The 51,907-nt window shown below is 70.2% G+C and carries 47 protein-coding genes, 1 pseudogene and 3 CRISPR repeat arrays (1 of these 51 running past the window's edge); of the genes and pseudogenes, 29 read left to right on the top strand and 19 right to left on the bottom strand.

The annotated features are described in order from the left end of the window. From ACFVFS_RS14500 to ACFVFS_RS14480, 5 genes are all read left to right on the top strand, one after another. Positions 1-495: pentapeptide repeat-containing protein (locus ACFVFS_RS14500; protein ID WP_380623842.1), on the top strand; the 495-nt coding region annotated here is incomplete at its 5' end. Between the two features lie 28 nt (positions 496-523). Further along, entirely contained in the window at positions 524-718 is a 195-nt protein-coding gene (locus tag ACFVFS_RS14495) for a hypothetical protein (RefSeq protein WP_380623839.1), read from the top strand. A 170-nt stretch (positions 719-888) separates the two neighbouring features. Then, positions 889-1,632, top strand: a complete 744-nt coding sequence (locus ACFVFS_RS14490) for a hypothetical protein (RefSeq protein ID WP_380623837.1) — start codon at positions 889-891, stop codon at positions 1,630-1,632. Beyond that, positions 1,625-2,284, top strand: coding sequence for a hypothetical protein (locus tag ACFVFS_RS14485; RefSeq protein WP_380623834.1), 660 nt, complete (start codon positions 1,625-1,627; stop codon positions 2,282-2,284). Before ACFVFS_RS14490 ends, ACFVFS_RS14485 begins: the two co-directional genes overlap by 8 nt. 178 nt (positions 2,285-2,462) lie before the next feature. After that, positions 2,463-2,627 carry a hypothetical protein gene (locus ACFVFS_RS14480; RefSeq protein ID WP_380623831.1) on the top strand — a complete coding sequence of 55 codons (165 nt, stop codon included), beginning with the start codon at positions 2,463-2,465 and terminating at the stop codon, positions 2,625-2,627. 251 nt (positions 2,628-2,878) lie between these two features. On the opposite strand, the gene ACFVFS_RS14475 is transcribed toward ACFVFS_RS14480, so the two are convergent. From ACFVFS_RS14475 to ACFVFS_RS14465, 3 genes and pseudogenes are all read right to left on the bottom strand, one after another. Continuing rightward, positions 2,879-3,253 (bottom strand): hypothetical protein, encoded by a 375-nt coding sequence (locus ACFVFS_RS14475; protein ID WP_380623853.1) that lies wholly within the window; start codon positions 3,251-3,253, stop codon positions 2,879-2,881. Positions 3,254-3,493: 240 nt separating this feature from the next. Continuing rightward, positions 3,494-4,287 (bottom strand): annotated as a pseudogene (gene istB / locus ACFVFS_RS14470) (IS21-like element helper ATPase IstB). Between the two features lie 30 nt (positions 4,288-4,317). Continuing rightward, positions 4,318-5,148, bottom strand: coding sequence for a hypothetical protein (locus ACFVFS_RS14465; RefSeq protein WP_380623828.1), 831 nt, complete (start codon positions 5,146-5,148; stop codon positions 4,318-4,320). A 351-nt stretch (positions 5,149-5,499) separates the two neighbouring features. Here ACFVFS_RS14465 and ACFVFS_RS14460 point away from each other — a divergent pair, with 351 nt between their 5' ends. Next, a complete protein-coding gene (locus tag ACFVFS_RS14460; RefSeq protein WP_380623825.1) occupies positions 5,500-6,024 on the top strand; it encodes a DUF1877 family protein in 525 nt (174 codons plus the stop codon). A gap of 39 nt (positions 6,025-6,063) precedes the next feature. On the opposite strand, the gene ACFVFS_RS14455 is transcribed toward ACFVFS_RS14460, so the two are convergent. Next, the gene (locus ACFVFS_RS14455; RefSeq protein ID WP_380623823.1) at positions 6,064-6,555 is read right to left on the bottom strand and encodes a DUF4265 domain-containing protein; all 492 of its coding nucleotides are present in this window, start codon (positions 6,553-6,555) and stop codon (positions 6,064-6,066) included. On the opposite strand from ACFVFS_RS14455, the gene ACFVFS_RS14450 reads away from it, so the two are divergent. Continuing rightward, a complete protein-coding gene (locus ACFVFS_RS14450) occupies positions 6,554-6,904 on the top strand; it encodes a hypothetical protein (RefSeq protein ID WP_380623821.1) in 351 nt (116 codons plus the stop codon). The two genes, ACFVFS_RS14455 and ACFVFS_RS14450, sit on opposite strands and share 2 nt — an antisense overlap. A 22-nt stretch (positions 6,905-6,926) precedes the next feature. Here ACFVFS_RS14450 and istB (ACFVFS_RS14445) read toward each other — a convergent pair whose 3' ends face one another. Together istB (ACFVFS_RS14445) and istA are read right to left on the bottom strand one after the other, a co-directional pair. Next, positions 6,927-7,685 (bottom strand): IS21-like element helper ATPase IstB, encoded by a 759-nt coding sequence (istB, locus tag ACFVFS_RS14445; RefSeq protein WP_380623819.1) that lies wholly within the window; start codon positions 7,683-7,685, stop codon positions 6,927-6,929. Next, entirely contained in the window at positions 7,682-9,277 is a 1,596-nt protein-coding gene (istA, locus tag ACFVFS_RS14440) for an IS21 family transposase (protein ID WP_380623817.1), read from the bottom strand. Before istA ends, istB (ACFVFS_RS14445) begins: the two co-directional genes overlap by 4 nt. 1,059 nt (positions 9,278-10,336) lie before the next feature. Then, positions 10,337-10,794: direct repeats of the CRISPR family, unit length 29 nt; unit sequence CGGCTGACCCCCGCGCTCGCGGGGAGGAC. 483 nt (positions 10,795-11,277) lie between these two features. On the opposite strand from istA, the gene ACFVFS_RS14435 reads away from it, so the two are divergent. Next, positions 11,278-11,841, top strand: a complete 564-nt coding sequence (locus ACFVFS_RS14435) for a S1 RNA-binding domain-containing protein (protein WP_380623815.1) — start codon at positions 11,278-11,280, stop codon at positions 11,839-11,841. A gap of 123 nt (positions 11,842-11,964) precedes the next feature. After that, positions 11,965-12,501, top strand: coding sequence for a DUF4240 domain-containing protein (locus ACFVFS_RS14430; protein WP_380623813.1), 537 nt, complete (start codon positions 11,965-11,967; stop codon positions 12,499-12,501). Positions 12,502-12,580: 79 nt separating this feature from the next. Here ACFVFS_RS14430 and ACFVFS_RS14425 read toward each other — a convergent pair whose 3' ends face one another. Then, entirely contained in the window at positions 12,581-12,961 is a 381-nt protein-coding gene (locus tag ACFVFS_RS14425) for a hypothetical protein (protein ID WP_380623811.1), read from the bottom strand. A 208-nt stretch (positions 12,962-13,169) separates the two neighbouring features. Next, positions 13,170-13,898 carry an SMI1/KNR4 family protein gene (locus ACFVFS_RS14420; RefSeq protein WP_380623809.1) on the bottom strand — a complete coding sequence of 243 codons (729 nt, stop codon included), beginning with the start codon at positions 13,896-13,898 and terminating at the stop codon, positions 13,170-13,172. A gap of 330 nt (positions 13,899-14,228) precedes the next feature. Here ACFVFS_RS14420 and ACFVFS_RS14415 point away from each other — a divergent pair, with 330 nt between their 5' ends. From ACFVFS_RS14415 to ACFVFS_RS14395, 5 genes are all read left to right on the top strand, one after another. Next, entirely contained in the window at positions 14,229-15,074 is an 846-nt protein-coding gene (locus ACFVFS_RS14415; protein WP_380623807.1) for an IS5 family transposase, read from the top strand. Positions 15,075-15,803: 729 nt separating this feature from the next. After that, positions 15,804-16,124, top strand: coding sequence for a hypothetical protein (locus ACFVFS_RS14410; RefSeq protein ID WP_380623805.1), 321 nt, complete (start codon positions 15,804-15,806; stop codon positions 16,122-16,124). Positions 16,125-17,955: 1,831 nt separating this feature from the next. Then, positions 17,956-18,504: a SigE family RNA polymerase sigma factor gene (locus tag ACFVFS_RS14405; RefSeq protein WP_380623803.1), complete on the top strand. Its 549-nt coding sequence runs from the start codon at positions 17,956-17,958 to the stop codon at positions 18,502-18,504. Next, positions 18,501-19,079, top strand: coding sequence for a PASTA domain-containing protein (locus ACFVFS_RS14400; protein ID WP_380623802.1), 579 nt, complete (start codon positions 18,501-18,503; stop codon positions 19,077-19,079). The genes ACFVFS_RS14405 and ACFVFS_RS14400 overlap by 4 nt, the downstream gene beginning before the upstream one ends. Before the next feature lie 602 nt (positions 19,080-19,681). Next, the gene (locus ACFVFS_RS14395) at positions 19,682-20,776 is read left to right on the top strand and encodes a barstar family protein (protein WP_380623800.1); all 1,095 of its coding nucleotides are present in this window, start codon (positions 19,682-19,684) and stop codon (positions 20,774-20,776) included. Between the two features lie 97 nt (positions 20,777-20,873). Next, a CRISPR array of direct repeats spans positions 20,874-21,329; the repeat unit is 29 nt; unit sequence CGGCTGACCCCCGCGCCTGCGGGGAGAAC. A gap of 873 nt (positions 21,330-22,202) precedes the next feature. Here ACFVFS_RS14395 and ACFVFS_RS14390 read toward each other — a convergent pair. Continuing rightward, complete coding sequence (locus tag ACFVFS_RS14390; RefSeq protein WP_380623798.1) at positions 22,203-22,454, bottom strand: type II toxin-antitoxin system RelE/ParE family toxin; 252 nt, start codon at positions 22,452-22,454, stop codon at positions 22,203-22,205. A gap of 549 nt (positions 22,455-23,003) precedes the next feature. After that, positions 23,004-23,573, bottom strand: coding sequence for a YrhB domain-containing protein (locus ACFVFS_RS14385; RefSeq protein ID WP_380623796.1), 570 nt, complete (start codon positions 23,571-23,573; stop codon positions 23,004-23,006). Positions 23,574-23,649: 76 nt separating this feature from the next. Then, a CRISPR array of direct repeats spans positions 23,650-24,410; the repeat unit is 29 nt; unit sequence CGGCTGACCCCCGCGCCTGCGGGGAAGAC. Between the two features lie 183 nt (positions 24,411-24,593). Here ACFVFS_RS14385 and ACFVFS_RS14380 point away from each other — a divergent pair. Next, positions 24,594-24,929 (top strand): VOC family protein, encoded by a 336-nt coding sequence (locus tag ACFVFS_RS14380; RefSeq protein ID WP_380623851.1) that lies wholly within the window; start codon positions 24,594-24,596, stop codon positions 24,927-24,929. Positions 24,930-24,995: 66 nt separating this feature from the next. On the opposite strand, the gene ACFVFS_RS14375 is transcribed toward ACFVFS_RS14380, so the two are convergent. From ACFVFS_RS14375 to ACFVFS_RS14365, 3 genes are all read right to left on the bottom strand, one after another. Then, on the bottom strand, positions 24,996-25,886 hold the full coding sequence (locus ACFVFS_RS14375) for a hypothetical protein (protein ID WP_380623794.1): 891 nt from the start codon (positions 25,884-25,886) through the stop codon (positions 24,996-24,998). Further along, positions 25,883-27,355, bottom strand: coding sequence for an MBL fold metallo-hydrolase (locus ACFVFS_RS14370; RefSeq protein WP_380623792.1), 1,473 nt, complete (start codon positions 27,353-27,355; stop codon positions 25,883-25,885). Before ACFVFS_RS14370 ends, ACFVFS_RS14375 begins: the two co-directional genes overlap by 4 nt. A gap of 88 nt (positions 27,356-27,443) precedes the next feature. After that, on the bottom strand, positions 27,444-27,578 hold the full coding sequence (locus ACFVFS_RS14365; RefSeq protein ID WP_380623790.1) for a hypothetical protein: 135 nt from the start codon (positions 27,576-27,578) through the stop codon (positions 27,444-27,446). A gap of 200 nt (positions 27,579-27,778) precedes the next feature. Here ACFVFS_RS14365 and ACFVFS_RS14360 point away from each other — a divergent pair, with 200 nt between their 5' ends. Then, positions 27,779-29,089: an XRE family transcriptional regulator gene (locus ACFVFS_RS14360; protein ID WP_380623848.1), complete on the top strand. Its 1,311-nt coding sequence runs from the start codon at positions 27,779-27,781 to the stop codon at positions 29,087-29,089. Positions 29,090-29,096: 7 nt separating this feature from the next. On the opposite strand, the gene ACFVFS_RS14355 is transcribed toward ACFVFS_RS14360, so the two are convergent. Continuing rightward, entirely contained in the window at positions 29,097-29,906 is an 810-nt protein-coding gene (locus ACFVFS_RS14355; protein WP_380623788.1) for an alpha/beta hydrolase, read from the bottom strand. A gap of 1,548 nt (positions 29,907-31,454) precedes the next feature. On the opposite strand from ACFVFS_RS14355, the gene casA reads away from it, so the two are divergent. From casA to cas2e, 8 genes are all read left to right on the top strand, one after another. Beyond that, complete coding sequence (gene casA, locus ACFVFS_RS14350; RefSeq protein WP_380623786.1) at positions 31,455-33,047, top strand: type I-E CRISPR-associated protein Cse1/CasA; 1,593 nt, start codon at positions 31,455-31,457, stop codon at positions 33,045-33,047. Next, the gene (casB, locus tag ACFVFS_RS14345) at positions 33,044-33,751 is read left to right on the top strand and encodes a type I-E CRISPR-associated protein Cse2/CasB (RefSeq protein ID WP_380623784.1); all 708 of its coding nucleotides are present in this window, start codon (positions 33,044-33,046) and stop codon (positions 33,749-33,751) included. The genes casA and casB overlap by 4 nt, the downstream gene beginning before the upstream one ends. Further along, a complete protein-coding gene (gene cas7e, locus ACFVFS_RS14340; protein ID WP_380623782.1) occupies positions 33,751-34,941 on the top strand; it encodes a type I-E CRISPR-associated protein Cas7/Cse4/CasC in 1,191 nt (396 codons plus the stop codon). The genes casB and cas7e overlap by 1 nt, the downstream gene beginning before the upstream one ends. Further along, positions 34,938-35,702 carry a type I-E CRISPR-associated protein Cas5/CasD gene (gene cas5e / locus ACFVFS_RS14335; RefSeq protein WP_380623780.1) on the top strand — a complete coding sequence of 255 codons (765 nt, stop codon included), beginning with the start codon at positions 34,938-34,940 and terminating at the stop codon, positions 35,700-35,702. The genes cas7e and cas5e overlap by 4 nt, the downstream gene beginning before the upstream one ends. Positions 35,703-35,931: 229 nt before the next feature. After that, the gene (gene cas3 / locus ACFVFS_RS14330; RefSeq protein ID WP_380623778.1) at positions 35,932-38,760 is read left to right on the top strand and encodes a CRISPR-associated helicase Cas3'; all 2,829 of its coding nucleotides are present in this window, start codon (positions 35,932-35,934) and stop codon (positions 38,758-38,760) included. 73 nt (positions 38,761-38,833) lie between these two features. After that, positions 38,834-39,490 (top strand): type I-E CRISPR-associated protein Cas6/Cse3/CasE, encoded by a 657-nt coding sequence (gene cas6e / locus ACFVFS_RS14325; RefSeq protein WP_380623776.1) that lies wholly within the window; start codon positions 38,834-38,836, stop codon positions 39,488-39,490. Between the two features lie 65 nt (positions 39,491-39,555). Beyond that, on the top strand, positions 39,556-40,479 hold the full coding sequence (gene cas1e, locus ACFVFS_RS14320) for a type I-E CRISPR-associated endonuclease Cas1e (RefSeq protein ID WP_380623845.1): 924 nt from the start codon (positions 39,556-39,558) through the stop codon (positions 40,477-40,479). Positions 40,480-40,519: 40 nt separating this feature from the next. After that, positions 40,520-40,834 (top strand): type I-E CRISPR-associated endoribonuclease Cas2e, encoded by a 315-nt coding sequence (cas2e, locus tag ACFVFS_RS14315; protein WP_380623774.1) that lies wholly within the window; start codon positions 40,520-40,522, stop codon positions 40,832-40,834. 289 nt (positions 40,835-41,123) lie between these two features. Here cas2e and ACFVFS_RS14310 read toward each other — a convergent pair whose 3' ends face one another. Continuing rightward, positions 41,124-41,525, bottom strand: coding sequence for a hypothetical protein (locus ACFVFS_RS14310; protein ID WP_380623772.1), 402 nt, complete (start codon positions 41,523-41,525; stop codon positions 41,124-41,126). A gap of 85 nt (positions 41,526-41,610) precedes the next feature. Here ACFVFS_RS14310 and ACFVFS_RS14305 point away from each other — a divergent pair, with 85 nt between their 5' ends. Beyond that, positions 41,611-42,909: a hypothetical protein gene (locus ACFVFS_RS14305; protein WP_380623770.1), complete on the top strand. Its 1,299-nt coding sequence runs from the start codon at positions 41,611-41,613 to the stop codon at positions 42,907-42,909. Positions 42,910-43,058: 149 nt separating this feature from the next. On the opposite strand, the gene ACFVFS_RS14300 is transcribed toward ACFVFS_RS14305, so the two are convergent. Continuing rightward, on the bottom strand, positions 43,059-43,727 hold the full coding sequence (locus ACFVFS_RS14300; protein WP_380623768.1) for a hypothetical protein: 669 nt from the start codon (positions 43,725-43,727) through the stop codon (positions 43,059-43,061). 667 nt (positions 43,728-44,394) lie between these two features. Here ACFVFS_RS14300 and ACFVFS_RS14295 point away from each other — a divergent pair. Then, a complete protein-coding gene (locus ACFVFS_RS14295; RefSeq protein ID WP_380623766.1) occupies positions 44,395-44,727 on the top strand; it encodes a hypothetical protein in 333 nt (110 codons plus the stop codon). Positions 44,728-44,815: 88 nt separating this feature from the next. Here the strand turns inward: ACFVFS_RS14295 and ACFVFS_RS14290 are convergent, their stop codons facing one another. Together ACFVFS_RS14290 and ACFVFS_RS14285 are read right to left on the bottom strand one after the other, a co-directional pair. Then, on the bottom strand, positions 44,816-45,034 hold the full coding sequence (locus ACFVFS_RS14290; RefSeq protein ID WP_380623764.1) for a hypothetical protein: 219 nt from the start codon (positions 45,032-45,034) through the stop codon (positions 44,816-44,818). Between the two features lie 401 nt (positions 45,035-45,435). Further along, entirely contained in the window at positions 45,436-45,852 is a 417-nt protein-coding gene (locus ACFVFS_RS14285; protein ID WP_380623762.1) for a DUF2690 domain-containing protein, read from the bottom strand. 485 nt (positions 45,853-46,337) lie between these two features. Between ACFVFS_RS14285 and ACFVFS_RS14280 the strand changes: the two genes are divergently transcribed. Beyond that, entirely contained in the window at positions 46,338-50,207 is a 3,870-nt protein-coding gene (locus tag ACFVFS_RS14280) for a helix-turn-helix domain-containing protein (protein WP_380623760.1), read from the top strand. 123 nt (positions 50,208-50,330) lie between these two features. Beyond that, positions 50,331-51,053, top strand: coding sequence for a GNAT family N-acetyltransferase (locus ACFVFS_RS14275; protein WP_380623758.1), 723 nt, complete (start codon positions 50,331-50,333; stop codon positions 51,051-51,053). A 56-nt stretch (positions 51,054-51,109) separates the two neighbouring features. On the opposite strand, the gene ACFVFS_RS14270 is transcribed toward ACFVFS_RS14275, so the two are convergent. After that, on the bottom strand, positions 51,110-51,250 hold the full coding sequence (locus tag ACFVFS_RS14270) for a hypothetical protein (protein ID WP_380623756.1): 141 nt from the start codon (positions 51,248-51,250) through the stop codon (positions 51,110-51,112). Between the two features lie 352 nt (positions 51,251-51,602). Between ACFVFS_RS14270 and ACFVFS_RS14265 the strand changes: the two genes are divergently transcribed. Beyond that, positions 51,603-51,907, top strand: partial view of a CocE/NonD family hydrolase gene (locus ACFVFS_RS14265; RefSeq protein WP_380623755.1) — the beginning only. The gene runs 1,600 nt beyond the window's last position; 305 of the gene's 1,905 nt are visible here — the first part of the coding sequence; the start codon lies at positions 51,603-51,605; its stop codon lies beyond the right edge, outside the window.

Genomic DNA, 51,907 nt, shown 5'->3' with positions numbered 1-51,907 from the left:
AACCTGACCCAGGCCATCCTGTCCGGGGCCATCCTGTCCGGGGCCAACCTGACCCAGGCCATCCTGTCCGGGGCCGACCTGACCGGGGCCCGCCTGTCCCGGGCCAAGTTGTCCAAGGCCGACCTGACCGGGGCCAAGCTGACCCGGGCCTCCCTGTCCGAGGCCGACCTGACCGGGGCCGACCTGACCGGAGCCAAGCTGCCCGGAGCCAAGCTGACCCAGGCCAAACTGACCCGGGCCAAGCTGACCGGGGCCGACCTATTCTGGGCCGACATGACCGACGCCGACCTGACCGGCGCCGACATGACCGGCGCCGACATGACCAGCGCCAACCTGGCTTCAACCAACCTGGCTTCGGTGACCTGGGACGTTCGCACCACGGTGTGGCCGGAGGCGCTCGCCGATCGGGTGCGCGCCGGATCGGACGAGGTCAGGCCCGGTGTGTACCGGGTCCGGGGAGGGTCGTCGCCGGACCGCAGCGGGGTGTTGGTGTGATCAGCGCCGATTGCGCACCGGTCCACCCGTGAACAAGGACCCGCGCGAGGCGTCCGCGGCCCTCGCCGCCTGGGAGCAGAACCCGACCGGCCGCCGGTACGAGGCGTACACGGCTGTGGGCCTGCGCCTGCACGCCCACCCGTACTGGGCCGCGGCGGGCGGCAACCGCCACGACGCGCAGCAGAAGATCCGGCAGGACGCGGCCAAGCCCGACGGGGCGTAGGCGGGGGCCACGGTCGGCTCACCCGGCGCCGTGTGCGGAAGGTACGGGGTTGGCTTCGGGCCTCCGCCGGGGCGGGTCGGGCGGCATCATCGAGGGATGATTGATGAGTACATCACCCGGGCGCTGGCGGCTGCCGCACCGCGGGTGCGCGCCGTGGCCAACAAAATGGGGTGACAGGTCTCGACCCGGTCGGCATGATCGGTCAGTTGATCCGTCATGTCCCACCTCGGAGGTACGCCACGTCCATCCACCGCGAACGAGCCTGGGACCTGCCGTGGTCCGCGGCTGACCCCGGCCGGAACGCTTTCGACTGGGACGACGATGAGGCGGCGCGACTGACGGCACTGCTCGTTCCGATGGTGCCTCCCATCGGTGCCGAGCGGATGGCGGGGTTTCGATTCATCGACGAGGTCACCGTTCTCTTGGTGTCCCGTTATGGCCGGTGGGCGTGCGGCTGGGACCATTCGAACCACCACGGCGGTCCCGTCGAGACCTGGTGCTGCGATTCGCACTCGGTCGGAGAGGCGGCGGAGACCGCCGAACGCGTCGTGACCTGTCTGCTGGAGTGGCGTGACTGGCTGGAGGACATGGCCGAGCGGTTCGAGCAACTCGCACCGCCTAACGGCGCGGACGCCGAGGACCGCAGCTGGCACTTGGAGCGCGCGGCGACCCGCCTGGTCACTGCGGTCGTCAACAGCACCCACGCCGAGTCGTCCTGGTACGGGATCTGCGAGACGACGCTGACCTGGTTCCTCACCTCCACCGGCCTGGGACCGGAAGAGGCGCAGAAGGCGGTGGAAGCCGCGATCGGCGGCCGGTTCAAGAGCCACATTGCGCCCGCCCCGACCCTGGTCGACACGGTAGGAGAGGACCTGGCGATTCGCCTGACCGGCCGCGGGTTCTACCGTGAGTGATGACGCGCTAACCACATGGTGCGAGGTCAGGGAGCAGGTCGACTGGTCCTCGGCCGCGAACGTGAGCCCGGCACCGGTACGGCCAGCCGTCGACGGACTCGCCGTCTGGTTCGACGGTCCGGTCCGCCTCCGCGACCCGGACCGCGCCGACCGGCTGCTCGCCGCGATGGCCCTGTCCCGCGCCGCAGCCTCACAGGGAGAGCCGCTCACCCCGGCCCTTCTCGCTGGCTGGCAGAAGCTGGTCCTCGGGGTGAACGAGGTGCGCCTGCGTCGGAGCGACGCCTTCGCCAAGGACGGCCGGGAGCGATACGGGCTCACCCCCCACACCTGGCAGGACTTCGCCGCCTGCCTGCACCAGAGCGCCGACCCGTCGGTCACCCTGCCGGCCCGCGCGGCCAGGGCGTACCTCGACATCGCTTTCTTCCACCCCTACCCGGACGACAACGCCCGCCTGGCGCTACTGGTTCTCGCCCACGTCCTGGAGACGGAAGGAGTACGCCTGGACGAAGTGGGGCCGCTGCAGACCATCCGCTACGCGGACGCCCCGGAGGGCGCACTCGACCTGGCGGCTCTGGTCACCGTACTGATCCGCGCCACTCAGCGCCGGGCAACTACACGGCGAGAGAAGGCTCCTGCCGAACCGGCACGGTGAGCACGTTCAGCAGTATGCGGCTGAGTACTTACCCGTGTACATCGACACCTGTAGTCCGTCAGGCCGAAGAACCTGAACACCTCAACTTGACAGGGAATCCAACGCCGCCGAGCAGGCCCTCACCGCACTGCGCCCCGGCCAGCTGGACGCGGTCGAGAAGCTCGTCGAGCGCCTGGCGGTGTTCCCACGGCTCGGCATCCCGGTGCCCGGCAGCACCGACCCCGAAGTCGACGACTACACCGCCCGCACCGACCCCGCCTCCGACACCGGCGACCGCATCAGCATCGTCTACCGCCTACACGAGGGCATGTCCTTCCCCGTCAAGTTGTTCTGTTCTCACTGACGCTCCACAGGGAACGCGACCGCCTGGGCGTGTCGTTGGTCCACCCGGAGAGGAGCATCCGTGAAGACACGTCAGAGGGACCGAGATACCCCCGAACCACAGGCCCCGTGGAACGAAGTCAGGCCGCGGCTGGCTTCGTTCACATGAAGTAGCAGCGATTAGTCAGCAGTTGGCGATCTTGAGTGCTGCAGATGTTCACCAGAAATGACGTCACCCGACGGCGAGTAGAGCGGTCTGCGCTTCGGCGATGATCAGAGCTGGTTGATGATCCGTCCGCCAAGCTGTTCGAGGAACTCCTGCAAGCTCGCTGCGGCGACGTCGAAGTCGTTGAACCAGGAAGCCGTGGCGGACTTCCAGATCTGCCCGCTGTCGCCGATCGCGAACAGGTGGCCACCGCCGTCGCTGGCGAATACCAGTGCGATCCACTCGCCGTCGATCGGTGCGGGGCCGTACTCGCGGAAGTGTTCCGCCACTGTCGCGGGTGAGTGGATGAAGTACCCGTTGTCGACATCAGGCAGGGAGGCTTCGCTGATCACCCAGTAGAGCGTGGTCAGGTCGGAGGGGATCGGTGTCAGGTCCACGAGCGCGCTCGTCGCTTGGTGGCTGTCGTCGGTTGCGAGTGCCACGGCGTTGTCTCCGGGCGGGAAGCCGCGTGTCGGGAGGAACGACTGCATCAGCTTCGTGAGCGCCGCATCGGCCCGCTCCCGCCAGGATCCGACCCACTCTGCGTCAAGCCGCTCACCTGGCACGTTTCCCCCTCAAATGCGCGTCTGGCCCGCCAGCGCGAGTCCGGAAGAACATAGCGGAAGGCGTTGACGGCTCTCCGCCCGGAGGACGGAGAGCCGTCGAGTAGGCACCTGTGGCGGTCAGCCGGCCTTGGCGGGCGCTTCGGTCCGGGCCCGGGTCGAGGCAAGGCGGTAGGAGTCGGTGCCGGTCTCGATGATGGTGCCGTTGAAGGTGAGGCGGTCGACGATGGCCGCGCAGAGGCGGGGGCGGTGAAGGTTTTGGTCCAGCCGCCGAAGGACTCGTTGGAGGCGATGGCGACGCTGTTCTTCTCCTCGCGTTCGGTGAGGACCTGGAAGAGCAGTTCGGCGCCGTGGCGGTCGAGTTCCATGTAGCCGAGCTCGTCGATGCAGAGCAGGTCGACGCGGCCGTAGCGGGCGATGGTCTTGTTCAGCTGCTTCTCGTCGGCGGCTTCCACCAGCTCGTTCACCAGCTTGGTGGCGAGGGTGTAGCGGACGCGGTAGCCCTGCATGGCGGCCTCGGTGCCCAGGCCGATGAGCATGTGGGACTTGCCGGTGCCGGAGTCGCCGATCAGGCAGAGCGGCTGGCTCTTCTTGATCCACTCGCAGCTGGCGAGGGTGTTGATCACGGCGGGGTCGATGTTGGGGTTGGCGTCGAAGTCGAAGGTCCGCAGCGACTTGTCCCGGGGGAATCCGGCGGCCTTGATCCGCTGCTCCGAGCGGCGGCGGGCCTGGTCGTCGTACTCGGCCATCAGCAGCTCGGCGAGGAAGCCCCGGTAGGTCATCTGGTCCTTGACCGCCCGGTCGGCGATCTCGGCGAACTCATTGCGGATCGACGGCAGCCGCAGCAACCTGCAGGCGGTGTCGATGGCCGTGGTCGCGGCCTGTTCGGTCAGGTTCCGCTGGCGGGGCAGCATGGCGGTCATGGGGCTTCTCCCTCTCGCAGGTCACCGCCGCCGGCGCGACGGTGTCGGAGCAACTGGTCGTAGTGGCTGACCGAGGGCAGCGGCCTGGTGTCCTGCGGAAGGTGGTTGAGCTTCCACTCGTGCAGGAACGTCACCGTCCCGGCTCCCGGCTCCCGGCCCGGCAACCGGCCTCGGGGCCGGGACCTCGACTGCGGGCTCGTCCTCGACCTGGGCGGCCTTGCGGGCCTCCAGGGCGACCGCGTCCGCGGTCAGCGCCCCCGCCCGCAGCGCGGTGGCCAGGCCCGCGACGATGTGCTCGTACAGGAGGTGACGGCCCAGCAGCAGCACGTCGATCAATGCCCGGGTGCCCTCGGCGTCGCCGTGGGCCCGGACCGCCGCGGCCCACCAGGCGTCGTGGACCGGGGTGAACTTCCCCGCGGAGCGGGCCTGGTCGAGTGCCGTCGGGCCGGGGAAGGTGCCCGGCTTGCGGACCAGCGCCTCCAGGTAGTGGTCCAGGTCCAGCCGGCAGGCACCCTTGGCGATCAGCCGCTCGTGCCGGGCGACCTCGACGTTCCTGTCGTAGACCACCAGATGGGAGGCGTGCAGCAGCACCCGGACACGCTTGCCGATCAGGCGGACCGGCACCGAGTAGCGGTTGGTCCGAACCGGGATCTGCCCGTAGCGGTCGACGCGCGGGGTGAACACCCGCCCGGTCTCGAACGGGTCCTCGGGCAGCGGCAGCAGCCGCGGCCGCTCGTCCTCGAAGTACTCGTCGACCGTCCGGGCCCTGGAGCCGATCCGGCGCCGCCCGTCGCGCCGGTCCCACTGCTCGACCAGCTCGTTCAGCTCCGCCAGCGACTCGACCTCCGGCATCGGGACGAAGTGGTTGCGCCGGAAGTAGCCGATCTGGCCCTCGACGCCGCCTTTCTCGTGGGCGCCGTCGATGCCGGGTCGGCAGTAGAAGCTCTCGATCCCGATCTTCCGTGAGTTCAGAGATTCCGAAGTGTCGGCCGGGCGAACCGACGGAAGCTCGGGCGGTGTTGCGGCATGGAGGGGCCGAGTTCGGGCCAGAAGAGGGGGGACTCGTGGGTTGGTGTCCGTGCACTCATCTGAGCGCTCAGCTTGGCGTCCTGCCATTCGCCCGGTTTGTCAGAGGGACTCCCTAACCTGTCGCGCGAGCGGCACTGAGGATGCCGGGGCAGCAGTATTGGAGTGGGTGCCGAGATGAGTGTGGACTTCTTCTGGCGGCGTGTGGTCGACAAGTCGTTGGACGCGCTCTCACCGAAGGAGCTGGGCGCGCTGGTGCCGCACTGGTTCGATGCAGAGTTCAAGCCGCTCCACGAGGCCGGAATGGTGATGGCCGTGGAACGCAACGGCTGCTTGATGCACTTCGCACTGACGGCGGGCGGCGCGACCTCGGTCCGCATCGCTCAGTTGCCGGTCTTCGGGGGCGAGCAACGGGCCGAGGGCGAGGAAGACTCTGAGTATGGGTTCGTCGGGACGGAGCTGTGGGTGCTTCGCCCTGATGAGGTGCAGGACGCTTCAGCCTTTCTGCAGCAGATCGCAGTCGACGACCTGGTGAGGGACCTGGACGTTGCGCTGGCACGAGAGGTCAGGTCCCTGGGCTTCGCCACGCCTTGGAGCCAGGCGTGGGCCGCGGATCTGACTGGTGATCTGAGCGAGCTGAAGAACTTCTTCGCTGCGGCGGCAGCTGCGGGCGACGCGATGGTCAAGTTCGAGTCGGCTTGAGCCGGTCACCAGTCAGGCCGCCGCGGCAGCCCAGTCGATTCAGCGTCGTGCGGAGAACGGCATGGCGTCGGCCCATTCCCAGAACGCTCGGCCTTCCGTCACCTCGTGTTCCATGATCTCGAACAGCCGGGAGGCATCCGTATTGGGCGGGATGTCGACGGCGACGCGACGGTCACCGCTCCATTCGTTCAGCAGTCCCGCTGTACTGATTCCGTTCTTGATGCGATCGACTGCCTGGGCCAGTTGTGTTGGGGCCAGGCCTGGGACGAAGAGCAAGCGCAGAACACGGTGCCAGGAGAGGGCGACCACCTCGGCGACCTCGTCATCGTCCGACAGAACGACCCGGTCGCCGAGGGCCAGCCCGTAGGTGCGAAACGGGATGCAGGCGATCGAGAAGGTCCCGTTGTGGACGATCACGTAATTCCCCGCGCCCACGGTCAGGTAGTTCCCCAGTTGCTGGCGGAGGGGGCTGCCGAGTCGGGCGATGGTGGCCTGTGGATGAGCTTGGCCAGGCTGGGAGGATGATGCCATGAGCTTCGACCTGGCGGTTCTTGCGATGGACGCTTCGGCTGATGCCGCGGCAGCGCGTGCGATGTTCGAGCGGTGCAACTCCCTGCATCATGACGAGGGTGAGCTGGATGAGCGAGTAGTCGGGTTCTATGAGCGGCTGCGCTCGCAGTTCCCCGACTACCCGCCCCGTCCGGCGGACTCGCCCTGGATGTCGACGCCGTTGGCGGTCGGCATCGATCACGTGATCATGAACCTGAGCTTCTCCTCCAAGAGTGACGACGCGCTCAAGGTGATCGAGGAGCTGGCCGGGGAGTATCGCTTGGTCCTGTGGGATCCGCAGTCCCAGGATGCCTACTTGCCGAGCGTCTGATCTCGAAGCAGGGTGGTCGTGGCTAACTTCCCTTCTCGGACGGGTTCTTGGGCCGCTTGTTGGGCCGGTAGCTGGGGCCGTTCATGATGACCTGGTGGCTGGTGTTGATCAGCCGGTCGAGGAGGGACTCGGCGACGACGGGGTTGGGGAAGAGCGGATACCAGTCGCTGGGGGCCCGGTTGCTGGTGATGATCAGGGACCGGCCCTGCCGCTCGCTGACCAGCTCGTAGAGGTCGTCGGCCTGGGCGGCGGACAGCTGGCGCATCGCGAAGTCGTCGAGGATGAGCACGTCGGGGCGGACGAGCTCGCGGACCCGCTTGTCCCAGGTGCGGTCCGCGTGGCCGCCGGCCAGATCGGCCAGGATCCGGCTGGTCTTGGCGAAGCGGACGTTCGCGCCCTGACGGACGGCCAGGTGGCCGAGGGCCTGGGCCACGTGTGTCTTCCCGACGCCGACCGGCCCGAACAGAATGACGGACTCGCCTGCGTGCAGCCAGCGCAGGGCGGCCAGGTCGCGGATCTGGGCCGCGGGCAGCTTCGGGGAGGCGGTGAAGTCGAACTCCTCCAAGGTGACCTGCTGCTCGAACTTCGCTTTCTGCAGACGCCGTTGGAAGGCGACGGTCTCGCGTCGGGTGATCTCGTCCTGGCAGAGGACCTGGAGGAAGTCCAGGTGTCCGAGCTCGCCGCCGTGGGCCTGGGCCAGGCGGGCGTCGAGGGTCTCCAGCATCCCGGACAGCCGAAGCGTCTTGAGCGACTCGCGCAGGGCGGTGTCCATCACGCTCATCGCACGGCCTCCCCGGCGTCGTCGCGACCATGGTCATCGCGGAGCTCGTCCTGGGTCTGGGTGGGGATGGCGGAGGCGAACAGCTGCTGGGGGCCGTGGAGGAAGGCCGCGGCGCCGGCATCGCCGGTCTCTGGTTCGGGATCGGTCTCGGTGCCGGCGATCAGGATGCCCTTGATGGTGCGGTAGGCCGGATCGCCGACCGTGATGGCCTTGGTGCAGGCCGCCTCCAGACGCTGGTCGCCGTACTTCTTCCGCAGCCCGAGGATCCCCTGGGCGGCGCGGAGCCGGTAGAGCGCGTTGACCTCCAGCAACTGGTCGACCACCTCGCGGCAGGCGTCCCCGACCTCGGCCGCCTGGGCGCGGCACCAGACCGGCGTCTTCATCTGGAACGCGATCTTCTCCGGCGGGTAGTCGGTCCTGTCTGTCCGTTTGCCCTGGTCAAGGGCGGCGTGGGTCTTGACCAGCTCGCCCTCGTGGAAGACCTGGACCATGGTGGCGGTGGAGCGGACGTCGACCTTGCGGCCGATCAGTTTCCAGGGCACCGAGTAGAGGGTGCGGCCGACCTTGATGTGGATGTCCGGGCCGACGGTGGCGGTGGACCAGCGGGCGAGCACGAACGGCGTGTTCGGCAGTGGCAGCAGGGCCTGGGCCTCCACGGCCTCGAAGACCGACAGCGGACTGGCTCCTCCCAGGGGTCGGCACTGCCGGCGGCCTGCCACGTTCGTTGCCCAGGTGACGGCCTCGGCCTGCATGTGCTCGATCGAGGTGAACTGGCGCCCGCTCCAGAACGAGTCGCGGACGTAGGGCATCGGCCGCTCGACCCGCGGCTTGTCCTTCGGATGCAGAGCTCTCGCCGGGTCCACCAACGCGCCGTAGTAGGTGGCGAGTTCGGCATACGCCTTGTTGATCTTCGGGTCGTAGAGATCGGGCTTGTCGACACCCGTGCGCAGGTTGTCCGGCACCAGTCGGCGCGGGATGCCCCCGAAGTAGCGGAAGGCCTCGACGTGGGCCTCGGTCCAGGCGTGCTGGTCCATGTGGACCACCGGGCGGACGAACATGTGCCGCGAACAGGGCAGGACCATCACGAACGCCCAGATCCGGTGCCGCTTGCCAGTGGACGGATTGGTCCACTGCCCCAGGAATCCGTAGTCGATCTGAGCCTCCGAGCCCGGCTCGACGTCGCCCCGCAGCACGGTCACCTTGGACCTGACCGCCTCGTCCGGCAGGTTCGCGTGCACCCAGCGGCGGAACGACGAGATCGACGCCTTCAACTTGCCCTCGTCACGCAAGCGTTGATGGATCGCGGTGACAGTCGAAGTGCCCAGCAGGCTCTTGATGTAGTCGCGGTGCGGGTCGATCTCGGGCCAGGTGATCTGGTTCAGCCGACGGCCGGCGAGGTCCGGGAACCAGTTCTTGATCAGCTTTGCCCAGTCCGCCTCGCTCATCGGCGGCCCGCCCGGGGTCATCCCGGCAGCCTCCGCCGGCCCCAGGTACTTCCTGATCGTCTTGCGATCCAGCCCCAGCGACGCGGCAACCTGGCTCTTCGAGCGGCCCGCATACCAGTGGACGTAGATCTCGATGACGTCGACCACGGTGAATGTTCTCCTTGCCATCCGGTGCGTCCGTCGACCTCTCGGTCCGAGACCGAGGGACACGTCCACCTTCGCGATGGCCAGGCCCCTCGACCCGGACTCCGGCATGCCCATGGGGAACCAGGAGAATCTGGATGGAGCACTACGTAACGCTCAAACCACCCCAAGCGGCGAATGTCGTGCACTGATCATCCGATCCGGGAGGCCCGACACCAGCGGACATGACGCCCGCCGACCACCGTCCCCCTGGGGAATTACGTGACCGTCCGGGTGGGGAATTACGTGACGCCGGACCGGCTCCTGGTGGGGAATTCCCTGATCGTCGACACCCGTCGTTGAGCGGCTTCAGCCACAACTGCTCCTTCTGCCCGTCCAGCCCAAAGGGGGCCAGGTCAGCGTGGGCGATGTAGTTGCTTTGAGCGCGCCCGACCGGGTCGTCGTGGACGATGAACTCGATCACATGTTCCCCCTGGCTTCTGTCGTTGCGGTGACATGATGCCGCGCCGGCTCGATCGTGCTGCCAGCAGGGTGTTGAAGTGGCTGCTCAGGGCTTTCTTCAGGTCTGTTCTGCGGCGGACTCGGCGGTTGCGTCGGTGTAGCGGAGGCTGGCCCTGGCACTGAGGGCGAAGACGTGGGCGAGGTGCAGGGGGTCGGCCCCGGTGGCGGCGCACCCCCCGGTACCCGATCGGCTGACCCCCGCGCCCGCGGGGAGGACGACGACTGAGCCTCGGGCCGCTGCGGGCCGAGCGGCTGACCCCCGCGCCCGCGGGGAGGACAAGCGAGGAAGACTTAGCGTGTGCACACTATGCGGCTGACTCCCGCGCCCGCGGGGAGGACCAATCCGGCCAGCTCCTCGACGGACACACGGACGTGCCGCTCCCAGTTCTCAGTCTTCACCACGATCTCGAGCATGGGCAGACTCTGACACACCCCTCTGACTGCGGGCCTCTCGAAGCCCGCGACGCAACTGCTGCTGCGACAACTCGACCAGTCGTGTTCGCAGTGGCCGTTGGCTGAGGTTTGACGACAGTCTCCAGTTGGTCAGCCCTACGCGGACGGCGGCCGACCCCCGCGCTCGCGGGGAGGACTCGATCGCGACGCCGGCCCCGACCCCCCCCACCACGGCTGACCCCCGCGCTCGCGGGGAAGACGCCGTCACGTGCGTGTGTCCGGCGGCCGAGATCGGCTGACCCCCGCGCTCGCGGGGAAGACGGCTCGCTCGAGTCGATCGGCATCACCGTGACCGGCTGACCCCCGCGCTCGCGGGGAGGACTGGCGCGATGGTGACCATTACTCGAACCGGTCCGGCTGACCCCCGCACTCGCGGGGAGGACCCGCCGCCGACGCCCAGGACCAGCAGCGCCTGCGGCTGACCCCCGCGCTCGCGGGGAGGACATGTTGATCTCCACCAGCCAGTTCGTCATCGTCGGCTGACCCCCGCGCTCGCGGGGAGGACTCACCGGCCTGGCACTCCTCGCGCCGGACGGTCGGCTGACCCCCGCGCCTGCGGGGAGGACCCTTCGCGACCTGCAACGTTCTGGCGGCTTTGCCATTTCTTGACCAGCTTGCCGGGGAGCCTCACCCTGGGCTGGCCTGTTGAGGTGTCAAGGAGCAACGCCCATCGTGGCAGATGTCGGTGACGCCGTGCTCGGCTTCCGTTGCCCACCGGCTCTGCAAGATCGACGGTTGGCAACGGACCCGCCATCGGCGAGAACTCCTGGTGCACTTCGGCTGACCCCGGCCTGCGCGGGGAGGACGTGTACTGAGTACGCAGGATTGCGTTGGTGTCCGGCTGACCCCCGCTTGCGCAGGGAGGATGAGGAGCCTCCCGTGACCGCCACCGCTGCCGTGGGCTGACCTCCGCGCTCGCGGGGAGGACGCGATCGGACGAGGGCCCGGAACGGGCTCCGGCGGCTTGCTCCGACCCGCAGACTGCCTGTTCGCCGACCGCTGGCGCACGAACCAGCACGGACACGACTCCCGACTGCCATGATCAGCACATGAGTGAGTACTCCTGGCCTTGGGAGAACTACCAGGACCGAGCAGCCACCGCCCGCACAGCCTGGACCGAAACCGTCCGAGCCCTGCCCATCGGCACCCGGATCACAGGCGAGGTCGTCGGGCGGCAGCCCTTCGGCGTGTTCCTCGCAATCGACGGCCAGCCCGAGGCCCTTGGCCTCGCCAGGGTCACCGCCATGCCCAGATGCCTTGACCTGCCTGCGGTCGGCCAGCGTGTTACCGGGGAAGTCGTGTGGCATGCCGATCACAACCACCAGGTCGGGGTCACGCTCGCCACGTGGGCCCACCACGAGGACCTGCTGCCCGCCTTCGCCGACCGCATTGGCCAAGTCGTCAACGGACGCGTCACCAAGACCGTGCCGATCGGAGCGTTCGTCCGCATCGCCCACTGCGTTGAGGGACTCGTGCCTTCCATCGAGCTTTCCGGCTCGCCCGCGAAGGAGGCCGGGCAGGCTGCCCAGGAAGGTCAGGAGGTCTCTGTACGGATCCTCGCCGTCGACCTGGAAAGACGGAGGATCATCCTGTCGACCAGATGTCTGCCGTAACTCCGTGCAGCCCCCGCGGCCTCAACCCGAGCCACGCAACGCGACACCTCCAGCCGGCGCGCGTCCGCCCGTCGACCGCGGTTCGAACCGGGCTGTCAGGGGACGGTGGCATGCTCAGCTGCCATGGACACCCAGCAGTTCTGGAAGCTGATCGAGGAAGCCCGCTCGCAGGTGCCGGCTCCGGACAACGGTGACGCTGTGGCCGAGCAGGCGACCGCACTGCTCGCGCTTCGCCCGGTTCAGGAGATCGTCGCCGCCCAGCAGATCCTCTGGGGCCTGATGGCCGACTCCTACCGAGCCCCCCTGTGGGGCGCCGCCTACGTGATCAACGGTGGATGCTCCGACGACGGATTCGACTACTTCCGCGGCTGGCTGATCACCCAGGGCCGTGAGACGTTCGAGCATGCCATCGGCGATCCCGATGCGCTCGCCGATCTTCCCGCAGTCCGTGCTTTTGCCGCAGACGGGATCGACATCGAGTGCGAGGAAGCCCTGGGCATGGCCTGGAACGCCCACCAGATCGCAACCGGCGAGGAGCTCCCCAACGACTCCTTCACCAACCGCTATCCAGAGCTGGACCCGGAATGGGGCTTCGACTTCGAGGACGACGACGAGCTGAGCCGCCGGCTGCCCCGCCTGGCAGAGCTCTACGCGGAATAGGGTCAGATCAACGCGTCGGCCGTGCTCCGAGCACCGTCAACAGTGTGCCCGACGTGCTGGCACCCACCAGGTTCGCCGACTACTCGCCGACCCTCCCGGCGCAGGCACGGAAGCGTTCGAGAAGTTCGCGCCCGGGCCCACTGTCTGGATCGAAGCCCTGGATGCGCCGTAGCCCGGCCGGGACGCCGGCCCCCAGGAGAAGGGCACCGTGGCAGCGGAAGCAGAACGCGATCTCGAAGAGGAGATCGGCGGAGCTGTGAGCCCGAATGCCGTAGCCGGGCACGAAGCACCGATGCAACTCGTCGCCCGGCAGTTCGGCCACCAGGTTCAGCACCTCCCGAGCCTGGTCCTCCACCCAGATCTCCAGAACATCGCCAACCAGGGTGCCCGAGTCCGTCGGTGCGGTGATGCGGACCACTTCGATCAGTTCGGTCTGTGCGGCGGTCTCGGGAAGCAGCATCCGTACAGGATCACCGACAGGGCCACGACTCGGGAAGCGATCACCAAGACGATGGGAAGCGATCTTCAACGCGCTCGGATATTTCCTGGTCAAAGCCACTCGTGAACAGCCCGGGGAGGACTGGAGCCGGTCGGTGTGGGCCTGGACGGCAGTCAGCTGACCCCGCCTGCGCGGGGAGGAACTGGTTCGGTAGAAGTTCCAGGAGCATTCAGCGGTAGTCGTTGAGCCAGTCGCCCGGAATCAGGTCACGCATGCGGTTGAGGGCTTCAGGTGTCCGGGCCCGAGCCAGGACGGCCAGGCCGTCGTCGTCGCGCAGAAGGACGTCCTGGCCCAGGAACCAGCGATTCCCGTGCTCCTCTTCTCCGATGGGATAGGCCGGGAACGGCAGCTGCACGCAGTTCTGCTCCAGCAGTTCGATACTCCCCTCATCAGGGTCAAGGAAGTCGCAAGGCTCTCCGTCTGCCTGCAGTGACTCGGACATCACGATCTCGACAAAGCAGAGGGAGAGACGCTCCAGCCAGCCCTCCCACCGCTCGGCGGTCTTGTCGGCCAGGTCGGCCCGGATGAACACGGCAGGGTCGTCCTCCCGGACGTCGTCGAGGAGGATGCCCCAGGAAGCGGCCCCCTGGTTCTCGTGTCGGAAGACCAGGGCCTCCTTCGCATCGTCCACATACAGCTCGGCCGGGCTGAGCAGCACATCGTGGTTGCTGGTGAGATCCCGGCGGCGTCCGAACAGCAGATACGCCTCCCGCAGCGCCGTCGGCAGCCGGACGCCCAGCCTCTCCTCCGCCACGGCCAAGTCCGCTTCCGCCCAACCGTCGCCGGTCTTCAGGGCGCTGGTCCAATGGGCCGCGAAGTCCTGAATGAAGCTCCATGCACCGCTGCGGCCTTCGACGCCTCCGGCAAGAGACGCGGCAAGATCGAACTCTTGTGTCATGCCAGGACGATATCCGTCCGGCCGAGCCGATCCCATGGGAGGAAGAGGTCGGGCGCAGCCAGGTGTCCTGGCCTTGCGGCTGACCCCGACCCGGAGAGGATGTTCGCGCCGCCAACGTGCAGGTTTGGGATGGTTTGGGCCCTGCCTGAAGAGTCCCTTTCTGAGGCGCTTGCCGGTTATTTCCTCACTCCTCTGGTATCCACGCGCCTCCAGTTCATCCCGTTTCAGCCCAGAAGCTCCTGTCCGGCTCGAAAAGGTCCGCATTGCCCGTGTCCGGTTCACTCGGGCGAGTGATAGGCATTACCAACTCCCGGATGTACCAGTGGAGTTATGACGATCCAGTCGCAGCGCAAAGCGTATCCGAGCGACCTGTCCGACGCCCGATGGACCCTGGTGGAGCCGATCCTCACCGCCTGGCGCACCGAGCGCCAGAAGACCTCGCTCAACCTTGGCGGCAGGGTCACCGATCTGCGGGAGGTCATGAACGCGATCCTCTACGTCAACCGGACCGGCATCGCCTGGCGCTACCTTCCGCACGACTTCCCACCCCACACCACCGTGTTCTCGCACTTCAGCGCATGGACCGCGGACGGCACGATCGAAAGGATCGGCATCCGACTGCACCGCCTGGTGCGGGAGAAGGAAGGCCGGGACCCCGAACCGACCGCGTGCGTGATCGACGCCCAGAGCGTGAAAACCGCGCCCAGCGTGCCGGCCGGGACCCAGGGCATCGACGCCGGCAAAAGGATCGTCGGCCGCAAACGCAGCATCGTCGTCGACACCCTCGGCCTGCTCATACTCGTGATGGTCACCGCCGCGAGCGTCTCCGACAACGACGCCGGGAAACAGCTCCTCACCCAACTCGCAGCGTCGCATCCCACGATCACCAAAGCCTGGGTCGACACCGGTTACAAAACCCAGGCCATCGAGCACGGAGCGAAGCTCGGCATCGACGTCGACGTCGTTCCCCGAAACACCCAGGTCAAGGGCTTCTCCGTTGTGCCGCGCAGGTGGGTCGTCGAGCGGAGTTTCGGCTGGATCATGATGCACCGCCGACTCGCCCGCGACTACGAGACCAAACCCGAGCACTCCGAGAGCATGATCCGCCTCGCGATGATCTCGAACCTCGCGAAGCGAGCAACGGGCGAAAGTACCATAACCTGGCACAAACCATGAACCACCCCGCATTCAAGCAGGACGTCCTCTGAGAAACCAAAAATCCCGCAGGGGCGGAGAGGCCAGCAGGATGTTAGGGCGGCGGCCGCTCGTGGGGCGGAGCCCCCAGACCGACCCGATCCTCCCCAGACCGGCTGAACCACGCGCCTGCGAGAAGGGCGCCGTCCAGATCGCCGTCCGTCACGATGCCGCCAACTGACCCCTGCACTCGCGCACCGATGTCGCCCGGCATGACTGACCCCCAGTTCACGGGAAGACCAGACTGAGCTGGGCACCCGCATGGCACGCTCGCGTCTATTGCAGTGTCCGTCTTGGCCGTTGTAGCCGGGGTCGAGGTGGCCGAGCCTGTGTGGGTGGACAGGTCTGGGTGGAGCGCTGTGGCGTGCCTGTTGGACGTCATGTCAGCCATTGGCGAGCTGGACTGACGACCCCACAGCTGATAGAGTGATGGAAATTTTGAAACGGTAGAGATAGTGATGCACCGCTGATTGAGCAGCCGGCCTCTCATTGGGAGGCTAATTCATGCTCAACCATCCCCAATCCGTTCGCTCGACACGGATTTATCCAGGGGATAGGTGTATCTTAAATTTTTTATGCGTCAGGTCTCTGGGATTCCCCAGGGGCCTTTTTTGTTGCCCCGAAACCCCTGCACCCCCCTTTGGGTGTGGGGGTTTCTGCCTTCACGAGGATCCGTCTCCGTCCGCCGGAGACCCATAGAAAGAGAATTGAATGAACGCGGTCAAGTTTGAGGAGAGGATCTCCATCCAGCTTTCCGAGGGCAGCACAATCACACCTGACGGAGCGCTCCAGGGTTCGGCCAAGATCACCATGCAGAGGACAATGTCCCTGGAGCTGACCCCTGCCAACCAGGCCCCTGCCCCGGCCGAAACCGAGCCACAGCCGACTCACCCCGACGGACTCGCCCCTGTCGGGGCCACCATCGCTCATGCTGGCGGCACTCGGTGGGCGAAGCTCTGGACGGCAGCGCAGACCGTGGCGACTCTTCTCGGGCCCCTCCTTCAGAACGCGCTGGGGACGTTCTTCTCCTGACTCCTCTGTTGGCCCGCCTGGAGGGCAAGTCCCCGGTGCCCCTCCTCTCTGCTCCGCTCTGGTGTCCTCCCCGCAGGCGCGGGGAGGACACCCGCGAGCGCATGGAGGCCCTGGCCTCCATGCGCTGACCCCCGCGCTCGCGGGGAAGACACGCCGTCCGGGAGCAGGGCGAGCGCCTTCACCGGCTGACCCCCGCGCCTGCGGGGAGGACCGTGGCGTTGGTGATGGTCCCCGGCGTGAGGTTGGCTGACCCCCGCGCCTGCGGGGAGGACCCCGTCGCGGTAGCGGATCCCGGCCCCCTGGAGGAGGGCCGGCTGACCCCCGCGCCTGCGGGGAGGACCCGCGGCGTGACGGTCAGTCGCCCGCCGTGTCCGGCTGACCCCCGCGCCTGCGGGGAGGACCGCCGAAGGCCCGGACGCACCCAGCGTCCGGGCCAGCTGACCCCCGCCTGCACGGGGAGGACGTGGGCGCGGCCGGGGTGAGCTGGTGGAGCGCCGGCTGACCCCCGCCTGCGCGGGGAGCACGACTACGGGCCCTCCCTCGTGGAGGAGCTGACCGGCTGACCCCCGCGCTCGCGGGGAGGACCCACAGCGCGAACAGGTCCGGCGCGCTGTCGCCGGCTGACCCCCGCGCTCGCGGGGAGGACAGGCGCCGGGTCAGCAGCCCGACGTGGGCCCGCAGCTGACCCCTGCGCCTGCGGAGAGGACGCTGCCGCCCGACGCAACAATGGCCCCGAGTACGGCTGACCCCCGCCTGCGCAGGGAGGACGAGGTGGGTGGTGATCTTGAGGTGGATGGTGGCGGCTGACCCCCGCCTGCGCGGGGAGCACGTGCGTGCCAGCAGGGCGGTGTTGGTGGAGACCGGCTGACCCCCGCCTGCGCGGGGAGGACAACGACCCCGCCGACCACGCCCGCCGACGCGCCGGCTGACCCCCGCGCCCGCGGGGAGGACTGCGGGTTCAAGGGGCGGTTGTGGCCGGTGGACGGCTGACCCCCGCGCCCGCGGGGAGGACACCGCCCTGTCCATGCCGGAGCGGTGCAGCGGCGGCTGACCCCCGCGCCCGCGGGGAGGACACCGGCCTTCGCCGTTCTCGGCGGGACACACCCGGCTGACCCCCGCGCCCGCGGGGAGGACGCCATGTAGGCGCCGTTGCAGTCCAGGACCAACGGCTGACCCCCGCCTGCGCGGGGAGGACGAGGCTGCCGTGCACACCCAGACCCCCCTCACCGGCTGACCCCCGCCTGCGCGGGGAGGACGAGGCTGCCGTGCACACCCAGACCCCCCTCACCGGCTGACCCCCGCCTGCGCGGGGAGGACTGGCTCTGGCTATAGCTGGCATTCAGTTCTTCCGGCTGACCCCCGCGCCGGCGTGGGGAGGACTGCTTGGCGCGGAAGACGGCGCCCTGGGCGGCCGGCTGAACCCCCGCGCCCGCGGGGAGGACCACCGTCGCCTCGGGAACCGTGGTCGTCACCGCGGCTGACCCCCGCGCCTGCGGGGAAGACGGCCGGGAGGCCCACGGAGTGCTCCGCTTCTCCGGCTGACCCCCGCGTTCGCGGGGAAGACGCCGCAGGACCGGCGCGCAGGAGGTTCTTCAGCGGCTGACCCCCGCGCTCGCGGGGAAGGCGTCGGCCAGTTCACCGAGGCGGACCTGAAGAACGGCTGACCCCCGCGCTCGCAGGGAAGACCGGGCGGCAGCGGCGCGAGGTCCTGGGACACCCTTCCGTCCCGGCTGTGATTCACGTCACTGCCGGCGGCTCGGTGCAGCACCCGGCCCCGTTCCGCCGTCATGGGGGCAGTGATCGGGACGGGACGAGGAGAGGAGGTCGGCGGGTGAGGTTTCGCAGGAGCGGTCCGGGCAACGGATTCACGGAGTTCGTCGCACAGCGGTCGGGAGCGTTGTTCCGCACCGCGTATGCGCTGACCGGTGACGTGCACGTGGCCGAGGATCTGGTGCAGGAGACGCTGGAGCGGGCGTGCCGACAGTGGCGGAAGGTCGCGGTGGCGGACTCGCCGGAGGCGTACGTGCGCAAAGTGCTGGTCAACCTGGCCAACGACCGCTGGCGGCGGCTGTCGCGCCGGGGCGAGCGCCCCGGGCTGTCGGGGGTGCCCGAGACGGCCGACCCCCGGGACCGGTTCGGGCAGGTGGATCTGCGCGCGGAACTGATCGAGGCACTGCTCGGGCTGCCGATGGGCATGCGCAGCGTGGTGGTCCTGTACTACCTGCACGATCTGGACGCCCGGCAGGTCGCCGACGTCCTGGACATCTCTTCGAGTGCGGTGAGGTCCCAGCTCGCCCGCGGCCTGGCCAAGCTGCGCGATTCCATATCGGGCGCCCAGGCGCCGCACACGCCGTCGGCCGCTTTCGGAGGTACGAAGTGAGGAACACGTCGTCCGGACCGGCCCCGTTCGAGCCGGGCCTCGAAGCCGAGCTGCGTGCCGCGGTGGCCTCCTTCGCCGACGGGCCGACGGCGCCGGTCGTCGACGCGGCCGCGATCGAGCGAGCCGTCAGCCGCAGCCGCACCCGCCGGGCGATCCTCGGCACCGCTGCGGCGTGCTGCGTGCTGGCGTGTGCCACGGTGGGGTTCTTCGTGCTGAAGCCCGTGCCGCCCGCGCCCGGCGCCTCCCCGTCCCTGTCCCCACCGACGAACGGGGTGTGCACCCCGCTCGCCACCGGCACCCCCAAGAGCGGAAGCGCCGATGCGACTCCGACACAGGAGCAGGAGCAGACCGCGGGAGCGGGTATCGCGCTGCCGGACCTGGCCGGCATGCCGGTCGAACAGGCCGGAAGCCTGCTGCGCGGACTCGGACTGAGCTGCACGATCATGCGTCACACGGACTGGAACGCTCCCGCCGGGCAGGTGATCAGCAGTCAGCCCCGGGGCGGCGCAGAACCAGTGGCACCGGGCTCGTCCGTCCTCCTGCTGGTCTCGACGGGCAAACCCGGCGGAACCTGAGCGACCGGGGCCCTTCGGCCCGCGCACCGGCCGAGTGACCCAGGGGCCGGGACCAGGCGGACTTCGGCACGCTGTCACACACGGAAACGATCTCCACCACCCTGGGAAGCGACCTTCACCAGGGTGTAGTCGGTCCAGGTCATCCCCACTCGTGAACAGCCCTTGTAGATGTCCGCGCTGGTCGGCTGACCCCCGCGCCTGCGGGGAGGACGGCGGCGGCATCGTCCGCACGTCCCGCAAGAACGGCTGACCCCCGCGCTCGCGGGGAGGACCTCCGCCTCGCGTTCGCGCTGCTCCTTCTCGGCGGCTGACCCCCGCGCTCGCGGGGAGGACCCTTCGCGACCTGCACCGTTCTGACGGCTTTGCCATTTCTTGACCAGCCTGCGGAGCGGCTCAATTCGGGCTGGGCTGTTGAGGTGTCAAGGAGCAGTCTCCATCGTGGCAGGCGGCGACGACACGAGGGTCCGCTTCCACCAGAGACCGTCCGGCCGGGTCCAGCTGCCCCGGTCGCGCGCCCGGCGTTCTCCCTGTGCCCGCAGGAGGACGAGGACAGCAGGAGCGGTGGTGGGAAAAGGGCTTCGTGGTGAGGGCCCAGTGCGGGCATGATGTCGGCCGTGCATGGGGGCGAGAAGGAGTGTAGGCGGGCTCGGTACACGCTGGTCGAGACGGAGCATGGCCATGCCTGGGGCGTCGGTGCCGAGGTGGGAGGGTTGTTCGGGGATCCCCGGCGCGGGACCTACGAGCTGTTCGGCTGGGTTCCACAGGCAGAGGTGCGCGGCTGGGTTGGCAGCCGGGTGTGGCTGGTGCCTGAGGACAAGGCGCTCGGTCCCTGGCTCTTGGAGGACGCGGAGAGTCTGGGTGGGCGCTCCGGGGCGGACAGTCTCGTGCTCACCGGCCTGGACGACTACGAAGGACCTCCCGAGGGACACAGAGGCCCGGTCCGAGTGCACGACGGGCATCGGTGGCTGGGTTCGTGCGGGGAGTTCGCGCGTGTCCTGCCGGCGAAGCAGTCGGCGCCGCCGCTCGTCCTTCGGGGGCTCGCCCCGAGTGAGCAACTGCTGGCGGCGCTGAGGAAGGGCACCCGGCAGGCGCTGGACCTGGAGCAGGCCGCCCTGGAGATACGGGACGACCGGGGCGAGCCGCTCACCGATCGACTGCTGTGGGCCGAAGTCAGCGCCTGGCGCCCGTCCTCCTGCGGGACAGCGCTGATCGACCTGGAGCTCGACGGAGAGCTCTTCACACCTGTTCCCGCATACGCCCGGACCGTCTGGGAGCGGTGGTTCACCGGGCCGCCGGACACCCCCGGCGCCTGGGCAGGACTCGACACCCGACGCCGCAGGGCTTGGCTCGACCTCGTCCGTGAACGCGGCTGCTGGCACGCCTTCCGCGATCGGCCGGCTGGTCACGCCTACATACTCGACGGCCGACACATCACCGAAGAACCGGGCCTCTACCTGGCCCTCGGCGAGGCGGTGAACGGGTCGGGCGGCTACTTCGGCGGCTGTTTGGACGCCCTCGTCGACTGCCTGCGCGGCACCTTCGGCCACACCGCTCCCGCGACCCTGCTCTGGCGCGACGCCGTGACCGCACACGAGCACCTGAGCCAAGTACTGACCCCGGACGGCCGGTCCTACGACCTGTTCGCCGCGACCCTCAGCGTCCTGGCAGAAGGCGGCACGCACGTCACCCTGGCGTGATCATGTTCCACCCGCCCTGTCGGGAGCACTGAACCACCAGCTACCCCCGCGCCTGCGGAGTGAACGGCCGTCCGCCGGTAGCCACGGGGCCCCTGTCGGGCTGACCCCCGAGCTCGCGGGGAGGACAGCATGTCGAGGATCATGTGGACCTTGGTGGCCGGCTGACCCCCGCGCTCGCGGGGAGGACCCGCCGCCGACGCCCAGGACCAGCAGCGCCTGCGGCTGACCCCCGTGCCTGCGGGGAGAACGGGCCCGTCTCTTCTGCAGCGGAGGGCGGGCCCGGCTGACCCCCGCGCCTGCGGGGAGAACGTCGTCTCTCTGCTCGCGCGCGACCCGATGATCGGCTGACCCCCGCGCCTGCGGGGAGAACGACCACCGCAGAATCGTCGATCCGCCGACTATCGGCTGACCCCCGCGCCTGCGGGGAGAACTGCGGGCGGCCGGGCCATCGGGAGCGCGGGGCCGGCTGACCCCCGCGCCTGCGGGGAGAACCCACAGCGCGAACAGGTCCGGTGCCCCGTCGCCGGCTGACCCCCGCGCCTGCGGGGAGAACCCTTCGCGAACTGCAACGTTCTGGCGGCTTTGCCATTTCTTGACCATCCTGTCGGGCAGCAAGGATCCGGGCAGACCTGTTGAGGTGTCAAGGAGCAGCGCCCATCGTGGCAGACGTCGGTGACGCCGCGCTCGACTTCCGTTGCCGACCGGGCTCCGTAAGGTCGGCAACAGATCGGCATCGGCAAGAACTCCTGGTGCACTTGGGCTGACCCCGCCTGCGCGGGGAGGACGACGGGATCGGCGCCGGCCCATCGTTCAAGCCCGGCTGACCCCCGCCTGCGCGGGGAGGACGGGCGCGGGGAAGGGCAGGCTCCGGGCCGAAGTCGGCTGACCCCCGCGCCTGCGGGGAGGACGTCCCCCCGGTCCCCCCGCGCCCCGCGCCGACCGGCTGACCCCCGCGCCTGCGGGGAGGACCCCTCGGAGCTGATCAACGCCGACTCGTGGGACGGCTGACCACCGCGCCTGCGGGGAGGACCCTTCGCGACCTGCAATGTTCTGGTGGCTTTGCTATTTCTTGACCACTTGTCGAGCGGCACACTGCGGGCTGGCCTGTTGAGGTGTCAAGGAGCAGCGCTCATCGTGGCAGACGTCGGCGAGGCCGTGTCGTGTTTTCGCGATCGGTCGTGGGGAAGGGGGGCGGGTTCCCAGCCGCGACGAGGTATGGCCCCCGCTCAGACGGCAGCACGTCGGCCTCATCGATCAGGCGGCCCTCGCCACGGCCGGCTTGCCCATGCCCGAGAAAGCCGACCGGAGTCCACCAGGCCGATGTCCGGCTGACCCCCGCCTGCGCGGGAGCGGGACCGTCGGCCGCATCCAGTTGGCGTGGTTGGTGGGTGGCTGGTGGTGTCGGGGGTTTGGTGGTTGCTGCTGGTCAGGCGAGGCGGCCGAGGTGGAGGACGACGATGGTGATCGTGTGTTCGGTGATCTCGTACATGACGCGGTAGGGGCCGACGTGCATGCGGCGCAGGTCGGGGGATCCGTACGGGGCGGATCCCGTGGGTCTGGGGTCGGCGGCGAGGAGGTCGACGGCGTCCATCACCAGGCGCAGGCCTGTGTCGTCGTCCTTCAGGAACCGGGCGGCCGCGTTGATGGCGGGCTCGTCCCAGACGATCTCGTAGGTCACTCCTGTTCCAGGCCGAGCTGGGAGCGGACGTCGCGGTGGCCCCGCGGGGAAGACCCGGCCGGACTCCTCGGACCAGTCGGCCCCGCTGACCCCCGCGGGTGCGGGGAGGACGACAACAAGGTCGGCCAGGCCATGGCGTTCATCGGCTGACCCCCGCGTTCGCGGGGAGGACCGATGAGGGTGAGGGTGGTCATGTGGCGGCTCCGGCTGACCCCCGCGCTCGCGGGGAGGACCCTTCGCGACCTGCACCGTCCTGGCGGCTTTGCCATTTCTTGACCAGGCTGTCGAGCAGCACGAGTTGGCGGCTGGCCTGTTGAGGTGTCAAGGAGCAGCGTCCATCGTGGCAGACGTCGGCGAGGCTGTGCTCAGCTTCCGTTGCCCGCCGGGCTCCGCAAAGATCGACGGCCGGCAACGGACCCCCATCGGCGAAAGTGCACCAGGGCCGCCCTCATCGCCGGCTGACCCCCTCACGTTCGGGGAGAAGCCTTCGCGCACCGGGAGGCCGACAGGGCAACAGGTCCGGCGCCTGGCTGCGGCCGACTACCGACGTCAGTCGGGGCGGCTGCGTGAACCCGTCCTGATGGTCTTCACAGCAAGTACTGGGTTGAGGGGCTCTACGAGCTCCTCGGTGGCGATGGCCACAAGGCGTGCCGGGGCACCGCCGTCCAGTAAGGCGCGCACGTACTCGAAGGCCTCGGCAGGCGACAGAACGGGCAGGATCTGACGGATGGCCCGCACAGCGTGCAGGTGCCCATGTGTGGCGGCTCTACCGCGAATCACATCATCTAGATCATCCACGGTGGTACGTACCGGCATCCCGCGTACCCGGGCCCGGTAGTCGTCCTCCCACGCGCCGTTCATCGCAGAGACGACGCCGATCCCGTGCAGACCCCCGTCGACGCGATCGACAAGGTACGGCCCCGCACCCCCGAGCACGAGTTCCGGATCCCGGGTGCGCGCGAACTCCTCGGACGACCAGTAGACGATCCAGACCAGATCGTGCTCCTCGACGCTCACCACAGCCATGCGCCGCGCCTCCACACCTGAAGCCCGCTGCCTCCGGTACTCCTTGTCCAGTTGCTCCTCGACGACCCGAACCGCAGCCTCCCGCTCGATCACGCCCGTCAGCATTCCGTACGGCCCAAGCCATGGCCACCGAATTCGCCGGCCGGCAGGGCACGCAAAGCGTCCCGATCCGCTGACCGCCGAGCCTGCGGGGAGGACACCAGCCAGCCCGACATCGGCCGCCTGGTCGACGGTTGACCCCCGCGCTCGTGGGGAAGACGCGACCCGCGCCGCAGCCCAGCAGACCAACAACGGCTGACCCCCGCGTTCGCGGGGAAGACCCGAGCTGTCCGAGACCGAGGTCGAGCAGCTGCGGCTAACCCCCGCGTTCGCGGGGAAGACACCTGGGTAGCCGGGTACTGCGCGAAGTACGGCGGCTGACCCCCGCGCCTGCGGGGAAGACGAAGCGGTCGTGGGCGACCGCTTCCACGCCACCGGCTGACCCCCGCGCCTGCGGGGAAGATGTCTTCAGCAGGCTGGTACTGCTGCCGTTGAACGGCTGACTCCCGGGCCTACGGGGAAGACAAGCACCTGATGCTGGCGGATGCACAGTTCGCCGGCTGACCCCCGCGCCTGCGGGGAAGACATGGGCGGCTGGCTGAAGGACAAGCTGATCTCCGGCTGACCCCCGCGCCTGCGGGGAAGACACGCGGTCGATCTGGAAGGACCCGCCGAGCGGCGGCTGACCCCCGCGCCTGCGGGGAAGACGGATCTGGTCGAGGTCGATGCTCATCGGTTGGCGGCTGACCCCCGCGCCTGCGGGGAAGACCCCATGTACCCGAACCGCGACTCGGCGCCCGGCGGCTGACCCCCGCGCCTGCGGGGAAGACCCACGGCGGAGCAAGTTAGTGGGCAAGGTGACCGGCTGACCCCCGCGCCTGCGGGGAAGACCCTTCGCGACCTGCACCGTTCTGGCGGCTTTGCCATTTCTTGACCAGTCGGCCGAGGGCTGGATCGGGGCTTGTCTGTTCAGGTGTCAAGGAGCTGGGCCTATCGTGACAGACTGGTGCGGACGGTGTACCGGTCAGTGACAGCCTGTGGAGGTGGGTCTTGTTCACCGGTGTGCGTACCGTGATGACCTTCGCCGTGGACCCTGAGGCGTCGGCCCGGTGGTGGGGTGAACTCCTTGACGTCCCTGTGAAGATGGATGTCAGCGACATCGGGGCGGTCTACGCCTGGGTGGAGATCGGCGGGGTCGAGGTCGGCTTCCATCCGGTGGACGACGAGCGCAACCCCCGGGGCGGCAGCCCGGTCGTGTACTGGGGCGTGGACGACGTCGACCAGGTCCGGGAGCGGCTGCTGGCGGCCGGGTGCGAGCACCACCGCGGGCCGTTGGAGATCGAGCCGGGTCGGCGCATCGCCCAGCTGCGCGACCCGTTCGGCACGGTCGTCGGTATCGAAGGCCCGTAGAACGCGTCGACGGCCTGGTGCCCCGCTGGACCCTTGCTGGTCAGCAGGGCATCGGGCCGTCGGCGTTCACCGGTCCAGGCCGTGCAGGCTCTCCAGTCCGGTGGCCGCCGCGTAGGCGCGTAGCGCGGTCTTCAGTGAGTCGGCTGTCCAGTTGCCGCCGCGGGCGGCGGTGGCGTCCAGGTACAGGCCCAGTACCCGGTCCGGGCCGAGTTCGTGTCCGGCCTGGCGCAGGACGGCGGGCAGGGTCACCAGGTCGATCAGCCCGGTCACGTCGGGGCGCACGCTCTCCACGTCGAGGAGCACCGCCTCGCCGTCCGGGCGCCGGCGCAGGTGCTCGGGTTTGAGGTCAAGGTGGCCCAGCGGCACCAGGCCGGAGCCGTAGGCGTCCGCGTGCGCGGCCAGCACCTCGCCGTAGGCGGCCGGGTCGGCGATCCAGGCCGGGGCCGGGGCTTCGAGCAGGGCGGCGAGGGTGTAGTCGGCCATCGCCTCGGCGGCCTCGGCGGGCAGCCGCAGGGAGGCGGTGTGTACGGCGGCGACGCGTTCGGCCAGCACCGTGGGCATCTTCGGCCCGCTCCAGTCGGCGGGCTCGGGCAGGTACTCAAGCAGCAGTGACAGCGACTCCTCGGCCTCCGCGTGCAGCCGGGCGACGGGGGTGGTGCCGGCCAGCAGGGCGTACGCGAGCGTCTCCCCGGCGTAGGCGGCCGCATCGGCGTGGAGCTTGAGGGCCAGCGTGCCCTGCGGCGGCTGCCGGTGCACCGCGAACACGGCGGCGGTGTACCGGGCGCTGATCACGCTGACCCTGCCGTTCATGCCTGGGTGGTCGGCGGCGAGCGTCCGGCGGGCGCGTACGAGCAGGGCTGCGGGGTCGGTGGGCATCGGGGTGGCCAGCCATCCTGCCGGGCGGATGCGGGCCAGGCCCGTCAGCGCCTCGGCGGCGGTGGCCGGTCCGGTGGTCACCGGGTGCCCGCCGGGACGGTGATGCCGGCGGCCATGGTGGCGTAGGAGAGGGCGGCGAGGTCGGGGCGCTGGTGCTCGCCGTAGATGCCGAAGAAGGCATAGACGAGGCTGTCCAGCGGGCGGCCGATGTGCCAGCACTCCATCGCGCCGCCGGCCACGTCCCACACCTGCAGGCGGCCCTGGAGCAGGGCGAGGTAGTCCTGGAAGAACAACTCGGCGCCGAACGGGTAGGCGGCCATCGCCTCCTCGCGGCCGGTGGCCTCGACCTGGACGAAGTCGGCGCAGGTGACGTCCCAGGCGAACTGCAGGAGTTCACCGCCGGGGCCGTCCTTGAGCCGCAGCACCGCGCGGTGGGGGCCGAGCGGACCGGAGAGGTACTCGTGGATGCTGCACGCCAGCATGCCGGCGGCGGTGGCCAGTAGTTTGCGGCCCAGCCGCGGGAGCGCGGCCCGGACGTCGACGAGGGCTTGGTCCTGGTCGGCGGGCGGCTCGGCGAGCGGGATCAGCTGGACCGTGCCGGGGTCGGCGAGGAACGCGGCGTGCGCGATGAGTTCCTCGTACTCGACGTCGTCGTCGATCCGCACCCAGCCGACCTGGTCGGACGTCACTTCCTGCGCGGGTGAGCCGGGGACGGTCAGCCGCTCGCCCGGGCGCGGGCCGTGCACGGGGAAGAGATTCTGCAGGCCGTTGGCGGCCGCGGCCATCTTCGGGTGGTCGGAGTACAGGAACGGGCCGTGCGGCGAGCCTGGCGGCAGGAAGCCGTTGCCGCACAGTGCCACGTCCTGGACACCGTCGAGTGGGGCGAGGACGTCCAGCAGCAGCTGGTTGAGGACGCTCAGGCCGGTCTTGTGGCGGGTTCCGTCGACGCCGGGGAGCAGGTTGGCCGAGGAGGCGGGCATGCCGGGCGGCACGATCTGGGAGTTGTTGGAGACCACGGCCATCCGAGGCACGGGCTGGGCGCCCTCGGCGATCTGCTGCAGGTACAGGTCGGAGGGATCGGCGTCCACCGCGATGAATACCGCCGGCCCGTCGCCGACGCGCAGGCAGGGCTGGACCACCCGGTCCTCCCAGAACAGCGTCCGGGCACCGGCCGGGTAGAGGGTGACGCGCAGGTCGCCCAGCTCGATCGGTGCGGTGTGGTCGACCCGGCGCACGGTGAACCCGAGCCGGACGATCGCCTCTTCGACAGGGGCGGGCAGCAGGGGGCCGGTGTAGACGGGTACCTGGCGGTCGAGCAGGTCCAGGGAGGGCAGGTGGAAGTGGTCGAGGTGCTCGTGGGTGAGCACGACGGCGTCCGGGCGGGGCATCAGGCCGGCGTCGATCCGGCGCGGCGGCCACACCCGGCACTCGGCCCGGCCGGGCAGGCCGAACGTCTCCTCGAGGACGGGGTCGATCAGGACGCGGTGGCCGCCGCCCTGGACCAGCCAGGTCTGGTGGCCCAGGAACGTCAGCTCCAGGCGGGTGTCCACGGGGTTGCCTCCTTGATGTGTTCGGGGTCGGGGCTTCAGGGCCCGGGAGGGCGGGATGGCCCCGGCCGTCCCGCCCTCCCGGAGGTCCTCAGTGGTGGTAGGTGTGCGGGGCGGCGGCCAGCGCGCCGGTGCCGACGAGCCGGGCGACCTTCGCCTGGAGCGCGGCGACCTTCTTCGGGTCGAGCGTGGCGGCCGGGGTCTTCGTCTGGGGGGTGGTCTTCATGGCGCAGTCCTCCTGGGTAGAGGGGGTGGGGGACTCGGCCGGGCGGGCCGGTCCGGTGCTCACAGTTCACCGCCGCCTGGCGCCCGGGTCGAGGCCGGATCACCGGACGCATCACCGGACACCGTGACGGGCAGGTACCGTCCCCTCGCTCACGGTCGCCGTGGTGGCTACCGTGGTGGTCTTGGATTCCGGGGGTGCCCATGCCCGAACACGCCGTCGCCAACTGGCGCTTCGTTGCCGCCCGCATCGAGCACGGCTGGCATACCCAGGAGGACTTCGCCGCCGCGTACGACGAGACGGCCCGCGAGCTGGGCGAGCGGGCCAGGATCTCGGTGCGGCAGGTGAGGCGGTGGGAGTCGGGCGAGTCGACCTGGCCCAACCGCGACGCCCGGAGCGTCCTGAAGTCGATGTTCGGCTGCCCGCCTGACGACCTCGGCTTTCGACGGCCCGTCCGGCCCTCCGGACGGCGCCCGAGCGGGAGCGGACGACATCTGGAGGAGCACGTGCGCCGACGGACGTTCCTGGGCCTGGCGGGTGTGGCGCCGGTGCTCGACCTCGCGGCCCTGGAACACCTCACCGCCGCCGCCCACGGCGCCCGAAGCCGCGGCGAGGGTGAAATCCTCGGCCACCTGCGGACCGCGCTGGACGATGCCGCCCGCGCCGACGGGCTCGCCGGCCCGCGCGAGGCGCTGCCCACCGTGCTGGGCATCCTCGCCGCGATCAACTCCACCGCCCGCACCGCAGCCGGGGGTCTACGGCGCGAGCTCCTGGTCCTCGGCGCCCGGGGCGCCGAGCTCGCGGCCTGGCTCCATCGCGACGCCGGCGCCGGCGCACCGGCCGTCGCGTACTGGCACCACCAGGCGACGGAGTGGGCGACGCTGACCGGCGACGGCGCCATGCACGCCTACGTCCTGCTCCGCCAGGCCCAGGCCACCGACCGCACCGATCCGGCCCGGATGCTCGACCTCGCCCGCGCCGCCACCACCGGCCCCTGGACGCTGCCGCCCAGGCCCCGCGCCGAGGCGCTCCAGCAGCAGGCCCGGGCGCTGGCCCTGACCGGCGCCCGCGTCGAGGAGGTGGTCCGCACACTCGACCAGGCGCACCACGCGCTCGACCAGGCCGCCCCGGCGAGCGGGCCCGCCACCTGCACCGGCCCGCTCGGCGACGCCTACACCAGCGAGCGCCTCATCGTGCAGAGCGCGATCTGCTACCGCGAAGCCGGCCAGAACGAGCGGGCCGTCAGCCTCTTCGGCGAACACCTCGTCAGCGCCGTGTTCGCGCCCCGCGACCGGGCGTTCTTCACCGCCCAGTACTCCGGCGCTCTGGTCGCGGCCGGCGAACCGGACGAGGCCGCCGCTGCCGCGATGAAGGCCCTGGCGCTCGCCGCCGGCGCCCGCTTCGGGCAGGTCCTCGCCGAGCTCCACCGCACCGCCGACCACCTCGCGCCGTACGACCGGCGTCCGCCCGTACGAGAGTTCCGCCAGCGCCTCCGCGAGCTGGCAGCGGCCTGACCCGGGCCTAACTGGTCAGGAAAGCGCTCACCCGCTCGATCACCTCCCGCTGCCACGCCTGCGACTGCGGGTGCAGGTACGCGGGGTCGTCATGGACGGCGAAGCCGTGCTGAGCACCCTCCAGCTCCACCAGCTCGACCGGCCCGCCGAACATCGCCCGGTGCCGGCGGGAGGACTCGACGGGCACGAACGTGTCCGCGGTGCCGTGGACCATCAGCACCGGCGCCCGCACCCCGGCCAGAATGCCTGGGGTGTCCAGGTAGAACACCTCGTTCAGTAGTGCCCGGTTCAGCTCGAACGGCGACTTCTCCGTGAACCCCTGCTCCTCCAACCGCACCGCCATCTCCCCGGACAGGTAGTCGTCCGACCAACCCGGCCGGGAGGTGACGTACCGCTCCTTGTAATCCAGCCGCGGGTTGAGCAGCACCAGCTTGCCGACCTCGTGCGGCCGGTGGGCCGCATGCAGCGCGGCCGCCCCGCCCGAGAACGAAGCGGCGATCACATGGACCGGGCCCGGCCGGCCGGTCACCGCGAGCAGATGATCACAGGCCGCCCGGATGTCGTTGGCCACCGCTGCGATCGTCAGCTCCGACTCGCGCCCTGCGCTGGCCCCGTGAGCCCGCAGGTCGAACCGCAGACTACTCACGCCACAGGCGGCCAACCCGACCGCCAGGCGCGTGAAGAAGCCGCCTTCCTCCCGAGTCACCCCCGACCCGTGCACCAGGACCGCGACCGGCCCCCGCGTCCCGGCGACGCACACGGTGCCGCACAACTCGGTGCCATCCAGGGACTGAAACGACGTTTCGTGATCACCCATAAGCAGATCGTAGCCACTCGGTCGAACCGCAGGAACCAGTCGAGCTGGTCGTCACACAGTGTCCTGACGCGGGAGCCCTCGAATTCCCGGAGGACAGCCGGTTCCCCACCAACGCGGCCCGAGTAGACGGCTCACCCTGGACACGGAGCCGGGCAGCGAATCACATGATTCGCTGCCCGAGGCGGAGAACGGCGATCGAGCTGCCCTCGCCCGCGCTGGGACGCCTTGACGTCGATCCTGGCCGTGCTGCCGAGGGACGGCTGCCCCCGCGCTCGCGCGGAGGATCACGGAACTCAGGCGACCGATGCCCTGAAAGGGTCCGTGGGAACGATCCCGGCTTCGTCGAAGAGCTGTTCCAGCGCCTCGTGTCCGCGGGTCCTGCGGAACCCGATCTCGGAAGCGGTCACCGGCAGGGCCCACAGGATGCGGGCGTGCCCCCCCGGGTAGTGGGCAGCGTTCGAGATCGGGCCCGTGGAGATACGGCAGGCTGATCAGGAGATGGTCGCAGGCCGAACCCGGCACCCACGGCGCGCCGATCGGCATGCTGTGTTCCAGACCGAGCCGGTGCCCAGCGCAGTGGTGATAGGCGACCATCGCCATGAGCTCTACAAAGCGTTCGTCATGGACGTGAGCGGTCATGACGAACTCAAGGCCCTGGCCGTCCTCCTCAAGCGCGGCCCAGCACCCCGCCGTCACATAGGTCCAGCTGTCACCGCGCGGACCAGGCGCCACCACGAGTACGCGAAGGCCGACCGGCACCTCTCGCCAATCCGGCCCGAGGTCGCAGTCCACAACCTCCACCGAATGCCCCGCGAAGAACACCCGGACATGTTCCTCGACGGCCTCCGCGGCCCGCAGCCTCGCATCATTCACCACGCGATGATCCCAGAACACACCCCAGTCCGCCGAGCAGATCGCTCGGCGGGGATAACCCCCGCGCCTGCGAGGAGGACGCCTTCTGCATCTCGGCCCCGGACAAGCCGATCGGCTGACCCCCGCGGGTGCGGGGAGAACCACCTCGCCGTCCGCGCCGACCGCCCCCTGTCCGGCTGACCCCCGCTGCGCGGGGAGGGCCCTCCGACCTGCGGAGGAAGAGCAGCTTTGGCTTTTCTTGATCTTTTGTACTTGCCCGCGGGGTCTGTTGTTCGGGGTTGTTGAGGTGTCGAGGAACGGTTGCCATCCTTGCACGGGCGTCCGATAGGCCGGGCGCTGGTGGTACGTCGGCGGCATGGTCCGTGGCGGGTAACGCATGGCGGCGCGGCCGCCCGTTCGGGCGGGCGGGGGCTGTTCGGTGCCCGATTTTCGCCGCAGGTGGCCCTCTGGCTCTTGCGGGGCGATGTGCTGCGCTTGGCGGAAGGCCGCTCATGCGCGTCGATGGTTCTGTGTGGTCACATCGCGTCATATCCGATCCTCTATGCCGATCGCATGATAGATAGGGGCATTTTTCTGTTCGCATCTGATCACTCTTCGCAACGGTAGCGAGACTGTCAGTGGCTGCTGCTACTTCTTCTCCCATGCTGATGACGCGGCTGAAAGAGGAGTGGTCTTGTGGCTGACCGGCACTCTTCCGCGCTGTCCGGAGGGTGTATCCGTGCCAGGGTCCGTGAGGTCCTGGCAGTTGCAGAGTTGAGTGAGTTGGAGGCTCTGGCCGCTGAGGGACTGCTTCCGGCCGCGGTTCCGGGCGGGCGTGTCGTGGCGGGTGTGGAGGGCGTGCTGCTCGGGGCCCATCTGCTGGAGGAGTTGGACTTCGGGGTGGTGCCGGTGGAGTCGGCCATGCGCCCAGTGCTGGCGGCGTTCGCGGCTCGTGTAGCGGGCCTGGACTCCGGCAACGGTGAGAGGTGGCTGGACCGACTCGAGGAGGTTCTCGAGAGGGGACGGTTTGAGCCGGTCGAGGTCCGCGGGTACCTGCGGCAGTCGCGTCACGAGTTCGGTCTTTATGACCAGGTGAGACCGTTCATGCAGGATCCACGGCTGTTGTCGGAGGTCACCGAGCCGGGACCGGCGGGGCGGCTGGCGATGGACCGGCCGTCGGGGGCGAACGCGATGTGGAGCGGGCGGATGGCGGAAGCCACCGCCGTACCGTCCGGCGAGGCCTTGGGGTGGGTGCTGGCATGGCGGGCGTTCGGCCCGTCCGGAATGGGCGCGCTGCGCACCCGCGGCGGGCGCGCCAGCAAGTCCTGCAAGGCCGGTCCGGCCCGTTCCCTGCTGCGTTGGTTTCCCCGGGGCCGGAATCTGTTCGAGTCGCTGGTGCTGTCGATTCCTCCGCCGGCGAGCTGGCCGTCCCGGTCTGGGGAGGACTTGGCGCCGTGGGAGAGCGATCTCCTTCCGGATCCGCTGGCGCCGCCGGCCCCGTGCGGGGTGGTGTCGCTGCTGACCGGCCGGTTCGCGCACGCGGTGCTGCTGGCGCCCAGCGGCGATGGAGCGGAGACGGTGGGGTGCCGGGTCGCTTGGGGGACGAGCGTGGACCTGCCGGCCGCTGTGGACCCGTATGTGATCGACCGCTCCGCCGGGGGGCCGATCAGGGCGGATCACCGCCGGGCGATGTGGCGGGACGTGGACGCGTTGCTGCTGAAGGAGCGGGCTGCGGGCAAGGTGACCGCGCGGCGGCCGCAGGTGTTCGACACCGCACCCGACCTGCCGGTGGAGGTGCGGCGGGCGTTGCGGGTGCGGGTGCTGGGCTGGGACCAGGACAAGCAGGACAAGAACAGCGCCTGGGTGGTGGCGGAGACGCCGCCGGTGCTGGAGCTGATGGAGGAACGCAGCCCTGACGGGGCTTCCGCGGTGGCGGCGGCGCACCGGATGGCCGAGGAGGCGGGTTCGCTGCTCTACCGGTCGCTGGCCCGTGTGTGGCACGAGCTGAACCCGGGCCGACGCAGTGACGACCGGGAGGGGTTCGTCGGGCCGGCGGTTGCGGCCTTCATGGAGCAGGCCGAGACGGAGTTCTGGCGGGTTGTGGCCGACCCGTCGGGTGCCGCTCCGCAGTTCCGGCGGCTGGCGCGCGAGGTGTTCGACGAGGCGACGCTCGCGGTGCGCTCGGCGACGGTGCGGGGAATGGCGACGGTCCAGAGGGCGCGAGGGCCGTTGGCCGGTGTGCCGGGGACCGGGGGACGTGCGAACGGGAACAGGAAGGTGACGGTGTGACGGACTCGAGCGAGGTACCGGACCGGGCCGCTGGTGGTGGGAGGCAGGACAGGGCGGGGGAGCCGCCGAAGTGGCTCACCCACGAGGTGGTCTACACGGAAGCGGTGGCCGAAGCGTGCGAGTCGCCCGCCGGGCGGTCCCAGCTGCGGAAGGTGGTGACGTCGGCCGGTGAGGTGCACGGCTGGGAGCTGCCGAGGAAGGTCGCGCGCCTGGTACCCGGCGGCCGGGAGCAGCGCTTTGCCTACGGTGCGGTGGCGGGGATGTTCGCGGAGCAGGCTCCGTCGTTCTCGGCCGGGCGCGATGACGCGGCCGGGCGGCCGGAGCGCACAAGGATGTGGCGGCCGTCGTGGGGTGACCTGGGCTGGTCGGTGCACCTGGGGGCGAGGCAGGGGGTGCTGCACGAGGACCGGGCGGCGGAGCGATTGAAGCAGCTGGCCCAGTTGTCGGATCCTGTCGCGCTGGTGCGGTACGGCCGTCAGCTGGTGGGACGCCTGGCGGCTGAGGGGGTGCCGGTGAACTGGCCGCTGCTGCTACGGGACCTGCGGCGGTGGCCGCACAAGCGGGTGGACATCGCGAACGACTGGTTCTTCTCCTACGCCCACGCTGTGGCGCCCGGGGGCGAAGACGGTCTGGTGCAGGCCGGTGCGGCCGGGGCCGGAGCAAGTGACAACACGAACGATTCTTCGAATGAGGAGGACTCCTGATGGCTGTTCACATCTGCGTGCATGTGGTGCACGACTACCCGTTGTCGAATCTGAACAGGGACGATCTGGGCAGTCCGAAGACGGTGGTATTCGGTGGTGCGCTGCGGGGACGGACGTCGTCGCAGAACACGAAGCGGGCGGCCCGGCTGAAGGTGGAGGAGCGGATCGGGGAGCAGGCGCTGCGGACGCGGCGGCTGCCGTCGCAGATCGGCGAGGTCCTGCGGGGGCGGAACTGGGACGAGGCGGAGGCGGCCAGGGCGGGGCAGGCCGTGGTGGTCGCCTCGGGGATTCAGGGGCTGGGCATCGGTGACGGTGGGATGACCAGCGTGATGCTGTACGTGCCGCAGCAGGCGGTGGAGCAGCTGGCGGACCTGGTCGCCGGGGAGCGTGAGGCGGTTCTGAAGGTGGCGTCGCACGCCGAGGCGGTGGCGAAGGCGGAGGCGGACAAGAGCAGGAAGACGGCTAAGCCGAAGTTGTCGAAGGAGGAGAAGGCCGTTGTCCAGCAGTTGCAGGAGCGGGTGCGGGGGATCCTGGCGAGCCGTAACGCGTCGATCGCCGCGTTCGGGCGGATGCTGGCGAACAGCTCGGAGTCGACGGTGGACGGGGCGGTGAGTGTGGCGCATACGCTGACCACGCACGCCCTGGTCGAGCAGCCGGACTTCTTCACTGCGGTGGATGATCTTCCCGGGGAGGACGCCGGGTCGGCGCACATGGGGACGGCCGGGCACACCTCGGGCACGTACTACCGGTACGGGTCGGTGAACGTGACCGAGCTGGTGGGCAACATGGGGGGCGACAGGGAGGCTGCGGAGGAGTTCCTGAAGGCGTTCCTGCGGGAGCTGGCGGTGCTGGTACCGACGGCGAAGAGCCGGAGCACCGCGCCGTTCACCCCGCCAGCGCTCGTGTACTTCACGGTGCGGACGGACCAGCCGGTGAACCTGTCGGGGGCGTTCGAGACGCCGGTGGTCTCGACCAGGGAGAATGGCTGGACGGCGCCGAGCATCGCGGCGCTGGACGCGCACGCCGGGGCCGTGGCGGACTTCTTCGACGAGGATGCGCTGGTGGCGGCCGGGCACGCGGGCACCGCTGACCTGTCCGGCGTGAAGCACCTGGGCACGCGGATCCCAAACCTGAGCGAGCTTGTGCAGCAGGTCACCCGCACCGCGCTCGAACTGGAGCACAAGCAGTGACCGACGGGGTGCTGCTGCACCTGGCGGGCCCGCTGCAGTCATGGGGCGGCCCGAAGGGCGGGCGGGTGAAAGGAACCCACCCGTATCCGACGCGCAGCGGCGTGACCGGGATGCTGGCCGCCGCGCTCGGCCGCCGGCGCAGCGCCGACCTGAGTGACCTGGACGAGTTGGTGCATCTGGTGCGGGTGGACCGGCCCGGGCGTCGGATGCGGGACTACCACACCGTCGGCGGCGGTCTGCCGGCCGAGCTGACGGTGGTGACCGCCAACGGCAAGCGCCGCGGAAATGCGCTGATCTTCGACAGCTGGTACCTGGCGGATGCCGCGTTCACCGTTGCGATCACCGGTCCCCGGGAGATCATCGGCGAGGTGACGGCAGCCTTGCGGTGTCCGACGTTCCCGCCCTACCTGGGCAGGCGCTCGTGCCCGCCGTCTACTCCCGTGCTGGTCACCGCAGGCGGTGACGTCGAGGAGCAGTTGCGTCGGATGCCGTTGCACCGGCCCGCTCCAAGGCCCCGCTGGGACCGCCGGTCGGAGCAGGAGCAGCAGGAGCCGGTTTCGGTGCGGTACATCGCCGAACGGCAGCCCGGCGCCAGCCCTGGGGTGTCGGCAAGCCGCCGGGTCGCTGATGTCCTGGTGGCGGGCACGTGGACGAGTCGGCCGGTGTGGGAGAGCCAGGAGTCCCATCCGGCCGCCAGGTGTCACGTCGGTACCGAGTTCCTGGTCGAGCTCGCCCGGTGGCGCCGGGAGTTGCACGCCTGATGCCCGGGCGGCTTCGCGGCCGGAGTCCTCCTGCCGCACTGGCGGTGTCCGCAGTCCCGGGCTGGGGCGGCCTCGGCTGACCGGTGGTTGCCGGCCAGTTGGTGGCGGGGCGCGGAGGGCGGGTTCGTCCTGGCCTCCGCGCCCTTTCGGTTGCTGGCTGTACAGCGCCATGAGTCCCGATCGGCTGTCGCTGTCAACGGCGTCGACCCGGTTCATCCCATCTATTTCCGTGGAGCAGTCGTTGTCCTGTCCGCCCCGTGAGGACCAGTGGGGCAAGTCCCATGGTCTTCTCTCCCCCTATCCGCTGCCGGCCCACTTGGTCGACACCGCCGCGATGGCCGGCGAACTCTGGGACAGCTACCTGTCCCCGGGACAGCGGGAGATGATTGCCACCGGGTTCGGTGTCGCCCTCACTCACGCCCGTGCCTTGGTGCAGTTCTGGGCCGGGCTGCACGACCTCGGCAAGGCCTGCTGGAGCCACCAGTCGCTGCCCAGCGGCCCCATGCCCGCGTTCCTCGACCACCCGGACTTCGCAGCCCCCGCAGGGTGGATGTACCAGGACCGCGTGGGCCACGACCGGGTCACCCACCTGGTTACCCCGCACCTGCTCGCCCGCTACGGCTACGACAACACCAGCCGCCCCAGCAAGGCGACTGCCCACCAGATCGCCCAGATCCTCGGTGGCCACCACGGCGTCTACGGGCGGGCCCTGGAGCGAGCCCACCTGACGGACGTGTGCGGGGGAGACCCGCGCGCCTGTGCCGCCCCGGGCTGGCTGCGCGAGCGCCAGGCACTCGTCGAACTCCTCCACACCCTCACCGGCCGGCCCGCCGCGCCTGCGCAGGTGGCGAAAGCCGGCATCGCAATCGTGGTGACCGGTCTGGTCGTCGCCGCGGACTGGCTGGCCTCCCGCACCGCCTGGGTGAAAGCCCGCCAGGCCCAGTGGCGGCGCAGCGACCGAAGCGACTGGGCCGCGCACTTCGAGCGGGCCGTCAAGTACGCTCCCTACGAGGTCGCGCGGGCCGAGCTCCACACCCCGCGCTGGAAGTCCGCCGAGACGTTCCCCGACGTCTTTCCCGAGATTGAGGATCCGTATCCGCTGCAGTTGGACCTCGGCCGGCTCCCTAGCCTAGTTCCCGCCGCCAGGGGAGGGTGGGAGCGTCGGGGCGGACTCGTGCTGATCACCGCGCCGACCGGTGACGGGAAGACCGAGTCCGCGTTCTACGTGGCCCGGATTCTCGCCGCGGCTTGTGGGCGGCCCGGTCTGGCCGTGCTGCTGCCCACGATGGCCACCACCAACGCCATGTGGGAACGCGTCACCGAGTACGTGGAGAGCGCTACCTCCAACCAGGTCAAGGTCACGCTGCAGCACTCCATGGCCTGGCTCCACCCCAGGTACGCGCCGGGTGAGAAGCCGTCCGGGGAGAGCGTCCTCACCCATCCTGGGGGGAGCGGCCGAACCGTCCCCGACGAGTGGTTGCGCGGCCGTCACCGCGGCTGGCTCGCCGGCATCACCATCGGCACCTGGGACCAGGGCGCCATTGCTGCCCTGCCCACCCGGTTCGGCTGTATGCGCTGGCTCGGCATGTCCGGCAAGACCATCGTCATCGACGAGGCCCACGCCTACGATGCCTACGGTCACGCCCTCACCGTCCGGCTCCTCGAATGGCTCGGCCACATCGGCGCACCCGTCGTGCTGCTGTCCGCCACGCTCGCCGGAAGCATCGCCCGCCGGCTCGTCCAGGCGTACCGCGACGGTGCCGGTCACCCCGAGCCCACCGCCATCACCCCCGCCTACCCCGGCTGGCTCTACGCCGACGGCGCCACCGGCACGGTCACCGCCTCACCCGCCCTGGAGACAACCCGCCGCCGGGAACTGCCTATCACCACCGTCCGGGCCCGCCACACCCACGACCCCCACCGGCGAAACGGCCGCGCAGCCGCCCTGCTCCAGCGCCTTGCTCCGTTCTTCGACCCCACCGCCGCCCCTGGCAGCGCACTCGTCGTCTGCAACACCGTCGGCGACGCCCAGGCCACTTACGACCTGCTCACCGTCCATCACGGCGCCGGGCGCCGCCCCCGCGTTCTGCTCCTGCATGCCCGCATGCCCGAATGGCAGCGCGAGGACAGCACCGAGGAGCTGAAGACGCTGCTCGGGAAGAAGGGTCCCCGCCCCGCCGACCCCCTCATCGTCGTCTCCACTCAGGTCGCCGAGCAGAGCCTCGACATCGACGCCGACCTCGTCGTCTCCGACCTGGCCCCACTCGCCCAACTCCTCCAGCGCGCAGGGCGCTGCCACCGCCACGACATCACCGGCCGCGGCACCCGCCCATCCTGGGCCGCGAGCCCCGCCCTCACCGTCATCGTCCCCACCGGCCAACTCCCGCCCCATGCCTGGGGCAGCGATGACCGCCAGGTCTATGACGGCGCCCTCCTGCGCCGCACCGCCGAATACCTCGACCTTGTGCCTGCCACCGGGATGCGTGTACCCGAGGACATCGCCGATGCCATCGACACTGTGTACGCCGACTTCAACGGCCTCGCCGAACTGGAACTCGCCGAGGGCGACGACCGTCGACGCGCGGCTCGCGACGTGGCCCACCAGGCGGCGGCCGACATCCGCACCATCCCCCAGCCCGGCGCGGTCACCGACCTCTACTCGCTGACCACCTACGAGGGCGACGAAGACGACCTGACCACCCGCCTGGGAGCCGACACCGTCCGGCTCCTGCCTGTCTACACCGACAGCGACGCAAACCAGTGGCTCGACCCCGCCTGCACCGAAACCCTGCCCGGCCCCGGCGACAGGACTGATTCTCTCACCCGCGAAGTCGTGGCCGAGCTGGTCCGCCGCACCATCCAGGCGCCTGCCGACTACCTCCCGGCCAGCGACACCGCCACCCACACCCCTGCCCCCTGGAAGGACACACCGGTCGCCCGTGACCTCAGACTCCTCCCGCACCAGCTCACCGGCCCTGCCGGGCGCTGGCAGTACCACGCCCCAACCGGGCACCGCCTGTACGTCGACCCCGACCGCGGTCTCGTCCGCCGACGGTGACCCGCCCTACACCCGTCAGAGGGCCAACGACCCTGCGCTCCGCCCGCACCCGACCCAGAAAGCAGGAAACCGCATGAACCTGTGGCTGACCCGCATCATCCCCGACCAGCGCAGCCGCGAGGCACGCCGCGACGGCACCAACGCCGTCGACCTCCACCACCGCCTCATGGCGCTCTTCCCCGACCACGTCACCACCACCGCCGCCCGCCAGGACCTCGGCGTCCTGTTCCGCACCGAGACCGCGGCCGACGGCCACCAGATCCTCCTGCAGAGCAGCGTGCGGCCCGACCTCACCCGGCTTCCCCCCGGCTACGGCCACGGCACCACCAAGTCCCTCGCCCCGCTCCTGACCGCCATGCGAACGGGCCTCGCCGTGCGCTACCGCATCGCCGCCAACCCCATCCGCAAACCCGGCCGCACCACCCGCGAGCTCTACAACCTGAGCGCCGTCGTCCCGCTGCGCGGAGCCGCCGCCGACGACTGGTGGACCCGCCAGGCCGACACCGCAGGCCTGCAACTCACCGCCCTGCGCTCCGAACCCCTCGACGCCGCCCGCGGCACCCGCCGCAGCGACCAGAACCGTATCAAGCACGACCGCGTCCTGTTCGAGGGCACCGCCCGCATCACCGACCCCGACCTCCTCCGCACCCGCGTCACCGCCGGCATCGGCAAGGGCAAGGCCTACGGCTGCGGCCTGCTCAGCCTCGCCCCTCACCGGGACGACCAGTGACCGCAGCTGCCCGACGCCCCGACCCCAACGGCGCCCGCCGCAAACTGGCCGCGCCCACCGTCGCGATGCTGCCCCGCATCGCCGACTCGCTGTCCTTCCTCTACCTCGACATCGTCCGCATCGTCCAGGACGACACCGGAGTCTGCGCCGAGGTCACCAGCCCCCAGCGCGGCACTGAAACCGTCTACCTCCCCACCGCCGCACTCAGCTGCGTCCTCCTCGGCCCCGGCACCTCCATCACCGCCCGCGCCCTGACCACCCTCGCCCGGCACGGCACCACCGTCGTCGCCACCGGCTCCGGCGGCGTGCGCTGCTACACCGCCACCGTCCCCGACTCCCTCAGCACCACCTGGCTCGAACGCCAAGCCCGGGCCTGGGCCGACGACACCACACGCCTGACCATCGCCACCGCCATGTACGAACAACGCTTCGGACACGGCACCGCCCCTGCGGGCAGCAGTCTCAACAAGCTCCGCGGCCTCGAAGGCCAACGCATCAAGGCCCACTACCGCCTGCTCGCCCAGCAGTACCGGATCGGCCGCTTCCGCCGGAACTACGACCCCGATTCCTGGGACACCCAGGACCCCGTCAACCTCGTCCTCTCCTCCGCCAACACCTGCCTCTACGGCATCGTCCACGCCGCGATCCTCGCCCTCGGCTGCTCACCGGCGCTCGGCTTCGTCCACAGCGGCAACCAGCAGGCCTTCGTCTACGACATCGCGGACCTCTACAAGGCCGAGCTCACCATCCCGCTCGCGTTCTCCCTCCACGCATCTCCCCACCCGGAGGCCGAGGCCCGCCGCGGCTTCAGGGACGGGCTGCGGCTCTTCCGACTGCTGCCACGGATCGTCACGGACATCCAGAGGCTGCTCGCACCGGATGAGGACATCGAAACCCCGGACCCGGAAGAGCAACTCGTGGACCTGTGGGATCCGGTCGGCGGAGCTCTGCCCGGCGGCGTCAACTACGCCAACGGTGGGGACCTGTGAGCCAGCCGCCAGACGTCGGATCCATGAGACGAGGTGCCACATGGCCTCGATGATCGTCATCTCCGTCACAGCCGTACCCGACCACGTACGCGGCGCGCTGACCCGCTGGCTTCTCGAGGTCACCCCGTACCTGTACATCGGAACGGTCTCCGCCAAGGTCCGACAGGAACTATGGAGCGCCGTCAGCAACTGCATCGGCACCGGAGCCGCAGCTCTGGCCTACCCGGCGGCGAACGAGCAGGGCTTCGTCCTGACGACGGCAGGGGAGCAAAGACGGCAAACGGTCGACTTCGACGGCCTTACCCTGATCGCTGCCACAGCATTGAAGAATGGTCAAGAAATGGCAAAGCCCTAGGAACGGTGCAGGTCGCGAAGGGTCCTCCCCGCGCAGGCGGAGGTCAGCCGGCCGCGCTGAAGCGCTGGGCGGACGACGACGGGTCCTCCCCGCGCAGGCGGGGGTCAGCCGGAGTTCACCAGTGGCCGGGACCGGAAGAAGGCGTCCTCCCCGCGCAGTGTCAACGGACTCGCCGAGATCCTTCTGGGTGGACGTTCCAGGTCCCTGCTGGCGGACAGCTGATCTCCCTGTCCGGTGTGACAAGTAGTCACTTGTTTGGGTGAGTGCTCGCCAGCGTGTGGGGCCGTGGTCAGCTGTCGCGTATGACTCGGTCGCGGTGGTCCTGGAATGAGTGCCAGCCGCTCGGGTTGTCCGGGGCGAGGAAGTCGCCTTCGGAGATGTCGATGACTCGGCAGCCGACTGCTTCAGCGATCGCGAACACGGCTCCGAGGACGTCGTCGCCAGCGCCACGGACATGGAGCATGATTGATTCGACAGGGGTCTCGGAGCCGAGGTTTAGCTCAATGGACCAGGCCGGGCTGGCGAGGTGTCCCCAGGTCGGATCGGAGAAGTCGATGCTGGGGAGCTGGTCCAGCAGAGCGGCCGTGACCTGCTCCTGGGATCCGAGCGGCGGGGTGGCGAAGTCGTCCAGGAAGTCGTCGACCGAATCGAACCCGGCGGGGACGGGCAGCAGAAGCAGGTCCCAGCTCATGAGGTCTCCAGTGGTGTGGTGCTGATGCGCCGCTGACGATAGCCCTGGCCGATGACAGCGCGGCCCTCAGGCCAGCGGGATCCCGGTGGTCCTGCTGTCGGCGACCCTGACCGGCCGCACCGCCGCCGACCTCATCGGCGCCTACCGGACCGGCGCCCGGCGGACCGGCGCCGGCCACACCGACCAGGAGCCGATCACCTCCCCCTACCCGGGCTGGGTCCACGTCTCCGCCACCACCGGGAAAGTCACCCCGCACGGGCCGCTGCCCACCACCCGCGAGCGCGAGGTCGCGGTGGACCTCCACCTCGCCCGTCACACCCACGACCCGGCTGCGCCCGGCGGCCGCGCCGCCCGCGTCCTGGCCGAGCTCGAGCCCGCCGCCAGCGGAACGGGCTGCGCGCTGGTCGTGTGCAACGTGGTCGCCGACGCCCAGGCCACCCGCCGAATGCTCACCCAGCGGTGGGGCGAGGACGGCCCCCAAGTCGTGCTCCTGCACGCCCGGCTCCCGTTGTGGCAGCGGATCGAACGCACCGACCTGATCGAGAGAATGGTCGGGTCGAAGGGAACCCGCCCCGCCAGGCCGCTGGTGGTCGTCGCCACCCAGGTCGTCGAGCAGTCCCTCGACTGGGACTTCGACCTGGTCGTCTCCGACCTCGCCCCCATGAGCCTGCTCCTCCAACGCGCCGGCCGCTGCCACCACCACGACCACCCGAGGCCCGCCTGGGCACCGGTGCCCAGGCTCGTCGTGCTGTCCCCGCCAGGCGGTCTGCCCGCCCCCAGCTGGGGCGACGTCTACGACACCTCCCTGCTCCGCCGGACCTGCGACGCGCTCCGCAGGCTTCACGGGCCGATCGCCATTCCGGGCGCCGTGCCCGGCCTGATCGCCGACGTGTACGACGCGGCCTGGGACCCGGCCCGGATGGACGGCGACGACGCGCAGCGCCTGGCGAGGGAGCAGGCTCAGGCCGCGGCCGCCGACATGGTGATGATCCTGCCACCGGCCCAGGTCACGGACCTGTACCCGCTGACGTCGGCCCTGGATCCGGACCTCGCCGTCACCCGACTGGGCGGCGAGTCCCGGCGCATCCTGCCCGTGTGGCCCACCGACACCGGCTGGACCTTCACCACCGCCGACGGCCCTGCCGAACTGCCCGACAAGCCGAACAAGGAGGACGTCCGCTCGATCATCCTCTCCACCGTCCAGGTCCGCTCGACCTGGCTCACCGGCGCCGGACCCGAAACCCTCCCGCCCAGCCCGTGGCAGGACATCCCCGCACTACGCGACATCGCCCTTATCCCCCAGGACAAGACGACCGGAAGGTGGCGCGCTCCGGATGGACGGACGATCTGCCTGGACCCCGTGGACGGGATCATCCGCGAGTAGCCGCACTCGCGACGAGAGCGGCACCGAGCAGCCCTGGGGCGGCTGGCCCAGGGCTGCCCGCGGGAAGCAGCGGGCCTTGTCTCACCATCGGGGGCACATCAGTATGGTGTCTCCCCGCCGGTGCGGGGAGGACGCCATCACTTGCACGGTCAGGTCCCGGATCCGTCCTGGACGCTGTAGCCCAGCCTGTGGGCCTCCTGCGCGATGGCTTCGTAGTCCGGGGAGGAAGAGAGCGACGCGATCGTTCCGCGGGACAGGAGGGAGCCCCTCAGAACTGCCGCCACGGCGTCCCGGTCGACGGAACGCTCGAAGTAGTCCTCGGCGAAGTTCACGTAGGCATCCGGGCTCTCGTCGATGAGGAGGCCGAACAGCCAGTCGGCGCCGTCGGATTCGTCGGGGGTGAACTCCACCGGTCCGCACCGCCACTCGGTGTCTCCCTCCTCACGCCAGACGCACACCGTGGCGTCGAAGAACCCGTCGAACTGGAACTCCGGTGCCTCCGCGTAGTGGGCAAGTGAGGCGGGCAGGCCGTCGAGCAGACCGGGCCAGTGCGCGCGGTCCTCCTCCCGCCAGGGAGTGGCGTCGCTCTCGTGGTCGAAACCGTAGAGGAACACCCCAGCCGGGTCGAAGATGATCGCGTACTGGTCGCCTGAGCCGTTGTCCATGAGCGCCAGATCCACACCGTCCCGCCAGCCGGCCTTGAAGGTGTGCGTGGGGGCGTACGTGTCGAGGACGGCGTCGAGAAGCGCGATCGCCCGACAGCGATCGCGCAGAGCAGCGGGTTCGGGCAACAAAGCCACCAGGTCACGAACGGTCATGGCGCACATTCAACAGCGCGCCACCGACACCATCGACCGCGCATCGAAGGAGCAGAGCCGACGACCTCGGCCCCTGTCTCAAGAGGGGTTGGCCAGTTCCCACTCGCCCACCCCCGGACCGGTCCCAGGCCGGCTCCCGCCCCGGCCCCGGCGTCGCACTGCTCAACATCGACGCGACCACATCCCTGCTGATCGGGCCCTGATCACAAGTTCACCGGGGCCGGGTCAGTGCAGCAAGATGGCGAACGAATCCCGCTTGCACGGTGAGGACCGCCGCGATGACTGCCCAACCGACGACGGCCCCTACTCCAAGCGACCACCCCGCAGCCGCATTGAGGGCGCCTTTACGGCGTAAAGATCGAATCACCCCAGCAGTTGACCCCCGCGCCCGCAGCGAGGACCCCAACCTCCTCGACCAGGCCAGCGTGCCCACCGGCTGACCCCGCGCCTGCGGGGAGGACAGCAGTCAGCCAGCCCCGGCACCACCGTCGACGCTCGCGTCGGCCCCGTGCCCGCACTGCGGTGGCAGTACGCCTTGCTCCACCCCCGTGCTTGTTGTTCGCACCGTGACAATGGCTGTGCGCTCCGTGCCATTAACCCAAGCCCGGGCAAACGGAACACTGCTGGTCGGAGCCACTACGGATCGGACCACGGAGGAGCCCCAACCATGAACGTGCGTCAACGGTCACAGTCACGGGTCGCCATGCCCGCCAGGAGGGTCGCCGCCGCGCTCGGCATGGCAGGAACGCTGGTCGGTGCTGTACTCGGTGGTGCAGCGCCTGCGTCGGCAGCTGCACAGGGAACGGCACCCGCGTGTGTCGAGCGCGCCGTGTTCAAGCCCCAGCACGAGGCGTACATCACCAACGGCTGCGGCAAGAACATGAAACTGAAGGTCATCATCAACAACGGCCCCGACAGCAGCTGCCACACACTGCGCAATGGTCAGTACTTCTACTACTGGTGGCCGTTCGGCAGCTACGCGCGCACTGTCACGTGCTGAACCGGCCCCGCGTCGGCCGATCGACTGCAGCACCGCCTGCATGTCCAGGGCGGCAGCGCGGTGGACACCGACCCGGTCGGCTGGCTGCTCACCAAGGGCCCGCCGCAGCACGCCAGCTGCCACTGCGAGCAGCCAGCCGGCCGCCACTCTGGGTGTCGGCCTCACCTGCGAGGCCGCCACCCAGCTCCCCGCCGCCACCACCGGCACTCAGCGGCACGCCGCGGTCGACGCCCACCTGCACCGGCACGCGATGTCGCGCGCCGAGCAGCAGGCTGTTGACCGCTGGCGCGCCGAGGCCGATGCCCACCGGGCCGAGCTGCGGGCGCGGGTCGAGACAGCGGGAGGGGGCGGAAAATGGCTCTCGCTACTCCGGAGCGTGCCGAAGAATTTCCTGTCCTATGGTCGAAGGACTCCTGGTTGGGTCCGTTGCGGTGGTGCTGAGGGTCTTCTGGTCCTGTCCTCGGCGTCCGCTTCGGAACAGGTCCGTCGATGCAGAAGGGCCGTGTCGCGGAGTCTTGACGCCCTCCGAAGCCGCATACCGCGGCGGCCATCGCCCGGGGAACGGGCGCCGGGCGCCGGGCGCCGTGGCCCTCTCTCGAACCCGGGGCCCGACCGGGTGCCACCGGAGCGTCAGCTGCCGACCCCGTCGGGGACGGGGAACCGCGCGACCACCGCGCGGCTTCCCGTCCCCGAACGGGAGGAGGAACCTCAGTGCCAGCCGGTGCAGGGACCGCTGGAGATGCAGGCACGCGCCTTGACCGAGCCGTCGACCATGTCGCCGTAGCCGGAGGAGCCGATCGCATTCCAGAACTGGATGTCGGCGCTGTTCTCCACCCAGAACAGCTGTCCGTTCGAGGCGCCGGAGATCCGCGCCCAGTTCGCCTTGCACGAAGAGCTGTAGCGGAGCTCGATCGTGCCGTAGGCGGAACTCTTCGACTCCACGGTGTAGGCGTCCGTGTTGCAGCCCATCTGGATGGGGTCCCATCCGCTGCAGGAGGACGCGTAGCAGCCGGCGGTGACCTGAGGTGCGGCGGCGGACGCGGCGGGGGCGGTGAACCCGGTCAGCGCCATGGTGGCGGCGGCGAGACCGAACAGGATCCCGGTCGTACGGTTCATGTGCTTCATGGGGAATTCCTTCCTGAAGAGATGGGGATCGGCGTTGCTCGGCGGGCGGCACATTCCGCCGCCTGCGCATCGGCCTGCAGGACGCCGCCGGCGCGGCGGTCCTGGAGCCGGTGCGGAACGCGGCCTCCTGACGGTGTGGCGAAGCGGAGCGGCCTTCGCGGCGTTCCGAGAGCCGTGAGGCCTCGGAGGCCGTTGCGCACCACGGGAGCGGCGGACGTGGCCCGTAGACGGGCAGTGGTGCCGCCGGACCGTGGTCGTGCCGGCGCCGAAGGGCGGCCGTTGCCGCGTTCGGGCTGCGGCACGGTTCGAGCTTTCACGGCCGACCAGTTGTTGCGCAGCCCTCCCCGCCGCTCGAAACAAAGGCCGCCCCGCAGGCCGCAACGACCGCCGGAACGAGACAGGTCGCCGGGAAGCCGTTGCGGCGGCTCTCCGCGGCCCGTACGTTGACGCGGTCCGGTGGTGTCGCCGACGGGGGAGGACACGGGATGGGGCGTCAGGAGAGCCCGCTGGATCCGGCCGCCGGGCCGGTCCAGTGCTTCGCCTCCGAGCTGCGCCGGCTGCGCCGGGATGCGGGGGACGTGACCTACCGGGTGATGGCCGGCCGTACCCGGTATTCGGTCGCGACGCTGTCGCGGGCGGCCGGGGGGCAGCAGCTTCCGTCACTGCCGGTGGCACTGGCCTACGCGGAGGCCTGCGGCGGGGACCTCGCGGAGTGGGAACGGCGTTGGCACGCCGCGGTGCGGGAGGTGGCCGCAGGGGAGGGTGACGACGGCGATGCGCCGTACCGGGGCCTGGCCCGCTTCGAACCCGGTGACCGGGACCGGTTCTTCGGCCGGGACCGGCTCGTAGCCGACCTGCTGGCCCTGGTGGACTCCCGCCGTCTGGTCGCCCTCGTGGGCGCCTCGGGCAGCGGCAAGTCCTCCCTGCTGCGCGCCGGGCTGATCCCGGCGCTCCGCGACCGGGGTACGACGCACGCGGGCCCGGCCGCCATCCGGATCCTCACTCCGGGCCCGCGGCCCGCCTCCGACCGCGCCGCGCTGATGGCACCGGGGGACGGCACGGGCGACACGGTGCTGGTGGTGGACCAGTTCGAGGAGGCGTTCACGCTGTGCACCGATCCGGCGGAACGCGCCGCCTTCATCGACCTGCTCCTGGCGGCGTGTGATCCGGACAGCCGATTACGGGTGGTCCTCGCGGTGCGGGCGGACTTCTTCGGCCGCTGCGCGGACCACCACGGCCTGGCCGTGGCCCTGCGGGAGGCCGCGCTGCTGGTCGGGCCGATGGGCCCGGCCGAGCTGCGGGAGGCCATCGTCAAGCCGGCCGCCGGCGCGGGCCTGATCGTCGAACGCGCCCTCACCTCAAGGATCATCGAGGAGATCGACGGCGAGCCGGGCGGACTCCCACTGCTGTCGCACGCCCTGCTGGAGACCTGGCGCCGCCGCAAGGGCAGGGCACTGACAGAAGCCGCCTACGAAGCCGCCGGCGGGGTGAACGGCGCCATCGCCCGCACCGCGGAGCGGGCCTACGACGGCTTGACGCCGGAACAGGCCACCACCGCGCGGCGAATCCTGCTGCGGCTGGCCACCCCGGGCGACGGCGCGCAGGACACCGGCCGTCCCGCCGACCGCACCGAACTGGAGTCCCTGGGCACCGGTGACACCGGCACCGGCACCGCGGCGGTGCTGGAAGACCTGGCCCGTGCCCGGCTGATCACCCTGGACGGCGACACCGTCCACCTCGCCCACGAAGCCTTGATCAGCTGCTGGCCGCGCCTGAACGCGTGGGTCGAGGACACCCGCGACAGGCTGCGCCACCACCGGCTCCTCACCGGAGCCGCCAAGGCCTGGGAGGAACTGGACCACGACCCCGGAGCCCTCTACCGGGGCACCCGCCTGTCAGCGGCCGAAGCCGCCTTCGCGTCTGCCGGGCACCGCGACGACCTCACCCCGCTGGAGTCCCGCTTCCTCATCGCCGCCCTCACCGCCCGTGACCAGGAGAACCGGAAGACCGCGCGCTCCGCCCGGCGGTTGCGGACCCTGCTCGCCACACTGTCCGCCCTGGTCGTGCTCGCACTGCTGGCCGGGGTGATCGCGTGGCAACAGCACCTGACCGGCGAACGCCGCCGTACGGAAGCCGCCGCCCGCCGGGCCGCCGCGGTGGCGGACGGCATGCGCTCCTCCGACCCCCTCACGGCGATGCGGCTGAGCGTCGCCGCGTGGAAGACCGCCGATCTACCCGAGTCACGGTCCGCACTGCTCGGCGCCGCCGTGCAGCCGGACCAGGACGTCTTCACCGATCCGCCGTCGAGTGGAGCCGTCCCGCAGACCCACTTCCTCAGCGGCGACGGGCGCACTCTGGTCGCGGTCAGCCGCGACGAGGTGGTGAGATGGGACGTCGACACGCATCGGCGGGTGGCATCGCTGCCCGGCCTGGGAGTCATGGCCGATGACGTGGAGGACATGAGTGCCGACACCCGGACACTCGCCGGGTTCCAGCCCAACTATGTGAACGTGTGGGACGTGCCTCCGGAACGCTCCGGCGCCATCCCGGTGACACGCCACGTGTTCGGTCCCGGCCTGATCGGGAACGCGTCCCGGTTCGGTCCGAGCGGACGGACCCTGCTCATCTACGCCGTCGCCGGCCCGGACAACGTGATCCAGGTCCGGGATGTCCGCGACGGCCGGTTGCTGCTCGAACGACATGCCAGAGGCGGCGAGCGCAGGCCCGTCGGTCCCGACGAGCTGCGCCGCGTGCCGGAGGCCAGGCAGCGGCGGATGTGGGTGGAGAACCGCATGCAGTACTACCCGTACCCCGATGCGTCGCTCAGCCCCGACGACCGCCTGCTGGCACTGTGCCTTCCGGGCGAGCCGGTCCAGGTGTGGAACGTGCCTGAGCAGCGCCAAGTCCCCACGCCCTGGGCTCCCGATGTCACCGCGCAGCAGTGCCTCAACCAGGCGGTCGGGTTCATGCCGGACAGCCACCGGCTGACAGTCGTCGACAGCGGTGGAGTCCGGATCTGGGACATCGCCACGGGCACGGAACTCCCGCGGATCGACCACCCCGACATCAGGGAGACGGCGTTCAGCGCGGACGGAACGCTCATGGTGGCGTCCGACGGCAAGGAAGTCTCGCTGTGGAGCCTCGACACACCATCGGTCCCGCTCCTGCGGCACCCACTCGCCAACACCGACGCCAGCCAGTTCAGACTTGATCCGGCCGCACACCGGATCCGCTACCTGGAGGGCTCGACCGGAGCCGTGGTCCGCACCATCGACCTGACGAACGCCCTTGCCCCGGCCTGGGTGAGCCGACCGATCGCGGCTGCCGTATTCAGCCCCGACGGCAGCACGCTCGCCACACTGCCGTCCCCCGAGGGCGGGGACACGTACCGCTTCCAACTGCGCGACCTCCACAGGCCAGGACACGTCGTCGACCTTCCCGCCACGTCCTGCACCTCACGGCGCCGCATCCCGTTGCCCTGTACGGTCCTCATGGCGTTCCGTCCCGACGGGGGAGCGTTCGCCTTCAGTGTCTTCGACGTCTTACAGGGGAATTCATCCCCCAGGGTGTCCATCTGGGACGTCTCCACCGTCAGGGTCACCGCGACCCTGGACCTCGTGGCCGGTGAGAGGCTCGCGGTCTCCGCGGTCAACGCGATCACCTTCACACCGGACGGAGGATCGTTCCTGGTGTCACGGCTGCCGCAGGATGAGGCGGTGGAGGTCTGGGACCTGTCCCAGGGCGGTGCCAGGATCCGGGTGATCTCCGGCATCGGCGGAGAACAACTCGCCGTCCGACCGGACGGACAGCTCCTCGTCACCTCTCACAACCAACTCGCCGACCTGCCAGCAGGCCGCGCGAACCCTCGGACCCTCACCCAGAACACGACCCACACCGTGGCGTTCAGCCCGGACGGCGCGTACCTGGCCACCGGCGACGAAGGCGGCCGCGTCACACTCTGGGACGGCAACGCCGAGCGGAACCTGGGTGTGCTGCCCGGCACCTTCAGGCCCAATGCCGCAGGGGCGTCCGACCCGATCTCCGCACTCGCCTTCTCCCACGACGGCCGCACCCTGGCCGCCGCGGGCACCGACGGTACGCTGCGGATGTGGGACCTCCCATCCCGCCAACCACTCGGCCCAGCCCTCCCCACGCCGGGAGGTGCCACCCTCACCCTGGCGTTCGGCCCCGACGACCGAACCCTGCGCATGGCGACCGAGCACGTACCGGCACACGAGGTCGTGGTGGCCCCGGACCAGGAGGCCGCCGACATCTGCGAACGAGCCGGAGGCGGACTGCCGAAAGCCGACTGGGACACGTACCTCCCCGAGGTGCCCTACCGGAAGATTTGCTGACCGTGCCGGCAGGATGCGTCTGGGGGCGTTCTCGCTGTGGGTGGCTTCGTGCGTCCTTGGTGATGGTCTCGCCGGCTCTATTCCGCAGGTCCGTCGGACCGTCGGACTGGCAGGATCGGTTCCATGTCGACAGATCCCTTGCTGGCCAGAGCCCGTGGGCTGTGGGAGGAACTCGCTTCGGTGCCCGTGTCGTTCGCGCCGGCGGGAGGTGTGAGCGTGGTGGTGTCACCGGAGTCGAGGATGTGCCCCTCGGGTTGGGTGGGCCTGGTGGTGCTGGGCGATTCGGCGATCGTGACCGCGCCCAGCGAGGACACGGCTGAGACGGTGCGCGACGCGCTGGCCAACCTTCCGGTGGGGGCCGTCGCCGGCGCTCATGCGGTCCGTGGGGTTCTGCCGGTGGCCCGGCTCCTCGGCCCCGCGGCGCTGGCATATGTGTCCGATGACGGGTTCCGGCCCGTGGCGGTCAGCGGGCTGACGGCGGAACAGGTTCCGGGAGAACATCCTGATCTTCGGAAGCTGGAGCACACGGCGGGCGCGGACGACTCGGACGAGGCCGGGCTGGGCGAGATCACCTCACCCGCGTTCGTGATCCGTGAGGGTGGCGAGGTCGTCGCTGCTGCCGGATATCGCTCCTGGCCGAGCCGGACCGCCCACGTCAGTGTGCTGACCGCCCCCGAACGGCGGGGGCGGGGCCTTGCCCAGGCAGCAGGCTCCGGGGCGGTGGCGCACGCGTTGACGGCCGGATTGCTCCCGCAGTGGCGGGCCCGGGTGCCTGCATCCCGGCGGGTCGCACTCGCGCTGGGCTTCCGAGAGCTGGGCGCCCAGCTCAGCGTGGAACTCGCATAGGAAGCGGGCCGGAGCCCGGCCGCTACCACGTCCTTCCTGGCCCACGTCTTCGACTCCTACGCCGAGACCCGGCCCGGATCCAGTGGCGTGCCGCTGGCCTCGGCCTCGGCCTGGGTTCCGGCCGGGCGCTCGGCGACCATGTCGGTGAGCTTTGCCGAGCTGGCGATGATGTTCTGGCACGGCGGCGGCTGGATCATCCGCCACTCCTCGGCGTGTCGAACGCGGCCGGCCTCCTCGGCGACTTCACCACCGACGAATGGACGGCGCCCGCCGGCGCCCGCCGGGACTGGAACGCCATCCGGCTCCCGCCATCCGGCCCCCGTGGTCCGGCTTCCGTGGCGCCGATCCGACGGTCCGGAGGGCTCCGCCGCCCGGCCGGATCCGGAATCGGGGTGAACGACTCAGGGAGAACCCTGAGTCACCCCGCGGTCCCTCGGGGTTCTTCCGGGGGCGGTGACCATGGCGGCCCGTCGCCCGCCCGTGATCCCATCGAGATGCAGGGGGACGAGCCAGGAAACTCCGTCGTACCAGGAGAGGCCAGGCCATCGGATGAACCGCCGTACCGCACACCGGACCAGCCGTGCCACCGGCACGCCCGCGGCCGCCCGCCGCCGGCTCGCCGCCGTGCTCGCGGCCACCGTCGCACTCACCCTCGCCGCCGTCCCCGGCCCCGCCGCGGCCGCCGCGCCGCAGGACGCCGACCCCCAACTCCAGTCGCGCTACATCGCCATGCCCGACGGCGTCCGCATCGCCGTCGACGTCTACCTCCCCGCCGGCACCGCTCCCGGCGCCGACCTGCCCACCGTCCTGTCCGTGCAGCGCTACTGGCGCGCCCGGGCGCAGGCCGGCCGCAG

The sequence above is a fragment of the Kitasatospora sp. NPDC057692 genome (assembly GCF_042799475.1).
Lineage (GTDB): Bacteria > Actinomycetota > Actinomycetes > Streptomycetales > Streptomycetaceae > Kitasatospora.
The sequence above is the reverse complement of the archived record's forward strand: the minus strand, read 5'-3'. Positions and strand labels throughout refer to the sequence as shown.

Excerpts from the sequence above, each read along its gene's own strand:
- ACFVFS_RS14435 (WP_380623815.1), top strand. The coding sequence starts at position 11,278 with ATGAGTGAGTACTCCTGGCCTTGGGAGAACTACCAGGACCGAGCAGCC.
- ACFVFS_RS14310 (WP_380623772.1), bottom strand. The coding sequence starts at position 41,525 with ATGAGCTGGGACCTGCTTCTGCTGCCCGTCCCCGCCGGGTTCGATTCG.
- cas6e (WP_380623776.1), top strand. The coding sequence starts at position 38,834 with ATGAACCTGTGGCTGACCCGCATCATCCCCGACCAGCGCAGCCGCGAG.
- ACFVFS_RS14360 (WP_380623848.1), top strand. The coding sequence starts at position 27,779 with ATGCCCGAACACGCCGTCGCCAACTGGCGCTTCGTTGCCGCCCGCATC.
- ACFVFS_RS14380 (WP_380623851.1), top strand. The coding sequence starts at position 24,594 with ATGACCTTCGCCGTGGACCCTGAGGCGTCGGCCCGGTGGTGGGGTGAA.
- ACFVFS_RS14300 (WP_380623768.1), bottom strand. The coding sequence starts at position 43,727 with ATGACCGTTCGTGACCTGGTGGCTTTGTTGCCCGAACCCGCTGCTCTG.
- ACFVFS_RS14285 (WP_380623762.1), bottom strand. The coding sequence starts at position 45,852 with ATGAAGCACATGAACCGTACGACCGGGATCCTGTTCGGTCTCGCCGCC.
- cas1e (WP_380623845.1), top strand. The coding sequence starts at position 39,556 with ATGCTGCCCCGCATCGCCGACTCGCTGTCCTTCCTCTACCTCGACATC.
- ACFVFS_RS14450 (WP_380623821.1), top strand. The coding sequence starts at position 6,554 with ATGAGCTTCGACCTGGCGGTTCTTGCGATGGACGCTTCGGCTGATGCC.
- ACFVFS_RS14425 (WP_380623811.1), bottom strand. The coding sequence starts at position 12,961 with ATGCTGCTTCCCGAGACCGCCGCACAGACCGAACTGATCGAAGTGGTC.
- ACFVFS_RS14455 (WP_380623823.1), bottom strand. The coding sequence starts at position 6,555 with ATGGCATCATCCTCCCAGCCTGGCCAAGCTCATCCACAGGCCACCATC.
- ACFVFS_RS14280 (WP_380623760.1), top strand. The coding sequence starts at position 46,338 with ATGGGGCGTCAGGAGAGCCCGCTGGATCCGGCCGCCGGGCCGGTCCAG.
- ACFVFS_RS14420 (WP_380623809.1), bottom strand. The coding sequence starts at position 13,898 with ATGACACAAGAGTTCGATCTTGCCGCGTCTCTTGCCGGAGGCGTCGAA.
- ACFVFS_RS14410 (WP_380623805.1), top strand. The coding sequence starts at position 15,804 with ATGAACGCGGTCAAGTTTGAGGAGAGGATCTCCATCCAGCTTTCCGAG.
- ACFVFS_RS14415 (WP_380623807.1), top strand. The coding sequence starts at position 14,229 with ATGACGATCCAGTCGCAGCGCAAAGCGTATCCGAGCGACCTGTCCGAC.
- ACFVFS_RS14270 (WP_380623756.1), bottom strand. The coding sequence starts at position 51,250 with ATGATCCAGCCGCCGCCGTGCCAGAACATCATCGCCAGCTCGGCAAAG.
- ACFVFS_RS14460 (WP_380623825.1), top strand. The coding sequence starts at position 5,500 with ATGAGTGTGGACTTCTTCTGGCGGCGTGTGGTCGACAAGTCGTTGGAC.
- ACFVFS_RS14465 (WP_380623828.1), bottom strand. The coding sequence starts at position 5,148 with ATGCCGGAGGTCGAGTCGCTGGCGGAGCTGAACGAGCTGGTCGAGCAG.
- cas7e (WP_380623782.1), top strand. The coding sequence starts at position 33,751 with ATGGCTGTTCACATCTGCGTGCATGTGGTGCACGACTACCCGTTGTCG.
- ACFVFS_RS14275 (WP_380623758.1), top strand. The coding sequence starts at position 50,331 with ATGTCGACAGATCCCTTGCTGGCCAGAGCCCGTGGGCTGTGGGAGGAA.
- ACFVFS_RS14430 (WP_380623813.1), top strand. The coding sequence starts at position 11,965 with ATGGACACCCAGCAGTTCTGGAAGCTGATCGAGGAAGCCCGCTCGCAG.
- ACFVFS_RS14355 (WP_380623788.1), bottom strand. The coding sequence starts at position 29,906 with ATGGGTGATCACGAAACGTCGTTTCAGTCCCTGGATGGCACCGAGTTG.
- ACFVFS_RS14365 (WP_380623790.1), bottom strand. The coding sequence starts at position 27,578 with ATGAAGACCACCCCCCAGACGAAGACCCCGGCCGCCACGCTCGACCCG.
- ACFVFS_RS14395 (WP_380623800.1), top strand. The coding sequence starts at position 19,682 with ATGATGTCGGCCGTGCATGGGGGCGAGAAGGAGTGTAGGCGGGCTCGG.
- ACFVFS_RS14295 (WP_380623766.1), top strand. The coding sequence starts at position 44,395 with ATGAACGTGCGTCAACGGTCACAGTCACGGGTCGCCATGCCCGCCAGG.
- istB (WP_380623819.1), bottom strand. The coding sequence starts at position 7,685 with ATGAGCGTGATGGACACCGCCCTGCGCGAGTCGCTCAAGACGCTTCGG.
- cas2e (WP_380623774.1), top strand. The coding sequence starts at position 40,520 with ATGGCCTCGATGATCGTCATCTCCGTCACAGCCGTACCCGACCACGTA.